At 40.7% G+C, this 57671-nt stretch carries 47 protein-coding genes and 1 pseudogene (2 of these 48 running past the window's edge); 27 read left to right on the top strand and 21 right to left on the bottom strand.

Features of this window, described 5'->3' with window-relative positions; genetic code table 11:
• On the top strand, positions 1-967 hold the 3' portion of the coding sequence (locus HNW13_RS07385) for a hypothetical protein (RefSeq protein WP_192114871.1). 359 nt of this gene lie to the left of the window's left edge; only the last 967 of its 1326 coding nucleotides appear in the window; the start codon falls outside the window, past its left edge; its stop codon occupies positions 965-967.
• A gap of 178 nt (positions 968-1145) precedes the next feature.
• Here the strand turns inward: HNW13_RS07385 and HNW13_RS07380 are convergent, their stop codons facing one another.
• The 5 genes from HNW13_RS07380 to HNW13_RS07360 all read right to left on the bottom strand — a co-directional run bounded on the left by HNW13_RS07380 (position 1146) and on the right by HNW13_RS07360 (position 7226).
• Complete coding sequence (locus HNW13_RS07380; RefSeq protein WP_192114872.1) at positions 1146-3215, bottom strand: M13 family metallopeptidase; 2070 nt, start codon at positions 3213-3215, stop codon at positions 1146-1148.
• A 547-nt stretch (positions 3216-3762) separates the two neighbouring features.
• Positions 3763-4362, bottom strand: a complete 600-nt coding sequence (locus tag HNW13_RS07375) for a PqiC family protein (RefSeq protein WP_192114873.1) — start codon at positions 4360-4362, stop codon at positions 3763-3765.
• Between the two features lie 4 nt (positions 4363-4366).
• On the bottom strand, positions 4367-5350 hold the full coding sequence (locus HNW13_RS07370) for an MlaD family protein (protein WP_192114874.1): 984 nt from the start codon (positions 5348-5350) through the stop codon (positions 4367-4369).
• The gene (locus tag HNW13_RS07365) at positions 5347-6111 is read right to left on the bottom strand and encodes an ATP-binding cassette domain-containing protein (RefSeq protein WP_192114875.1); all 765 of its coding nucleotides are present in this window, start codon (positions 6109-6111) and stop codon (positions 5347-5349) included. The genes HNW13_RS07370 and HNW13_RS07365 overlap by 4 nt, the downstream gene beginning before the upstream one ends.
• A 2-nt stretch (positions 6112-6113) precedes the next feature.
• Positions 6114-7226 carry an ABC transporter permease gene (locus HNW13_RS07360; protein WP_101088332.1) on the bottom strand — a complete coding sequence of 371 codons (1113 nt, stop codon included), beginning with the start codon at positions 7224-7226 and terminating at the stop codon, positions 6114-6116.
• Between the two features lie 412 nt (positions 7227-7638).
• Here HNW13_RS07360 and umuD point away from each other — a divergent pair, with 412 nt between their 5' ends.
• The 12 genes from umuD (at position 7639) to HNW13_RS07300 (ending at position 17322) form a co-directional block, all read left to right on the top strand.
• On the top strand, positions 7639-8052 hold the full coding sequence (umuD, locus tag HNW13_RS07355; RefSeq protein WP_011637424.1) for a translesion error-prone DNA polymerase V autoproteolytic subunit: 414 nt from the start codon (positions 7639-7641) through the stop codon (positions 8050-8052).
• 6 nt (positions 8053-8058) lie between these two features.
• Entirely contained in the window at positions 8059-9315 is a 1257-nt protein-coding gene (locus HNW13_RS07350; protein WP_192114876.1) for a Y-family DNA polymerase, read from the top strand.
• 250 nt (positions 9316-9565) lie between these two features.
• Positions 9566-9832, top strand: a complete 267-nt coding sequence (locus HNW13_RS07345; RefSeq protein ID WP_243756187.1) for a hypothetical protein — start codon at positions 9566-9568, stop codon at positions 9830-9832.
• A 104-nt stretch (positions 9833-9936) separates the two neighbouring features.
• Entirely contained in the window at positions 9937-10371 is a 435-nt protein-coding gene (locus HNW13_RS07340; RefSeq protein ID WP_192114878.1) for a DUF2057 family protein, read from the top strand.
• Positions 10372-10581: 210 nt separating this feature from the next.
• Positions 10582-10965, top strand: a complete 384-nt coding sequence (locus HNW13_RS07335) for a CopL family metal-binding regulatory protein (protein ID WP_243756186.1) — start codon at positions 10582-10584, stop codon at positions 10963-10965.
• A 137-nt stretch (positions 10966-11102) separates the two neighbouring features.
• Entirely contained in the window at positions 11103-11618 is a 516-nt protein-coding gene (locus HNW13_RS07330) for a DUF411 domain-containing protein (protein WP_192114879.1), read from the top strand.
• Entirely contained in the window at positions 11615-13603 is a 1989-nt protein-coding gene (locus HNW13_RS07325; protein ID WP_192114880.1) for a copper resistance system multicopper oxidase, read from the top strand. Before HNW13_RS07330 ends, HNW13_RS07325 begins: the two co-directional genes overlap by 4 nt.
• 11 nt (positions 13604-13614) lie before the next feature.
• Complete coding sequence (locus HNW13_RS07320; RefSeq protein ID WP_011711624.1) at positions 13615-14328, top strand: copper resistance protein B; 714 nt, start codon at positions 13615-13617, stop codon at positions 14326-14328.
• Between the two features lie 115 nt (positions 14329-14443).
• Positions 14444-14866 carry a copper resistance CopC family protein gene (locus tag HNW13_RS07315; protein ID WP_208062805.1) on the top strand — a complete coding sequence of 141 codons (423 nt, stop codon included), beginning with the start codon at positions 14444-14446 and terminating at the stop codon, positions 14864-14866.
• Positions 14867-14880: 14 nt separating this feature from the next.
• Positions 14881-15777, top strand: coding sequence for a CopD family protein (locus HNW13_RS07310; RefSeq protein ID WP_208062803.1), 897 nt, complete (start codon positions 14881-14883; stop codon positions 15775-15777).
• 75 nt (positions 15778-15852) lie between these two features.
• The gene (locus HNW13_RS07305) at positions 15853-16296 is read left to right on the top strand and encodes a nuclear transport factor 2 family protein (protein ID WP_208062822.1); all 444 of its coding nucleotides are present in this window, start codon (positions 15853-15855) and stop codon (positions 16294-16296) included.
• A gap of 459 nt (positions 16297-16755) precedes the next feature.
• The gene (locus HNW13_RS07300) at positions 16756-17322 is read left to right on the top strand and encodes a NifB/NifX family molybdenum-iron cluster-binding protein (RefSeq protein ID WP_192114883.1); all 567 of its coding nucleotides are present in this window, start codon (positions 16756-16758) and stop codon (positions 17320-17322) included.
• Between the two features lie 37 nt (positions 17323-17359).
• On the opposite strand, the gene HNW13_RS07295 is transcribed toward HNW13_RS07300, so the two are convergent.
• Positions 17360-18676 carry a sigma-54-dependent Fis family transcriptional regulator gene (locus tag HNW13_RS07295; protein ID WP_192114884.1) on the bottom strand — a complete coding sequence of 439 codons (1317 nt, stop codon included), beginning with the start codon at positions 18674-18676 and terminating at the stop codon, positions 17360-17362.
• 322 nt (positions 18677-18998) lie between these two features.
• Here HNW13_RS07295 and HNW13_RS07290 point away from each other — a divergent pair, with 322 nt between their 5' ends.
• Complete coding sequence (locus HNW13_RS07290) at positions 18999-19643, top strand: DUF3365 domain-containing protein (RefSeq protein ID WP_243756185.1); 645 nt, start codon at positions 18999-19001, stop codon at positions 19641-19643.
• A gap of 289 nt (positions 19644-19932) precedes the next feature.
• Complete coding sequence (locus HNW13_RS07285; protein ID WP_192114885.1) at positions 19933-20799, top strand: MBL fold metallo-hydrolase; 867 nt, start codon at positions 19933-19935, stop codon at positions 20797-20799.
• Between the two features lie 137 nt (positions 20800-20936).
• Here the strand turns inward: HNW13_RS07285 and HNW13_RS07280 are convergent, their stop codons facing one another.
• The 4 genes from HNW13_RS07280 to HNW13_RS07265 are packed head-to-tail and all read right to left on the bottom strand — an operon-like array spanning position 20937 to position 23691.
• Positions 20937-21341 (bottom strand): rhodanese-like domain-containing protein, encoded by a 405-nt coding sequence (locus tag HNW13_RS07280; RefSeq protein ID WP_101088325.1) that lies wholly within the window; start codon positions 21339-21341, stop codon positions 20937-20939.
• Between the two features lie 15 nt (positions 21342-21356).
• Positions 21357-22109, bottom strand: coding sequence for a sulfite exporter TauE/SafE family protein (locus HNW13_RS07275; protein WP_101088324.1), 753 nt, complete (start codon positions 22107-22109; stop codon positions 21357-21359).
• 14 nt (positions 22110-22123) lie between these two features.
• On the bottom strand, positions 22124-22993 hold the full coding sequence (locus HNW13_RS07270) for an MBL fold metallo-hydrolase (protein WP_192114886.1): 870 nt from the start codon (positions 22991-22993) through the stop codon (positions 22124-22126).
• Between the two features lie 56 nt (positions 22994-23049).
• Entirely contained in the window at positions 23050-23691 is a 642-nt protein-coding gene (locus HNW13_RS07265; RefSeq protein ID WP_101088322.1) for a peroxiredoxin, read from the bottom strand.
• Between the two features lie 506 nt (positions 23692-24197).
• On the opposite strand from HNW13_RS07265, the gene HNW13_RS07260 reads away from it, so the two are divergent.
• The gene (locus HNW13_RS07260) at positions 24198-25118 is read left to right on the top strand and encodes a LysR family transcriptional regulator (RefSeq protein ID WP_192114887.1); all 921 of its coding nucleotides are present in this window, start codon (positions 24198-24200) and stop codon (positions 25116-25118) included.
• A 195-nt stretch (positions 25119-25313) separates the two neighbouring features.
• Here the strand turns inward: HNW13_RS07260 and HNW13_RS07255 are convergent, their stop codons facing one another.
• The 4 genes from HNW13_RS07255 to HNW13_RS07240 form a co-directional block, all read right to left on the bottom strand.
• Positions 25314-26300, bottom strand: coding sequence for a YjjW family glycine radical enzyme activase (locus HNW13_RS07255; RefSeq protein WP_192114888.1), 987 nt, complete (start codon positions 26298-26300; stop codon positions 25314-25316).
• Positions 26293-27861 (bottom strand): YjjI family glycine radical enzyme, encoded by a 1569-nt coding sequence (locus HNW13_RS07250; protein ID WP_192114889.1) that lies wholly within the window; start codon positions 27859-27861, stop codon positions 26293-26295. The genes HNW13_RS07255 and HNW13_RS07250 overlap by 8 nt, the downstream gene beginning before the upstream one ends.
• Positions 27862-28207: 346 nt before the next feature.
• Entirely contained in the window at positions 28208-29131 is a 924-nt protein-coding gene (locus HNW13_RS07245; protein WP_182744442.1) for a sensor domain-containing diguanylate cyclase, read from the bottom strand.
• Positions 29128-29934: an alpha/beta hydrolase gene (locus HNW13_RS07240; RefSeq protein ID WP_192114890.1), complete on the bottom strand. Its 807-nt coding sequence runs from the start codon at positions 29932-29934 to the stop codon at positions 29128-29130. The genes HNW13_RS07245 and HNW13_RS07240 overlap by 4 nt, the downstream gene beginning before the upstream one ends.
• 492 nt (positions 29935-30426) lie before the next feature.
• Between HNW13_RS07240 and HNW13_RS07235 the strand changes: the two genes are divergently transcribed.
• From HNW13_RS07235 to torR, 3 genes are all read left to right on the top strand, one after another.
• The gene (locus HNW13_RS07235) at positions 30427-31851 is read left to right on the top strand and encodes a LysM peptidoglycan-binding domain-containing protein (protein WP_192114891.1); all 1425 of its coding nucleotides are present in this window, start codon (positions 30427-30429) and stop codon (positions 31849-31851) included.
• A gap of 315 nt (positions 31852-32166) precedes the next feature.
• A complete protein-coding gene (locus HNW13_RS07230) occupies positions 32167-32916 on the top strand; it encodes a TorF family putative porin (protein ID WP_192114892.1) in 750 nt (249 codons plus the stop codon).
• 181 nt (positions 32917-33097) lie between these two features.
• Positions 33098-33823, top strand: a complete 726-nt coding sequence (torR, locus tag HNW13_RS07225) for a two-component system response regulator TorR (protein WP_192115164.1) — start codon at positions 33098-33100, stop codon at positions 33821-33823.
• Here the strand turns inward: torR and torT are convergent.
• On the bottom strand, positions 33813-34886 hold the full coding sequence (gene torT, locus HNW13_RS07220) for a TMAO reductase system periplasmic protein TorT (protein ID WP_101088313.1): 1074 nt from the start codon (positions 34884-34886) through the stop codon (positions 33813-33815). The two genes, torR and torT, sit on opposite strands and share 11 nt — an antisense overlap.
• Before the next feature lie 74 nt (positions 34887-34960).
• On the opposite strand from torT, the gene torS reads away from it, so the two are divergent.
• The gene (gene torS, locus HNW13_RS07215; protein ID WP_347813075.1) at positions 34961-38005 is read left to right on the top strand and encodes a TMAO reductase system sensor histidine kinase/response regulator TorS; all 3045 of its coding nucleotides are present in this window, start codon (positions 34961-34963) and stop codon (positions 38003-38005) included.
• Positions 38006-38145: 140 nt separating this feature from the next.
• On the opposite strand, the gene torD is transcribed toward torS, so the two are convergent.
• From torD to HNW13_RS07190, 5 genes are all read right to left on the bottom strand, one after another.
• Complete coding sequence (gene torD / locus HNW13_RS07210) at positions 38146-38802, bottom strand: molecular chaperone TorD (RefSeq protein ID WP_192114894.1); 657 nt, start codon at positions 38800-38802, stop codon at positions 38146-38148.
• 85 nt (positions 38803-38887) lie between these two features.
• Positions 38888-41380 carry a trimethylamine-N-oxide reductase TorA gene (torA, locus tag HNW13_RS07205; protein ID WP_192114895.1) on the bottom strand — a complete coding sequence of 831 codons (2493 nt, stop codon included), beginning with the start codon at positions 41378-41380 and terminating at the stop codon, positions 38888-38890.
• A 12-nt stretch (positions 41381-41392) separates the two neighbouring features.
• Positions 41393-42571 carry a pentaheme c-type cytochrome TorC gene (gene torC / locus HNW13_RS07200; RefSeq protein WP_192114896.1) on the bottom strand — a complete coding sequence of 393 codons (1179 nt, stop codon included), beginning with the start codon at positions 42569-42571 and terminating at the stop codon, positions 41393-41395.
• 42 nt (positions 42572-42613) lie between these two features.
• The gene (locus HNW13_RS07195; protein ID WP_101088486.1) at positions 42614-42784 is read right to left on the bottom strand and encodes a nitrate reductase; all 171 of its coding nucleotides are present in this window, start codon (positions 42782-42784) and stop codon (positions 42614-42616) included.
• 404 nt (positions 42785-43188) lie between these two features.
• On the bottom strand, positions 43189-43776 hold the full coding sequence (locus HNW13_RS07190) for a response regulator (protein ID WP_192114897.1): 588 nt from the start codon (positions 43774-43776) through the stop codon (positions 43189-43191).
• Positions 43777-43960: 184 nt separating this feature from the next.
• Here HNW13_RS07190 and HNW13_RS07185 point away from each other — a divergent pair, with 184 nt between their 5' ends.
• From HNW13_RS07185 to rnk, 5 genes are all read left to right on the top strand, one after another.
• A complete protein-coding gene (locus tag HNW13_RS07185) occupies positions 43961-45835 on the top strand; it encodes a sensor histidine kinase (RefSeq protein WP_279575196.1) in 1875 nt (624 codons plus the stop codon).
• A 226-nt stretch (positions 45836-46061) separates the two neighbouring features.
• Positions 46062-48344 (top strand): thiosulfate reductase PhsA, encoded by a 2283-nt coding sequence (phsA, locus tag HNW13_RS07180; protein ID WP_192114899.1) that lies wholly within the window; start codon positions 46062-46064, stop codon positions 48342-48344.
• Between the two features lie 28 nt (positions 48345-48372).
• A complete protein-coding gene (locus HNW13_RS07175; protein WP_102036995.1) occupies positions 48373-48945 on the top strand; it encodes a 4Fe-4S dicluster domain-containing protein in 573 nt (190 codons plus the stop codon).
• On the top strand, positions 48942-49883 hold the full coding sequence (nrfD, locus tag HNW13_RS07170; protein WP_011637462.1) for an NrfD/PsrC family molybdoenzyme membrane anchor subunit: 942 nt from the start codon (positions 48942-48944) through the stop codon (positions 49881-49883). Before HNW13_RS07175 ends, nrfD begins: the two co-directional genes overlap by 4 nt.
• A 1735-nt stretch (positions 49884-51618) precedes the next feature.
• Entirely contained in the window at positions 51619-52032 is a 414-nt protein-coding gene (gene rnk / locus HNW13_RS07165) for a nucleoside diphosphate kinase regulator (protein WP_192114900.1), read from the top strand.
• Positions 52033-52331: 299 nt separating this feature from the next.
• On the opposite strand, the pseudogene HNW13_RS23480 reads toward rnk, so the two are convergent.
• A pseudogene (locus HNW13_RS23480) lies at positions 52332-52747 on the bottom strand (integrase core domain-containing protein); the annotation flags it as partial.
• Between the two features lie 430 nt (positions 52748-53177).
• On the opposite strand from HNW13_RS23480, the gene HNW13_RS07160 reads away from it, so the two are divergent.
• Positions 53178-53636, top strand: a complete 459-nt coding sequence (locus tag HNW13_RS07160; RefSeq protein WP_101088299.1) for a hypothetical protein — start codon at positions 53178-53180, stop codon at positions 53634-53636.
• A 514-nt stretch (positions 53637-54150) separates the two neighbouring features.
• Positions 54151-57671: the 5' portion of a bifunctional proline dehydrogenase/L-glutamate gamma-semialdehyde dehydrogenase PutA gene (putA, locus tag HNW13_RS07155; RefSeq protein ID WP_192114901.1), read on the top strand. The gene runs 313 nt beyond the window's last position; only the first 3521 of its 3834 coding nucleotides appear in the window; its start codon is at positions 54151-54153; the stop codon falls past the right edge of the window.

Genomic DNA, 57671 nt, shown 5'->3' with positions numbered 1-57671 from the left:
TTTTGCCGATACGTTACAGTATATGATTGATCTTATCGTTTTATTTCCTGCTGTTTTTAATGCTTCTGATACGGATAAAAAACTCTATAAAAAACGCATGGACAAGATATTAACAGAGGTAGATAGGCAACGAGACATACTGCATTCGGTAAGCAAGGGAAATTCAATTCAAATAACTGAAACAATAAAGTTATTTAAAGCTGTTGTTTCATATCAGAATTTTGTTGCTGATGGTAATTTTAATATCCATGCAGATCTTCTCCATGTTCGTGGTCCTATACTTCGAAATCCTGTCACAAAAACGATTTATCACAATTACCTTGGTTTATATTACAACAAAAAGGGCATGCACTTGCTTAGAGAGTCCCTGAATATGGGGGATATCGATATTCTCTCACTTAACGGCCTTAGCGTGGTACAGAAAGGTATTGGCTCTATATCTCCGTCAATTATAGAAGATGTGACCATGTATTTAAAATCTGCATGTGACCAGTTTGATAGAGCACTTAATATTTCTAGTGAAGATGTTATGTGGCCAGGATTTATTAATTATAACAAAGCACGTACATTGTATTTTTTGGCTTTGTTATCAAATACTGAAATAAAATGGCTTGAGGTTATGGATGAAGCGATTGAGTTTCGTAGTAGATTAAACCGCCTAATTGACGAAATATTAACAATAGACAGATCCAAAACTGCCAAAATAGAGAATACACATTTAAGGCAATTTTTTCTCTATCAAGAAGAGTTGGCCCGTGTAGTCAAATTAAATTTAATATTTGCAGATAATTCCATGAAACAAAATACGGTACCAGCACTGTATAAAGGGGTTAATTTAACGGATGCATCTAAAGAAACTGCTTCGGACTTATTTATGAAAATACACAGTTTCTCTACGGTAAAAGCTTATCAAGAGAAAATTGTTAACCGACTTGAAAAGTGTTCAAACGATATTACCAGTAACTGATTAATCAATCCGAATGTTTGTCTAGGTCTTTACTCGCTATTACCCACAAGCTTGCTGATATTATTTTAGGAATTCGTATAGATAGTGATAAAAATGCCCGTCAGTTAACTGACGGGCATTTTTATGTCGGCTGCTTGTTGCTATCGCGGCACGTTATTGCAGCTATTTATGCACTAAATTACCAAATACGTACGCGCTGATCTTCAGGCAAGTACAACTTATCACCTGGTTTAACATCAAAGGCTTTATACCAAGCATCGTGGTTACGCGGGGCGAGGGCACGGTAACGACCTGGTGCATGAGTGCCGGCACGTAACTGAGTTAACATACTTTGCTCGGTACGTTTTTCTTTCCACACTTGAGCCCAAGCTAAAAAGAAACGTTGATCGCCAGTAACGCCATCTATCACCGGGGCTTCTTTACCGTTTAAGCTTAATTTGTAAGCATGGTATGCCATTGATAAACCGCCTACATCGCCAATGTTTTCACCGAGACTGTTGCGTCCGTTAACAAAGTTTTCAGGGATTGGTTCATATTGGTTATATTGCGCAGCGAGCTTATCGGCTTTAGCATCAAAAGCGGCACGATCTTCATCTGTCCACCAGTTACGCTGAACGCCATTGGCGTCTGATTTAGAACCTTGATCATCAAAACCATGGCCCATTTCGTGACCAATTACGGCACCGATACTGCCATAGTTAACTGCTGCATCTGCATTTGGATCGAAAAATGGCGGTTGTAAAATTGCCGCAGGGAACACAATTTCATTAAACGAGCTGTTGTAATAGGCATTGACCGTTTGCGGTGTCATACCCCAACGATTACGATCCGTTTTTTCCAGTTCTTTCGTTACGCTATCGACTTGGAAATATTTGCGCAGATTCTTAATATCACCCATTAAATCATTTTTAGTGAGGGTTAAGCCATCAAACTGTTGCCACACATCAGGGTAACCAATTTTAGGGTTAAATGCCGCTAACTTAGCATGGGCATTCACTTTAGTTTCGTCGCCCATCCAATCTAAACCATCAATGCGTTGGCCTAATGCTGTGCGCAGGTTCTTAACTAACTCGGCCATTTTTTGTTTAGACGACTCAGGGAAATAACGCGACACATAGACTTTACCAATAGCGAAACCTAGAGACTGAGTGCCAGACATTTCTTCAACTGCACGTTTCCAGCGTGGACGAGGTTGCTCTTGACCAGTGAGTTCTTTGCCAAAAAAAGCAAAATTGGTATTAAAAATGTCTTCAGACAATAACCCTGCATTATTACTAATGGTGTGGAATGTTAAATAGTCTTGCCACACAGTGAGCGGTTGTTGGTTAATTAAGCCAATCATAGCCTTAACCGGTTCAGGTTCAGATATGTTGAGTTGTGGTACTTGGTAACCACTCTGTGCGAAATAGATATCCCAATCAAATCCAGGATATTGCTTAACCAATTCTTCACGTTTGAGTTGGTTTAAGGTTAAATCACGGTCACGGCGTTTTTCTCTAGGCCATTGTGCCTGTGCTATTTTTGTTTCAAGGGCAAGAATTGCCTCGGCACGTTTTGCACCGTCGTTTATACCAGCAAAAGCCAGCATTGCAGCGATATGCTCAACATAAGCTTTACGAATTTTAACGAAACGCTCACTGTCTTCGAGGTAATACGAGCGATCGGGCAGGCCTAAACCACCAGCACCGATGGTCATTTCATATTGATTGGGATCTATACGGTTAAACCACATTCCACCCCAAATAGGGGACGATGCACCAGTAAGCCATGCTTCACCGAATACTTTGGTTAAATCTTGAGTTGAGCTAATCGCAGTAATTTGATCTAAGGTGGCTTTAATTGGTGTGATACCTAGTTTATTAATGGTGTCGGTATCCATATAGGCATGATAAAAATCAGCAATTAATTGTTCTTCGGCAGTTAAGTCGCTGCGGCTGGCAATATCGTCGATAATTGCTTTCACTTGATTTTCACTGCGCTCAGCTAAGGCATTAAATGCGCCATAACGAGTTTTGTCGGCAGGCATGACAAAGTTGTCGTACCAAGTGCCACTTGAATACATAAAAAAGTCATCGCCAGGTTTAACGGCTTCATTTCGTGCAGCTAAATCCACACCAAAAGTACCTAACTCTGCTTTAGCGGGGGCCGGTGAGGTCACGGCTGCAAGCTTAGTGTTATTTGTATCAGATACGCCGCAACCACTTAATAGTGCTGTGGTTAATCCAATCGCAATTAAGGATTTATTCATTGTTATCGTGTTCCTTGGTCTATTTTTACAGAATTATTTGCCTAGCCATATTGAAAGACTGACAAAAAATGTCAATGTTCGAATTGTTAGCAAATTTAACTAACGCTGAGTTAAGCAATGAAATGCGTGGCTGAATATGTGCTGGTTTGATGTTTATTGGCTGTATTGTTTATTTGAGAGGCAGAGATAAGTGCAGTTGATTATCATCAGCATAATTAACCTAAACTTGGGATAAAGGTGAGTTAGGTTTTGTAATATGAACGCTGCCAGTGCTTAAGCCACCTAACTATGTTGGGTTGCTATTTTTCTTGGGATTGGCATCAGTATTGATAGCGCTATAAGTAGTGCTATAGATAGCGTTATTGTTTGAGTTTGTTTACTCAATACGCTGTAAAACAGCTTAATAGTTAGGTTTATGATTTACTCCACCGCTCACACCACCGCTCATACAACAAAGTTTACACAACATCGTTTACACAACATCGCTGACGCGACAACTCTGACGCGACAACTCTGACGCGAGAATGCTGACAGTAGGCTGGAGTGTTTAATCTGAATGTTGTGGTAATGATTTATCAATTTCCTTTGCCAACTGAGCCAATAAGTTGCTGTACGCGCTGACAAACTCCGCTGCAGTCGAACCTGCATTAGTGACCGCGATAAAATTTTGTTTTGCCAATGTTTGGTTTAATGGATTGTTTGTTAGCTCCCAGTTGGCATTGAGTCTGGCATTATTGCCATCTCGGTTGAGGGAAATAACCTTGATTTTAATGCTGTACAGGGGGCTGTTGTCTGCTTGCCAAGGAAATAACACTAGGTTACGACGGTTATCGCTTTGGCTGAGATTGATACTCATGACCCGGCTGATTCCTTGTTCAAGCGGTTCAGCCCAATAACTATTGGCAAATCGTTGCAGGTTACCATCGTCAAGTTGATACATCAGCTGTGTAAAATGTAAGTATTCGGCGACGTCAATTGGCCCTATACCAATGTCATACTCTAACGCAGTACTGCCCGACACTATTTGGTTGGGTATTGCAGTTAACACAAAGTACTGTTTTTCGGGAGAGCTTTGGCAGCCACTCACTAAACTCAATAGCAGTAAACCGATCCCCCAGTTAATGGTCCAAACTCCATATTTCCCCATGACATTATTCTCCTAAAGGTAGGGCTTTTTTACCGCGTATGATGGCCTCAGGTTGTTCATCTAAGGTTTCACTCAAGCTACGTAATGATCGAGCTGTGCGGCGGATTTCTTCCAAGGTATTGGTGAGTTCTATCAACAAGGGCGAGTTTTGGTCGAGTGTGTTACCTGCTTGGTTTGCAAGCTGATTCATGCTTAATAGTGTATTGCGTAATTCAGTTAAACTATGGTTCAGCGACTCAACGAGCTTGGGTTCATCATTATTTAATTGCACCAGTAAATTATCGAGTTTTAACAGTACTTCAAGCCCATTTTTACCTAACGCTGCTTGAGTGTTGTCCAAGTTAATCGCGGTGTTGTTAACGGCTTTGGCTGCATTATCAAAATTATCCAATGCTTGCTGTATTTTTCCGCTGGCGGCAATGTCACTGAGCTGCTGGGCTAAATTGTCGACATTGTTGACTAAACTTTTTAAGTTTAACGATTGCAGGTCTTTCGACAACGATTCGAAATCAGTCGCGATGGTCGGCAATTCTAATAATTGGTCTTTTTCGCCATGGAATAACGGCGAGGTGTTGGGAAAGAAATCCAGTTCAACATATAGCAGTCCGGTGAGTAAACTCAGATAATTCAGCTGGGCGCGTAAGCCGTTATCGATGGCGTGTGAAAAAAACTCTTCACCTACTTGGATCCCCTTAATATTGATACGTTTCAACAATAAGTCGGCATGAACTGCAGCCGTGACACCCTGGCTACTGTCGTTAGGGAAATCGATACTGATATCGCTTATTTCACCTATTATGACCCCTTTTAATTTTACCGGTGCGCCTACCTGTAACCCTTGCACTGAACTGTTGAAAAACATCACTACCGGGGCTTTCTCTGCAAATATACGCCCTCCAGAAAAGAACAGTAATGCAATAAACACTAAGATAATAGCGCCAAAAATAAAGGCACCAATCGCGAGCGGAAGTCGTTGGCTTTTACTCATGATATCTCCGATTTTTCGGTACGATTGAGAAATTGACGAACCCTAGGCTGGCTACTGTGTATTTTTAATTCTCGTGGGTCACCACAATCGAGCATAGTATTGGTTTCATTATCCAAAAACACACAGCGAGTGCCGATTGACAATATGCTGGGCAGCTCGTGGGACACAATGATCACGGTAGAGTCTAGCGCCTGGCATATTTGCACGATCAATTGATCTAAACGCATCGAGCTAATAGGGTCTAAACCCGCAGAGGGTTCATCAAAAAATAGCAATTGAGGGTCTAATGCCAGCGCCCGCGCTAATCCTGCGCGTTTGTGCATACCGCCACTTAACTCGGCAGGGTAAAACTTCTCGAAGCCCGCTAAGCCAACTAATGCTAGCTTATAGGCAACGGCTTCTGCAATTTGTCGCTCCGAAAGGTCGGTATAGAGCTGCAGGGGTAAAGCCACATTTTCGCCAAGCGACATGCTCGAAAACAATGCGCCTGTTTGGAAGGTAATCCCCCAATTTTTGAGCATTGCTACCTGCTCGGGTTCATCTGCTTCATAAAAGTTTTTGCCTTGATAGAGTACTTCGCCTTGTAGTGGCGTGAGTAATCCCACCATCGATTTGAGCAAGGTTGTTTTGCCACAACCACTGCCGCCAATGACAAAAAAGATATCATTCTTGTTAATGTCGAAGTTGAGTTTTTTTTGCACCTCGGTACTGCCGTAGCCGACTGATAGATTACGTACACTGATAAAGGCATCATCAACCATGGTTAGATCCCTAATTTATCGTATAAGATATTAAGCGCCGCATCGGAGACAACCAAAAAAACAATGGCCTTAACCACAGCGTGGGTCGTCGCTAAACCAACGGCATTCGAGTCACGTCCGCAAAGCAGTCCTGCCTGACAACCCGCAATCGCAATTAAAAATCCAAAAATTAAACTCTTTATTAAACCAGTGGAAATATCGACCCAATCAATCGCAACCTGGGTTTGCAAAATATATTGGGTATAACTCACGCCCATACCGTTAGCAACTAACGCACCACCAATCATGCCTATTACATCCGAATAAATACACATTAGCGGCATAATAAAAATTAATGCTAATAACCGCGGTAAAACCAGAAACTCCATGGTAGGAATACCCATTACTCGCAGCGCATCAATTTCTTCATTAACTTGCATGGTGCCTAACTGCGCCGCATAAGCGGCTCCCGTTCGGCCGGCCATAATAACGCCTGTCATTAGAGCACCCATTTCACGCACCATTCCGATAGCCACTAAATTAGCCACATATACCTGGGCGCCTAATTGGCGCAGCTGTACCGAGCCTAAATAAGCCAAAATCATTCCCACGAGCAGACTAATTAAGGTCACAATAGCAAGCCCTTTAGGCCCAGCTTGTTCGATAAAAAAAACGATATCACTTCGGCGAGTTCTCGCTCTGCCAACCAACCAACGCCCGAGTGCCAAAGTGCAGTTACCGACAAATACTAATCCATCGTGTACTTGTAAGCCTTGATTAATCAATCCTCGACGTAAGGTCGGCCATAGCCCGCCTAGGGCACCCTCATTAGTGGGTTGATAAACCGCAACATCGGTAGCGAGCAGCAGTAGTTGCTGCAGCCCTTGAGGTGTTTGTTGAGTGTCTAGTGATAGTTTATGTTGCTCACACCAGCGAGATAATTGTAATAAGGCAATGGCGAGGCTTGAATCCCAATGAGACAACTCTGTGGTGATTAAAGTGACAGATTGGCAATTAGATGGCAGCTCAGCACAAATATCTGCGCCTAGCGGTGCTTGGCCTAATTGCCAATCACCAGCAAGGTTCAGTAAGCAGTTATCATCGTGCATGTCGATATGGAATGTTGCGAGTGTCATGCTAGACCCCCGAGTCAATATGAAATAAGTCTATTTGTTTGTTTAATAAATAGGTTAGCTTGATTTTTGATCCTGTTATCAGTGTAGACCAAGCTCATTGATTATATTTTGACCTTGGACATATTATTTCATCAATAATGAAGCTATCACTTTGATGTATTGACGCTTTGCTACATTGAAGAAGCATTAGTTATGGACCGATGTTGTTGTGCAGAGGCAATAAAAACGGCGTTAACGATTGAACATAACCGCCGCTTGTCGCGGTTTAAAGCAAATAAACTTGCACTGACAAAATTTAACGCTAATATATACTGTTTATTTATACAGTATATATTTATACAGTGCTTATTTGTGTGCTGTTTATTTATACGGTTTGTATTTATACAGTACATATCATATTAGAGGTTGTCATATGCGCGTTATTCCCATTGCAGCCAGTGCCGGCATTACCGGTTTTGAATCTCCTGCAGCTGAGTATCTTCAGTTAGGCCTCAGCCTTGATGAGATATTAATCCAGCATCCAAGTTCTACTTTTATCGGCTTAGCCCAAGGTGAGTCGATGCAAGGTGTGGGAATATATGATGGTGACTTATTGATTGTCGATCGTCATGAAACGGCTAGAAATGGCGACGTGATAGTGGCTAATTTTAATGGTGAGTTTGTGTGTAAAATTCTCGACATGCATCGGCGAATGCTGATGTCGTCTAATGAGCAACATTTACCTGTGACCATCTGCGACTATGATGACTTTAGTATTGAAGGTGTGGTTATTCGCTCAATTCGTTGTCATCGTCAAAGCCCACTGCTTATCAGTAAAAAAGGTTAGGTAACAATGTTTGCCTTAGTCGATGCCAATGCTTTTTATTGCAGTGCAGAACAGGTTTTTCGTCCTGACTGGCGCGGCAGACCGATTATTGTACTGAGCAATAACGATGGCTGTATTGTCGCGGCTAATCGGCAAGCAAAAGAGGCGGGTATTGAGAAGTTTTTGCCTTACTTTCAAGCGAAAGCATTATGTGCCCAGCGCAATGTCATTGTGTGTTCATCTAATTATGAATTGTATGCCGATTTATCGGCAAAGATGATGGCAATAATCGGTCGTTTTGCACCAGAGCAACATGTGTACTCCATCGATGAAAGCTTCCTGTCTTTTAAACATTGTTATCCCGCAATCAAATGCCTGCATAGCCAAGGTCAGTTAATTCGCCGTGCCGTTTGGAAAGAAGCCCGCTTGGCTGTTTGTGTGGGCATGGGCCAAACGTTAACCTTAGCTAAAATAGCCAATCACGCCGCTAAAAAAATACCGGGATACCAAGGTGTGTGCGTTATCGACACTGCGCAGCAACGTAATGACATTTTACGCCAGCTTGCCGTTAAAGAGGTGTGGGGGATTGGCAGGCGCATCAGTAAAAAGCTTGAATTGATGAATATTCGCAGCGCATACGATCTCGCCTCTATGCCACCCAGTCTAGCCAGAAAACAATTTAGTATTGAAATTGAACGCACCGTACGCGAACTTAACGGCGAAGTGTGTAAACAATGGGATGAGGCTAGGGCAGATAAAAAGCAAATTTTCTCCACCCGCAGTGTGGGCGAACGTATTTGCGATTTTGAATCGCTATTACAGGCATTGAGTAAACATGTTGGTATCGCAGCAAGTAAAGCGCGTCAGCAAGGCTCACATTGCAAAACCATGTTGTTATTTGCCAGTAATTCGCCCCACGACGAGCGGCCTGTGAGTTATAAAGTTATTGTCCATTTTCCGTGTCCAACCAATTGCACCATTGAACTCACTAAAGCCATGACAGACGCCGCCCCGAGATTATTTAGCAATGGTGTTCGTTATTACAAAATTGGTGTGGGCCTGGTTGATTTAGCCAGCGAGAAACATTTTCAATTTGATTTATTTAATACCGCGAAGGTCAATTATGCCTTGATGGATACGCTTGACGGCATCAACCAACGATATGGCCGCGATACAGTGTTTCTGGCAGCACAAGGAATAGAACAAAAATGGGCCATGCGCCGTGATTTACTCACACCTCAATATTCAACCCAATGGAAATGCTTACCCAGCATTAAATGCTAAGGTTTTATATTACTAAGGTTTATTACTAAGGTTTATTATAACAGTGGTATTGCTCTGCCATAACACATGCAAGGTTGGGGCATTCAACTATGGCTAAACCTTAAAATGTGATTCAGCTCTGATTATCACTCTAATTAAATTGTTAATGTTGAATCGTACTCATCATATGGCCGACATAATGCGAAATACGCTGTTAAACATAGCAATGATAATTTCACTACTTGGACAATTACTTGTTCCAAGTTTTGCTATGTCTAATGAAATGGCCATGTCGGACATGCAGTCGAGTAGTATGCATCAATCAACGATGATGCAAAGTGACTGTGATACTAACGATGACTGTTGCTTAAACGATATGAGTCAATGCATTAGCCATTGTCATGCGGTCGCGAATGCATTTTTGTTATCAGCAACAAACCTCACCGGTGCTCTACTAACGAGTGCCAAAGTGAGTTCGCCTTTATGGACATCAACCCCCACCATTCTAGTAAGCCAAAATCCGCCTCCGATAGCTTAATTCTTTATGTTTATTAGTTACCCACATTAATTTATAAAGATTTTTGTTGCTTCAACTATAAGCATCAAAAAACTATAAGCATCAAAAAGTTAACGGAGTTTATTATGAAAAAATTCATTGCGATCACACTATTATCTTTAGCCAGCTCAGCAGCAATGGCTGCCACTATCTCATTACCTGACTATTTAATCTTTACTGCGGTCGATGGCAAATCGGCATCAAATAAAAGTGAAATGGAGGTGTCTCCTGGTCAACATTTAATAGAATTACAGTTTTATGATGTGTTTTCATCAGGAGCAGATGATACGAATTTTATTAAGTCCGATGCGTTATATTGGAGTCTACATCTAACCAAAGATGAAGATATTCAAGTGCGTAGCAAAGAGATTTTCTCTTCAACCAATGCAAAGAAATTTATTGCATCACCGGTGATAACCTTAGACCGCGCCAGCGTAAAAGGTGAAAACGTCAAATTAGTTAATCACGAAGAGTTAATGGCTATTATCATGAAACAACACAGTCAAATGATGCAACAATAGTAAAATTGATAGGGCGCTTACATAGCGCTCTATCGTTATAAAAACCTGCTTGACCTATGTGCTGCACGTGGGTTTATAGTCAATACTAAGTAAAACAAGTTAAAATAACCCTTGTTTAAGATAATACATTTCACTATTCTGTTTGCTGTTTGCTGTTTGCTGTTTGCTGTTTGCTGTTTGCTGTTTGCTGTTGTTTTTGGAGAGTATATTTTGCGTAAAGCCCACTTAATCATGATGTTTGTCTTACTGACGTTTGTCGGTCAGGCTTTTGCGTCTGTGATTATGTCAGCTAATATGCCAATGAGCTCAATGACAAAGTCAACATTATCGACAGATAATAACAATGCTTGTCATGACATGAATATGCAAAAGAATGCCATGAGTGACATGAGTGACATGAGTGATAATGAGAGTGATAATTGCTGCGCCCAAGCGTGCCATTGTCCTGTCGGCTCATGTTTATCCGTCGCTTTAACGATGGCTATGCCAACGCTTAAATCAGAAGTCAGCTTAGTTAATTCTGCAACAATGTTTACCTCAGCACTAATGCCTCAGTATTTTTCATCTTTATACCGTCCTCCAATATTTGCCTAACATAGGCACAGTTACGCCTTTTTTTTGCTAACTGTCCTAGCCAATCATGTAGTTTCAATTTTTTAACTTTTTCGGTTAATAAACTGACATTAAACCGCGTTGTTTAATGTGACGAAATTTGATTTGGAGGCAATATTATGTCTGCTCTATATCGCAATTCTATTCGTTTTTTTCGTGTCATAGGTACTATTTTTATTCTGCAAATTATGGGAGGGATGTTACCTGCTCATGCAGCGGAGCCCGGCACTACGGCGCCATTACTCACTGTTTATAAAGATGCCAATTGTGGCTGTTGTGAGAAATGGCTTACTCATATTAGTGACCGTGGATTTAGTGTTGATGCCCACAATATTAACAACCTTTATGAGTTTAAACAGTCAAAGGGTATTCCTGCTTCAATGCAATCTTGTCATACCGCAGTGTCATCTCAAGGTTATGTGTTTGAAGGGCATATCCCTGCAAAATTCATTAGTCGTTTTTTAGCCTCCCCCCCTAAAGATGCTATCGGCCTAACCGTTCCGGCTATGCCTGTGGGCAGCCCAGGTATGGAGTACCAAGATAAATTTATGCCATACCAAGTCTTACTGTTGAAAAATGATGGCAGTAGCCAGGTTTACGCCCAAGTGAACTCGCTTGAGGAGTCTGTGCAATGAAATCTCAATACATGATAAAACCCATGATTCAAACGACAAACAGTGAACTCAACAACAGCCGACGCCGGTTTGTGTTTGGTGCATCCGCCATGTTGGCATTGATGTCGATCCCTTTCCCTAAAAATGCCATTGCCAATGCGTTAAGCCAATCGTTGAGCCAGCTCTCTGGCAAAGTGTTTGACTTATCAATTGACTATAAAATGGTTAACTTTACCGGAAAATCTGCTCGGGCCACTGTGGTAAACCAATTACTGCCCGCGCCGTTATTACGTTGGAAAGAAGGTGAAACAGTCACCTTAAGAGTAAAAAATAATCTCGACCATGATAGCTCTATTCACTGGCACGGTATTATTTTACCCACCGAAATGGACGGTGTGCCTGGCTTTAGCTTTGATGGCATTAAACCCGGTGAAACATTTGAGTATCAATTTACCGTCCAGCAAAGTGGCACATATTGGTATCACAGTCATTCAGGCTATCAAGAACAAACCGGTTTATTCGGTGCTATTGTGATTGATCCTGCGACCCCCGATCCGGTCATATATGACCGTGACTATGTGATCATGCTGTCTGATTGGTCTGACGAAGCCCCTGAAAACATTTATGCCAAATTAAAGAAACAAGCCGATTACTATAATTACCGTGAGCGTACGGTAATGGATTTTTTCTCTGACGTGAATAAAAATGGCTTAGCCAATACGTGGAACGCTCGTTCGATGTGGAATAACGCACGCATGAGTGACAGAGACATATCTGATGTTACGGGTTCAACTTACACCTATTTAATGAATGGCAATCCTCCGCAACAGGGCTGGCAAGGGTTGTTTGAACAAGGTGAGAAGGTGCGCTTACGCTTTATAAATAGTTCTGCGATGACCATATTTGATGTGCGTATACCGGGTCTCAAAATGAGTGTTGTCGCCAGTGATGGTCAGAACATTCAACCGGTTTCTGTGGATGAATTTCGAATCGGTGTTGCTGAAACCTATGATGTGGTTATTGAGCCAGAGGTTGATAATGCCTATTGTATTTTTGCTCAGAGTATCGACCGCACCGGCTTTACGGTAGGTAACCTTACCTCAGATGCCAGTTTACATGCTCCTATTCCCCCAATGGATCCAAGGCCAGTCCTTGGCCACAGTGATATGGGCATGGACATGAGTGATATGGATATGAGTGGTATGGATCATAGCAAAATGGATCATAGCAAAATGGACATGGGCGGCGGTGATATGCCAGGCATGGATCATGGCAAGATGGCTATGGACGGCGGTGATATGTCAGGCATGGACCACAGCAAGATGGCTATGGGCGGCGGTGATATGTCAGGCATGGATCATGACAAGATGGCTATGGGTGGCGGTGATATGTCAGGCATGGATCACAGCAAAATGACCATGGACGCTGCGAAAGCGACAGTCTCAGGACTAGGGCTTGCAGGCTTTGGCAGTAACAATGAAATTAAACACATTGACACCGAGTTCGGCCCACAAGTGGATATGCGTGCCGATGCGCCAAAAAGTGGTTTACATGATCCCGGGATTGGGCTGCGTGACCATCAACAGCAATTTAACCGCAAAGTATTAACTTATGGCGATATTAAAGGCTTACATCCTACCTACGACACACGCCAACCTAGCCGCGAAATTCAACTGCATTTAACCGGCAATATGAACCGATATATGTGGTCTGTGAATGGGGTGAAATTTATGGATGCTGCGCCATTAGAGTTTGAATACGGAGAAAGACTGCGGATCACCTTGGTGAACGACACGATGATGACTCACCCTATGCATTTGCATGGTATGTGGAGTGAGTTAGAGACAGGCGATGCTGATTTTATTCCCCGTAAGCACACGGTATTAGTTCAGCCGGGTTCTAAGATAAGTTACTTAGTCACAGCAGATGCAAAAGGGCAATGGGCATATCATTGCCACTTGTTATTCCACATGCCAGGCATGTTCAGAAAAGTCGTGGTGAAATAAGGGGAATACAGATGAATAAAACGAATTTAGTGGCATTGGGACTGTTGAGTCTGAGCGCCTCATTGGCTAGCTCAGCTGTGTTTGCCGGCGGTAATGATGATCCTCTATTAACAAAAGTCATGTTGGATCAATTTGAAAAAGGCGTGGATCCGCAAGATCCCACCCAGTTTAGTGCACAAGCCTGGTTAGGTTACGATTTGAATAAGTTGTGGCTTAAAACCGAAGGTGAATATTCAAATAGTGATAAGCAAGACCTTGAAATTCAGGCTCTTTACAGTAAGCCCATCGCACCATACTGGGATGTACAATTCGGTATTAAAACCGATATCAAACCGACGCCGAACCGTAATTGGGCTGTGATTGGGGTTCAAGGGTTAGCGCCATATTTCTTTGATATTGATGCGGCCTTATTCATCGGTGAACAAGGCCGTACGGCTATGCGGTTGAGTGCGGAATATGAACTGTTAATCACTCAAAAATTGATACTCACACCTGAAGTAGAAGTTAATTTATTTGGTAAGGACGATGCTGAACTTGGAATAGGCTCAGGCTTATCTGACGTCAGTGCAGGGCTGCGATTGAGATACGAGATTGTTCGAGAGTTCGCACCCTATATCGGTGTGGATTGGCGTCAGAAGCTCGGTAATACCGCCGATTACGCCCGAAGTGAAGGGGAAGATACACAAGAAACCCAGTTTGTTATTGGTTTTAGCGCGTGGTTCTAAGATCTCGTTCGTACACTGAGTTATAAGCTTGGCGCCAAGATGTTAGCTAAGCCAATATTTAATCATTTATGTAAACCGTTTTTCGATCGTTAAAAACAATATAAAAGGAAATATCATGAAATTATTTAACAAGGTTTTAGTCGTAACAAGTCTATTCCTGAGTGCTTCAGCATTTGCTCATGTCGGATTGGGCAGTTCTATGCCCGCTAACGGTGCCATGCTAAGTCAAGCCCCAACAACGCTTGAACTGACCTTTACGGCTCCGGTACGTTTGGTCAAATTAACAATGCAAGATGAGAAGCAGCAAAGCGTACCGCTAACATTACCTTCAAGTGCGACCAGCCAAGCAGCATTTTCATTCGCTCTACCAGCATTAAGTGCAGCTAATTACACGGTTAACTGGATGATCATGGGTGATGACGGTCATAAGATGAAAGGCAACATGAGCTTTATGCTTCACGACTCTGGCATGAACACTCGCAGTGCACCGCCTATGACAATGGAGCATGAGACTAGCGAGCACACTGCACATCAATAAGTGGATGAGTAAACATGATATTAACCGTATTTGAAATATCGGTGTTGATATCTAAATGGGTTATCTATCTAAGTGTTGCCGCCGTTATTGGCGGCACATTGATGCAATATCTCATTAAGGGTCAACCGAACCTTGGTATTAGCGTTGCAAAATATACCGGCGTAGGTGCCGTTTTGGGGTTGATTGCCGTCAGTATCAATTATTTTGCGCAAGTAGGATCTTTTGCTGAAAGTGGCTTGATGGGAATATTTGATGCGCAGATGCATGCTTTTCTTTGGCCAACCCAGGTAGGGCAAACGGTGCTTTGGCGCTTAATCGGTTTTGGGTTAATGCTAGTGGCTAGTGGTTTACTGTTACATAAGAACCGTTATATCAAAACGTTTTCTGCGGTATTAGCCATTATCAGCTGTCTGTTAATTGCTGTCACGTTTATTTTTATTGGCCACAGCACTGAACTGGGATTGCTTGCTCAAGGCTTAATATTGATACACGTGTTGATCATTGGCAGTTGGATAGGCGCTTTTTATCCATTATGGAAATTATGCAGCACCGATGACAACATCGTCATAAAAAATGTCATGGATACATTTGGTCGTTTAGGCATAGTGATTGTCATTCTAGTGTTGCTTTCAGGCATGGGAATGGTGTGGATGTTGTTTGATAGTCCCACTGAATTATTCAGTTCCAATTATGGTATTGCGGTCACCATCAAGCTAAGTTTGGTGGCTATCATTTTGCTTATAGCAGCATGGCATAAATTGGTTTTAGTACCGAAATTAACGATTGCGAACCCATCACTCGCAAAACAAAAACTACAAAAATCGATTGGATTAGAAGCATTAATAGCAGTACTGATATTAGCGACAACAGCGGTACTTTCGAGCGTGCTAGGTCCTATGAGCCTTGGATAATCACTATAAATTAACAGAGAGATAAAAATGAATAATAGCCCTTTAACAATACTCATAACGACCGGGATACTACTGATGTCAGCAGGACAAAGCTCATTGAGCTTCGCCCATGGTGATGAAACTCACCCCATAGAACAAAAAGCGTTTATCGGTGTTGATTCCGCCGCGGGTAATGTCGTCAAACAATTTCATGCTGCATTACAAATGGGTAATGAGGCTATTGTTAGGCAGTCATTAGCTGTCAATGTGCAAATTTATGAAGGTGGAAAAGTAGAACGTTCACTTACGGAGTATGCCAATCATCACATGCTTGCAGATATGGCCTACTTAAAAGGGTTAACCATAACGCCAAAAGAACACCAAATAACGATTACGGGTGACATTGCTATTTCAACGTCAATAAGTCACGCCCAAGGTGAATATAAAGGTAAAAGTATTGACTCAATGACCATGGAAACGCTTGTGTTAATAAAACAAGCGGATGGTCATTGGAAAATAACCCACGTGCACTGGTCGTAAACATAACAAGTTCATCATGTAGATAAAGGATTATCTCGAGCCACTTTGTAGATGCTCCCAAGAAAACCACAAAGACTCATATCATGTAATAACATGATATTTTATGGAAAAGGATTTCCTCTTTTTTAAGTCAATCCATTCACCATCCTTCATCGTTTTGTTTAATCCTCGCACGGCTTATGACAGGTAAAATACTTGTCATCATAAATAATGTCACGCGTCACAAAACTCAAACCAGAATCGAAATTATTATTGGCATATGCTAATAATAAGAGTATATATTGCATATGCCAATTACTATTATTCGATTAATTTAAGCAGATAATGCCAAGCCTCCAAAAATAGACGAAGATTCTAGGACGCTCTCGGCAAAAGCTGTTTTAAGCCCAGTGGCATGTCGATAAACCAAGTTGGAACAACTGCGTTTAATCGATTTGTTAAAAATGCACATGAGGAGACATGATGATTACTGCCATACCTATGAAAGACCAACATATTGCCAACCACTTTAGCCGTGCCGATGAGATGCTATTCATTGATGAGCAAGGCCAAGTAAAAGGGCGCTTTGCCAACCCAGCATTAACAGAAGGATGTGAGGGTAAGCAACAATTAGTCAGTATGATACTGGCAAATGGAGCGGATCGCGTCATCGTGCGCAACATTGGCCAACAGCTTTTATCTAAGTTATTAAGCCAACAATTGAGTGTATTTCACGCAAAAAATGGTCGTACTGCAATAGAGTATTTTGCCAGTAGTCATTTAGCGGACTGTGAGCCATTTACCGAGGCAAGTCAGGGGCGACCATCCATCAATAATATTGCTAAGAAAGCCACTGGTGGTTGCTGTAACCATGAGCATAAACATAACCATGACCATGATCATCAACACGCTCATGGTGAAGACTGTCAGAACAGATCTGATCTGGCGACACATAAACGTTGCTGCGAGTCTAAATCTGAATTGGCGAATGAAACCACAACAATGAAACGTTGCTGCAATAAAAAACATTCACTAATTGCTCATTAATGATCGCTAGGGGTGTTTTATCACAGCGCTGTGGTGGCTAGTTAAGCTTTAAACCATAGCGTTGTAATTTTCGATATAAGGTACGCACACTGATATTAAGCGTTATCGCTAGTTCGGCTGGCGATCCTGCATATTGCTCACATACCTGCGAAAGATACGCACATTCCATGTCATCTAACGTCATCAGTTCGGTGTTAAGTTTTACGGCAATTGTTTCATCCTTAGATGTGTGGCTAGGTTGAACGCTTTCAGGTAAATCACTGCTGTGTATAACATCCTCATTGGCGATAAGTGCCGATTGCTCAATAATATTTTTCAATTCGCGAATATTTCCCGGAAATGCATAACGACCCAAAAGAGTTAATGCATTGCTCGAAAACTTTTTATGTTTGTAATCAGAATATTTTATAAAGTGATTCACCAGCGTCGGAATGTCATCATAACGCTCACGTAACGACGGTAAGTAAATCGGAAATCCTGCAATGCGGTAATACAGGTCGCGCCTAAATTCACCTTTTTCAACCAAATCGAGTAAATTCTTATGGCTGGCACTGACTAGCCTAAAGTCAGAACGTTTCTGTTTTAATCCGCCGACGGCACGATAACACTGGGTTTCAAGTAACCTAAGTAACTTTACTTGCATGTTCATCGGTACATCACCAATTTCATCAAAAAACACCGTTCCACCGTGCGCTATTTCAATCAAGCCTTTTTTGCTGCTTGTCGCCCCTGTAAATGCACCTTTTTCATAGCCAAATAATTCACTTTCGAACAGATTTTCACTTAGCCCAGTGCATTCAATCACCACAAACGGTTTATCATTTCGGTTGCTGGCCTGATGTACCGCTTTAGCAACTAACTCTTTGCCTGAACCAGTTTCACCTTGTAACAGAACCGCGATATTGGATTGAGAGGCTCTATTAATCCTGTTGAGCATCTGCTTAAATGGCGCAGACTGACCGATCATGGTGCCTTTTTTTGATTCTGTCGATGCGTAATCTATGGCATCTAAAATCTCTAGATACCCCAATACCATGCCACTATTATCTTTTATAGGTTTCATTAAAATGTCGCAGTAAGACTTACCTTGCACCGTGCTGTGAATATGCACGGCACTGGCAGCTCGGTTAGTACTCTGGCATTGTAATAACGGGCATTCCTCACCGTGTTTATCGCAAGGTTGGTCACTATTATGAGAGATTTGATGGCATTTACTTTGGCCTAAAATAACGTCGTCATCATAGGTTTCGATATAGGCTTGATTAACCGCATGGATCACATAATCGGGAGTAATAAAAATCGCCGGTTTATCAATAGCGTTTATCATAGATTGTACAACGGTGGTTTTATTCATTGATTACTCTCGCTTGCGATTCATATTAATCGGCCAACCTTTATAATGACATTAATAGCACGATAAATGTCATTACGATGTCATATTTGTCACTCATTTGTCACTCAACAACCTAGCATGGGCATCCTGTCAATTTCAATAATGTTTAAGCTAATGATTTTAAGCGATTAAACCTAGCTAGTGTGATATGGCACAAGCTTTGTATTGATTGTGTTATATCGCTTACGACCGAACGGTGCCCTGGCAGTAGTGAACCCATGTACGAAAATTATGCCCTGAAGTTAATGGGAATGACCCGACTTGAAGACGAGGATGACAAATAATGAAATTAACATCAAAGCACAAAAAAACGGTTTTAAATGCACGTAACATCAGTGCGTTATTAGTGATTGCTGGCATGAGCAGCTTTTGCCATGCTGAATCACTAACGCAACAGCAGGTGCTTGAACAACAGGCCAATCAACGCATTGCCGATTTTAGCCAAGCGTTAAAAGATCAGTTACAAGCCGCAATTAAACAAGGTGGCTTAATCAATGCGGTGTCGGTGTGTAAATCGGTTGCACCTGCCATTGCCGCTGAAAACTCGAAAGATGGCTGGACACTGACTCGAACCAGTTTACGTGTACGTAATTCAGACAATACGCCAGATGAATGGGAGTTATCGCAATTACAACAATTTGAGCTGGTGAATGCCTCAGGACAACAACCTGCAGATAAGCCAATCGTGGCGAGTGAGTTTATCGTCAATGATGGCAACACTCAGTTTCGTTATATGAAGGCCATACCAGCGCAACAATTATGTTTAGGTTGCCATGGCAGTAATATTGAACCGGAAGTGAGTGCATTGCTTAGCAAAACCTATCCAGATGATAAAGCGGTTAACTTTGCCCTTGGTGATATTCGTGGCGCATTTTCACTGAAAAAGGATATCAAAAAATCTACTCCATCGGTTACTGCTAAGCCATAGCCGAAAGCAATAGTCAAAAGCCAAAGTCGAAAAAGTAATTAACAAACTACCACGGGAATAGGGCTTTATCATTAAGCCTTATTCTTCGGATCGTAAATCAAATAATGCTTATTAATTCGCTGTTTGTTGCGACTTAATCCGCAGTTTACATTGATGGTTTAATTTAACATCATGCTGTAGTGATTAACCCTCCTCAGTCATTGAATCAATGATGTTGAGAATATTACCAATATTAATCTGAGGCTTTATCTGACAAATACCAGTGTATTGTGTTGGGAGTTAATGTGTCATGAGTAGAATTCGAATCGATCCTTTTTATCATCAAGCTAGCCATACTCTTACATATGTGGTGACCGATATTGCTACCCGTCAATGTGCGATTATTGATCCTGTTTTAGATTTTGACATGGCGTCTGGCACCATAAGCACGAGTTTTGCTGATAGCATCATTGAGCATATCGATAAACATGGATTTGAAGTTGAATGGATTTTAGAAACCCATGCCCACAGCGACCATATTTCTGCGGCCTGTTATATCAAGAAAAAACGTGGTGGAACAACCGGAATTGGCGAGCACATCACCAAAGTTCAACATACCTTTAAGCGATTACTGAATCTTGATGATAGTTTTAAATGTAATGGCGAACAATTTGAACAATTATTTGTGGATGAAGAACTCATTAAACTGGGTCATTTAGATATTCACATTATGCATACACCGGGTCATACACCAACCTGCGTCAGTTATCTCATTGAAGATGTTGTGTTTGTAGGCGACACCTTGTCAACGCCAGAATTAGGTACCGTTAATACTGACTTCCCCAATAGCAGCGCAATAACCTTGTACCATTCAATTCAGCGAATATTGGCATTACCTAATTGCACTCGGGTGTTTGTTGGCCATGATCCACATGCACAGAAACGTACAGATAATGGGTTAGAAACATCGGTGATTGCCCAAAAACGCTATAACAGTGTGGTAGGGGGGAATGTCACCCTAGCAGAGTTTATTAAACGGCATCAACAACGCCATATTGGCCCTGACATACAGCAACTATTATTAGCCGCCATTCAAATGAATATTCGTGCGGGTAACATGCCATTAGCTGACGGTAAGGGTAACTACTACCTTAAAATACCGCTAAATCGGCTCTAAAAATGAATACACAATCAACCATTAACACAATCAACCATTAGCACAATCAACCATTAGCACGGTTAGCCATTAACAGCATCTGCCATCAGTAAAAAATAAGCCATGAGCCACATAATGTTGGCTCATGTTTGCGTAATTTATATTTTATGAGGCACCAATGGAAAGCCATCTTGTTGCCATTGCATCATGCCACCGGCAACAGACAGAGGTTTGCTAAACCCCATATCCTGTAATGATGCTGCCGCCAGTGCAGAACGGCCACCAGTTCGACAAATAAGGTATATGTCTTTATCAGCTAGTTCATTTAACGCCAATACCCACTCGCAGTGATGACTCACTAAAGGATGCTCGTGTATTTTCATCTCTAATACTCCACGTGGAAAATTCACCGCACCTTCTATATGGCCCGTCGTAAACTCATCATGCTCACGAACATCGATGATGATCACATCAGGGTTAAGCATTGCCGTCAGTAATTCTTGGGTACTCACTTCAATAATGTGGGTTTTAATCTCACTTATGTATTCCTGGGCAGTTTTCATGTGTACCTCGTGATGTTAAATAATGGATTTAGTTAAAATGAATAGCGCCATTAGCACTAAAAACACGGCAAATATTTTTTGTAAAATCGCTTTGGGTAAATATTGATTTATCCATTGGCCGGCAATACTGCCGACAAGTCCGCCTGCAATCATGATGGCAATAATCGACCCATCGAACTCAAACCCTTTACTTGAAAGTAATGAGTAATATTTAGCAAAACCGACCAGTGAGTTCATTGAAATAATCAGTAAGCTGGTACCAATCGCCAACGACATTTCAATGCCGCCAAGTAACACCAGTGCAGGTACAATTAAGAAGCCACCACCCACACCCACAAAACCGGTGACAACCCCAACCGCTAATCCTTGCGACAAGATTTTAGCGATATTTAGTTTGCCAGCTTGGTAGCGGCTAGATTGATTTCGCCACATCATCACCGCGCCAATGAGCATCAAAATGACAAACACAGTAAGTTGTATGTCACTGTTAAAGAAGCTGCTGAGCCATGCGCCTAAATAGGTGCCTACCATGCCAGGTAAACCAAATAAAAACACATGAGGCCAAGAGACTTTTTTATGCTTAATAAAGCCTATGCTGCTGATTAAACTGATAGCACCCACAATGCACAATGACGAAGCGATAGCTAATTGGGGTTGCATTCCAATAAGGTAAAGCAACACCGGAACAGTAAGGATGGATCCACCAGACCCTAATACACTCAGCACTAAACCAATTAATAATGCGCCAATGATTGCTTGTATCATCATGGTTACTCTTAAGTTTAAAGCTGGTTAATCGGGATTTTTAAATACACAGTGCCGTTGTTTTCAGCGTCTGGCATTTGGCCTGCGCGAATATTGATTTGAATCGATGGCAATATCAGCCTAGGCATCGGCAATGTGGCGTCTCGTTGTTGACGAAGCGTCACAAAAGCAGATTTGGTCATAGTGTCATTCACATGAATATTGTGTTGTTTCTGTTGGATGACTTGAGTTTTAAATTGATGCCCGCGCCCCTCTGTAGGGTAGTCATGACACACGTAGATATCTGTTGTATCTGGGAGAGTAAATAATGCCTGAATGGAATCGTACAAAGTATTGGCATCCCCACCTGGGAAATCACATCTAGCGGTACCCACATCAGGCATAAAAATGGTGTCTCCAACAAAGGCTGCCTGCTCATTAATAATATAAGCAAGATCAGCCGGAGTGTGACCCGGTGTGTGCATAACACGAATGGTCATATTACCGACTTGTAACCGCTCATTATGTTTAAATAGATGGTCAAATTGACTGCCGTTAGGCAAAAAGCTAGCGTCTAGGTTAAATACCTTTTTAAAAGTCTGCTGGACTTCGGTGATGTGCTCGCCAATACCCATTTGGCCACCAATTTGGTCACGTAAATAACTGGCAGCAGATAAGTGATCGGCGTGAGCATGGGTTTCAAGTATCCATTTTACGGTTAACGCTTGGCGTTCAATCCAATGTAAAACTCGATTGGCATTTCGTGTGCCTGTTCGACCTGATTTATAATCAAAGTCTAAAACCGGGTCAATAATCACAGCAAACGATGTGGTATTATCAGCAACAACATAAGTGAATGTTTCACTGTCTTCATCTAAAAATTCATGGACACTAAAGGTTGAAATCATCACAAGCTCCTGTTAAATAGTGCACAGGGACTAAGCGTCCCAGTGCTTGCCACGGGTTAAAGCGACTTCTTACTAAAATACCAATCTACATAATCATAACCCTGGGATAATCGTGCTTTAGCGTCAGCAGTTGTTGCTGGTGGTGGCACAATAACGTCATCGCCAGGTTGCCAGTTTTCTGGGGTAGCAACGCCATTGGCATCACTGGTTTGCAGTGCTTTTACTAATCGAACAAATTCATCTATAGAACGACCATTACTCATTGGGTAATACACCATGGCACGCAATACACCTTCGGGATCGATAATAAAGGTTGCGCGAACGGCAGCTGTGTCACTCGCACCGGGTTGGATCATGCCGTAGGCTTTAGCCACTTCCATTGATAAGTCGGAAATAATCGGGAAGGTTATTTCAACGCCAAAGTTTTCTTCAATGTTACGTACCCAAGCGATATGGGAATGAACACTGTCGATGGATAAACCGAGTAACTCAGTATTAAGCTTGGCAAATTCTTCTGCACGTTGAGCAAACCCAATAAACTCAGTCGTACACACAGGGGTAAAATCCGCAGGATGGGAGAACAACACTAGCCACTTACCTTTATAGTCAGTAAGTGAGCGCATGCCATGTGTTGTCTTGGTATTAAAGGCCGGAGCGGGTCGGTTTAATTGCGGAAAAGAAACAATAGAATCAGTCATGTTATTACTCCAAAAAAATGGTTAAGTTAATGCAACTCTAATCTGTAAAATAGATTGCAAACATACTTAGTAATAGCAATTGCTAGGCCAATATCTGTTAGATGATAATAAATAACGTAAATAAAATAAGTATCTGATTTTATTAATTAAAAATTTAGATGTGATTAGTTGTTAGATAATTTTTACATTATCCACACAATAAGTTGTATTTAACTCGTGTCATAAATGGCACAAAAGACAAAAATGACCACGTTAATTGTCGCAATAGCAAAACCGATCAAGCGATACAGGTGTTAGCAGTAAGGTTTCTGAAGTGAGTAATTAACAAATCTGTGCATAAAGCCGCATTATATGGATTAGAAATAGAGCCGATTGCGGAACAAAAATTTATTTAACGATAGCAATGTGAAGCGGGTCTTGATTATGCTTGTGAAGCCTATACCGTAATATCATTTAGGTTTATATTTTCGTAATCAAATATATGACTTATAAAGAGTAATTCGTAAATGGAATTGGCCAAGCTTTCACGTATCAGTATGAAACACTTGATCACTTTGCATGTGATGCTTGATACCCTCAGTGTCACAGCCTGTGCTGAACGGTTATGTTTAAGCCCATCGTCGGTGAGTAAAACCTTAAGTCAGCTAAGAGAAAGTTTGCATGATGAATTATTCTATCGTCATGGCAATTCACTCATCGCCACTGCATTAGCACGACGACTAGGCCCAAGTGTGAAGCAGATGATTAATGATATGAATCAGATCATGAACCAGGATGTGTTCAAGCCACAACATTATCAAGGTAGCTTTTCACTGGCGATGCGCGAAAGCACATTTGAGTTATTAGCCGCCACATTAACGGCTCATATTCTCAACTTAGCGCCCAATATCCATATCGATATTTACAATAAAGACAACATCGGCTTTGAGGGCTTAGTAAAAGGCTCGTTGGATTTTATTCTTTTGCCACATGACTTAAGCCAACCAACCAATGTCGATGAAGACTTAGTCTGGGAAACCTTAATCAACGATGAAATGGTCTGCCTAATGAGTGCTAGCCATCCACTGGCGTCACAGCAGACTATTAGCCTTGATGACTACTTAAATTTCAGCCACATCGGCATAACAGATACTGATTTGAGCACACCTTTTTTTGATATTTTACTGGCACAACAATCTAAAAAACGGGCGATACCGATTTCGGTACCTGACTTTGGCAGCGCAGCGTTAATGTGCCATCACAGTGAACTGCTATTTACCTGTTCGCGCCACTGGGCCTCAATAGCCAAGCAAGCCCAAGGATTATTGATTAAACCGTTACCGATCGATTATGGCAAAGTTGCTTATAGCCTTGTGTGGCATCGGCAAAGTATGAACGATCCTGCTCATCGTTGGCTGTATGAACAAATATTGCTGTGCAGTCGTTAACCGCACCAATACGATTTTATGTATTGATTAAATGGTACTTTATCAATGAATTGATTTGGTATTAAGTTGCAGCAAAGCCATCCTAGCCATATGTTCAACCTCAGTTGCATATAGACGTTACCTAAAGAAGTTACCAATAGAAGTTACCTATGGACGCTAAATGTAGGTGTTAAATATAGGTACTAAATATAGCGATTAGATATACAGCGACGGCAAGACGATATTGGTGACTCCTCGCTGAGTAAGTTGATTTGCTAAACGTGCTATATCCGCTTGAGTACATTGTGGCCATGTAGAGCCTACGCCTATAACACCATGATGATGAAACGCATTTAACTTCACCCGAGTCTCTGTGGGGAGGTTAGATAAATACCCGCCTAGGGCGTCAATATCATGCTCATAATCCGTAATGCCGGGAATGTGTAACAGTCTTACTTCATACAGTTTATTGTGCTGAGCCAGCAACTCAATTGAGGTAAACACCGAATGGTTATCACGCCCAGTGATGTAATGATGGGTATCTTGTTGCCATGCTTTTAAATCAACCATTGCGCCATCTAAAAATGGCAGTAGCTTATGCCAACCCGTTGAGCTCAAACTGCCATTGGTGTCGAGCATACAACTGAGATGAGATAAATGTTCTGAGGACTTTATCGCACTAAAAAGCTCAATAATAAAAGGTAATTGTAAGCTCGCTTCACCACCACTGAGTGTAATTCCATTGATAAAATGACGTCGCCCATAGATAACCTCTAGCATTGTCTCAACGGAGTAATGAGACGTTTTAGGCGTTGATTGTCTAGGACATACAGTAATACAAGTATCGCATTGGCTGCATTTGGTGCTGTCCCAGACAATATGGGGCTTACTTGGTGAACTACTTGGAGAAATACATGGAGAACTAATTGGCGAATGATTAACTGGTATTGGATCTCCATGTAACGACATTTCTTGTGACCGCAGTTGGGGCAACGGCATAGCTTGTGAATGAATAAGACTCAGCGCCTGTTCAGGGCAACTATCAATGCAGTCACCACAAGCATCACACAAACTGATGGTGTGAGGATTATGGCAATTTTTGCATTGATAGTTGCAGCCTTGCAAAAAAATCACCAAACGACTGCCAGGCCCGTCGACACAGGAAAATGGCAATATTTGACTGACAACGGCATGTTTACTCATGAATAAAAGGAGCTTGTTCGTGAGCAATTACCCGAGCTTGGCGTTGAAATATCCCCGTATTGATTGCGGCTTCAGCAGCTAACCCTGTGGTGTTGGTGCGTGAACCGCATTGCTTAAAAGTTTCAATGTCCGAACGTTTAACCATATAACCAGTAACACGGACTAAATCGTTACTAGCAACATTGGCACTAAACTCTCTAAAACCTGAGCTAAGGGCACCTTTACAGAGTTGGAACATCGCTTGAGGATTCGCTTTAACGGTTTCATCTATGGTTAAAATATCGCTTATCCCAGCAGTATAATATTGATGATGTTCAGCTAGTGCTTGAATATGACTAATAGGGTCTGGTTCTGAGCCATAGGGAATACGCACGCCAGGAGTGACATTTTTATCCAAACTAATGCCACTTTGAGAATGCAATAACGCGCGACCGTTATAACCGTAAGTGACCGGTGTCGACTTTACTATGTTGTCTAAAGCTGCAGATATTCTGAGTCCAAGTTCATTGGCATCAAGGTTATGGCCGTAGCCTGTATTGGGTTTACTTGCGACGTTAGCAGTTGAAACCTCAGCAGCACTAGGTAATAAGGCTTGTAAAATATTGACCGCTTCAGCCATACCATAAATACCGAACATAGGTGCAAAACGAGATTCATCGATCAACTGTTCCTTAACTAAAAAACTGTCAAAGAAATGAGATTGTTGGTGTAAAAATGCCGAACGCACTTCAATAAGCTCGAATGCGAGTTGGCTGTAATATGGCAGAGTTTGGGCAAAAAAATCATCAATACTGTTAGCGTTTAGAGCGACTTCTTTGAGGTTAACCCGCACCAAGGTATTGGCGCCGCCAGCTAACGGTAATGCGTTATAACAACTGACAATCCCAAAACCACGAGTATCGAAGGCGTCGGCATGTAGCGGATAGTTGGCAATGTGAGGTTTACCGCATTGACAAATATTGCTGGTGGCCTGAAATAATAAATCATCTGGCGTTACGGCAGGGTCATACATAAAGGTTAAATTGGGGGCAATTTGTTGTAATTCTGCATCTATACGCAAAATGGTTCGGCAAATAATGTTATCAGTTGGGCCAATATTCACATGCATAAATGCATCGGGTAACGTGCGATCGAGTAATATCCAAAACCGCTTGAGTTTGCGATAGATAGCATCAGTATCGAGCCCTTTGGTAAAAGGCATTAATAACGCATCTAATTGGCCTAAGTAAACCGGGATATTGGTCACCGATGGCACATGAAAATAAAGAATGGTTAATGCATTTAAGGCGTCATCAAAGTCTTCGGCGGGCGACAGCTCCAAATACTGAGATCCTTGCTGCAGGTATTTGGCATAATCTGGCAACACATAACGCGGCTTAAATGGCGCATGACCTTCAAACATATCGCAAATAATACCTTGTTTCATGGCATTATTTACCTGCTCAGACACCGCCACATAAGGCAGACTGTTTTCAGCTTCTAATGCTAAATAGTTGGATTTTTGCTTAGGAGAAAGGTGAGGGTGGGTGACAATTTTCTCAATGTTATCTTGTAATGTCATGATGAAACTCACTTTTTATAGATGAATGCTTGATAACAACTAATCTACTCAAAGGTAGGATGTTTAAACAGTGAAAATAGCCGACGTTGGCATTGATAAAATCGAAATCCGATGATGAAGATCACATCCCAAATGACAGAACATATTGACTAGTGTGTAATGAACCCTATAAACAACGAGAGGCAGAAAAATCGTAATCGATAAAGAGGAACGTTATTAGATTATTACATTACTAATGTTATTACGTTGCTGGGCGCTGAGCGGTTAAACTTGAAATTGTTGGGGTAGTGTAACGAACGCTTTTTAAGTATGGTGTTACTGGCTTTGTAGCGAAACTAACAGGCTCTTAATCCAAACAATAAACTTCAGTTCTATTTCTTCCAAGTGCTTTGGCTTTATACATAGCCTTATCCGCTTGAGTAAATAAATCTGTAAACAGTGTTTTATCATCACAAATACTGACCCCAATACTGACGGTTAGCACGCCGTCACCCACTTTAATTTGCGTGATGCTATCTTGGAGCCGGTTACAAAATAATAAAGTATCACTTTTGTTGGAGTCTGGTAGCAAGATCAAAAATTCTTCGCCGCCAAAGCGAGAGACAAGATCTGTTTGTCGACAAAAGTCTTTCAAAATATGCCCGAGTTCTTTCAGTACTCGATCACCCTCTAAATGACCAAAGGTGTCATTAATGATTTTAAAATGATCGACATCTAACACTAATAAACTAACAGATTGATGAGATCTAGCAGCCTGTTCAAGCGCTAACGTACAACGATATTTCATTTCTCTTCTATTTAATAGCTGCGTTAACTCGTCAGTTGAAGCAAGCAATTTTAATTTTTCAGCTTGCTCCTCAAGTTTTTTTCTTGTTTTTATTAACTCATCATAAAGTTGGTCTCTCTTGGATGCATTGAAAAAACTCCAATAAATACAGCCGTCATCGCTTAAACGAGCATTCACTGTTATCGGAATTCGTAGCCCGTCAGCATTAAAAATAATCAACTGCATTTCTTCACAAATTTGTTCGTGTAAAAGTGTTGGAATTAAATAACTTTGAAAAAATATGCGGGAAGATTGGGTAAAGATAATATCCGCATTTTTGCCTATCAGTTGCTCTGGATTCCACAATAGTTCGTCGGTAAAGTATGAGTTTACATAAATAATAATGTTGGCTGCGTTGGTGACTAACGCACCACACTGGAAACTATCTGGGGAGTGCTCAAATGTTTTATTACTTTCGATTTTACTATTTTTTGTCGTGATCATTTTGCGAATTTCATTATCGATTTTAAAATTGCTTCAGGATGAGTCATATGCAAGCAATGACCATGAGCAGCGATAATGTTAAGTTCGCTATGGGGTATTTCGCTCACAATAAACTCACCAACAGATGTTGCTGCCAGGGCATCATTTTCACTTTGTAAAATTAAACACGGTTGTGTAATCTCTTTTAGTAGATAACGATAATCAGATAAAAAAGTCGCTTCAGCAAAGTTCTTCGCAATAACCGGGTCGGTAGAACAAAAGCTGCCTGATAATTCACCAATAAGTTCATCAGAATTGGTTGTTCCCATTACTAACGGAGCTAAATAATTAGCCCAGCCAATATAATTTTTGTCCATTAGATTTAACAATTCGAGTAAGTCTTCTTTATCGAAACCGCCAAAATATTCAGGAGGAAAATTTAAAAAACAGGGTGAAGGACATACCATTACCAGCTTAGAAAATAGCTCAGGTTTTTGAATTGCAGCAATCGCACCAATAATACCGCTCACTGAATGCCCTATGAAAATAGCGTCAGTTAAGTGCAAAGCGTCACATACTTCGATTATGTCTTCTGCATATCCTTCAAGTTGACCATAACGTTTTCTACTGTATTGAGAGATATCAGAAGCACCTGAACCAACATAATCAAATAGCACAATAGTAAAATGCTTCATCAGTTCAGGGGTTACAAAACGCCACATATTTTGATCGCAACCAAACCCATGTGCGAGAACTAAGGTTTTGCTACCATTACCGATTAATTTAACATTATTTCTAACAAGAACAGCATTTGAATGAGACATGATTTTTCCATTTTTACCAGATGACCAATGATGACTACCTGCTGGATTTATTGGCTAAACAATAGAAGTTTAACGGGTAAAAGTAAAATACCAACACTATGAAAATCAAAATGAACTTTTTAATCGCCTGATCATAGTTTTTTAGGTAAACATAAATTATTAACCAGCTCGTTATGAATCACAACCAAGAGAACATAATATCTTATGTAGGCAAACCTGATTGAATCCCATTAGTTACAATAATGTTAACGTCACGATTGAAGTATACACAATGAACACTGCTATAACTATATATCCCTAAAAGGGCGTAACGTTAGCTAGTGTCGTCTGATAACGGTTTAATAAAAGCAGTTAGCACCGTGAGTTGATTAAACAGACGTTTTTAAACAGATGGATAGAACAATAAAACTAAATTACAATGTACGACTTTTGCTTTAAAAACTCACGCTATAACAAGAAAATAACGGCGTACTATCTGAGGAACACCTTTAATTGAGAGCATCAATCTTCCTTATTGCGGCAGGTTTTATCCTGTTGAGTGGTTGCCAAACTGTTGTTGTAGAAGATGCCAAAGCAGAAAAAAGTCTTGGTGGTGTGAATAAACCAACATCATTAAAAGTTCCTAAGTTGTTAGCTCGGCGCAATTATCAAGACAGCGGTGATGTATGGGAACGCATTCGATATTCAATGGATATGCCCATTCCAGATCAACAATTAGTTAACCAATATCGTGATTGGTATATTAATAATCCACAGCATCTCGAGCAGATTTCACAGCGCGCCAAGCCGTTTTTATATTTAATCGTCCAAGAGTTTGAACATCGAGATTTACCTATCGAACTGGCCTTACTCCCTATAGTAGAAAGTTCGTTTAATCCTTTTGCTTATTCCAGTGCCGACGCATCAGGCCTGTGGCAATTTACCTCACCCATGGCCAGCCATTTTGGACTAGAGATGAATTGGTGGTATGACGGCAGAAAAGATGTGCCTGCTGCAACCACCGCTGCATTAGATATGCTCGAATACTTGTATAAAAAAACCGACAACTGGTTATATGCACTAGCCGCATACAATGCTGGTGAAGGTCGCTTACGTGAGGCTATTAGATATAATGAAGCAAGAGGGCTGAGCACCGACTTTTGGTCTTTACCATTACCTAAGGAAACTCGGCAATACGTACCACAATTGCTGGCAATAGCAGATGTGATTAAACATTCTGAAAGCTACGGCATCAGTCTTAAATCCATTCCTAATAAACCACTAGTTGAAGTAATTGATGTCGGAAGCCAAATTGACATCGCAGTTGCTGCCGATCTAGCCAATATATCCATTGCTCGGTTACAAAAATTGAATCCAGGGTTTAATCGCTGGGCAACATCACCCGATGGACCGCATCAGTTGATAGTGCCAGTGAGTAAAGTCAGTGAGTTTAAACAAGCTCTTGCGGATACTGATATTAGCGCTAGAGTAAAATGGTTTAAATATCAGATTAGAGCTGGCGATAATATTAGTGTCATTGCAAAACGTCACCTTACAACGGTGTCAGAAATAAAAGCGATGAATGACATTAATGGCGATAAGATCGTTGCGGGTCAATTTTTGTATATGCCACAAGCTGCATCGGGCATAACACCCTTAGTCGAACTGGCTACAACACAAAACGCCCAAGTCTCTACACCAAAGCAAGCTGCACCAAGCAAACAGCCAAGGATTATCACAATATCTAATCAGTCAACAGTTCAAAGCGATCACACGGTAAAATATGGCGACACACTATGGAGTATTGCCAAAGTGTATAAGGTCAGTGTGGACCAAATTATCGCTTGGAACAAAATGACAGACAAAGATAAATTAACAGTAGGTAAAACCCTGCAGTTTTATCATCAACCCTTCAAACAACAGCAGAGCCAGTTGTAAGCCTGTTGTTTAAAAACTCATAAGCACAATAGCTCAAATGTTGTAAAAGTTGAGCGTTACATAAATCTGAGTATTTACCGGTTTAACCTAGTGAAGCACATCGAAATCCAGCTGTGCATATGGACACTTTTGATTATAAAAATCGATCATTCATGTTTAATAGAGCGATACACAATGCTTGAGGTCATGTTAAATCTTAGTGTTCATATTTTTTCATATTTGTTTCCGATCAGTTCATATCCAACTCAATAGCTATTCACAAGTTTTGAATATAGTCACTCTATCAATAAGAACATATATTTTAGGGTGATGAATATGAACATTAGAAAAACTCAATTAGCTCAGTCAATTTTGTTAGGCAGTCTACTTTTATCGGCGACCTCTTTTGCCAACGCTGCAGACGATGATGTCTTCGGTGGAGCCATAAGTGGTAAATTAACCTTTGCTTCAGATTATGTTTTCCGTGGCGAATCAGAAACAATGGATGCAGAAGTACCAGTGGTACAAGGTACCCTAGGTTGGGGCAATGATCTGGGTTGGTATGCTGGTGTATTTGCATCCAATATCAAATTTGCAGACCCCAATTTAGAAATTGTTACTGCACCTTATATTGGTAAAGCAGGCGAGTTTGGCAATAGTGGTATCAGTTACGACGTCATGATTTTTTCTTACCTGTATCCAGGTGCCTCATATTCAAATTATACCGAACTGTGGATTAAAGTCGGTAAGCAATTTGGTCATGCAAATGTGCAGTTAGAAGTGACTCCAACAATCGATGATTGGTTTGGTGTAGAGGGCTGGCAAGGTGTTAACTATGCCGTTCATCCGAGTTATCAGTTTGACAATGGTTTATACGTTTCAGCAAGTATCGGCTACCAAGACTTAGATGGTCATGGTGCAGAAGGTTGGGGGCACTGGAATTTGGGTGTGAGTAAAGCCTATGCCGGAATCAATTTTGATGTTCGTTATCATGGCAGTACCATGGATAGCGATCATAAGGTCTATGGCACTCAAACAAAAATCTTTGATGACCGAGTGGTTGTTGGCATCAGCAAAAGTTTCTAAATTGATAATATAATCTTTTTTATTATTGGACCTGATTCTACGCATTCCCATTGTGTGACTCAGGTCGTTTTTTATAAACTATTTTGCTAGCTGTCACTCATTCCTGACAAATCTTTATAGGCAAATATGAAAAGTTATGAATAATAACGGCCATTATTAGCAACACTATCTGGATAGGATGATGGCACATACTGGTTTAACAAATACGGTACTCGTCGTTGACGATGAAGCCGTGATCCGCGCTCGATTAAAAGGTTATTTTGAGCGTGATGGTTATCGTGTACTTGAAGCTGGAGACGGCGAACAGATGTGGCAACAGTTTACAAATCAACATATCGATTTGGTGATGTTAGATATTAACTTACCCGGTACCGATGGTTTGAGCTTGGCGCGTGAACTAAGAAGTCGTTCGGACGTTGGCATTATATTAGTCACTGGTCGTGATGAAACCATTGATAAAATCGTTGGCCTTGAGATGGGTGCTGATGATTATGTGACTAAGCCATTTGAATTAAGAGAACTATTGGTAAGAGTTAAAAATTTGTTGTGGCGAATTTCATTAGTTAAAAAAGCACAACAAGAAGTTGTAGAACAATTTGAACAGTGTGACGATATCATTGCGTTCGATAAATATACTCTTGAGTTAAACAGCCGAAAACTGAGTCGTGGTGACGAGGTGATAAAGCTGACTAAAGCAGAGTTCGAATTACTTACCGCCTTTGCATTGCATCCACAGCAAGTACTATCACGTGAGCGGCTAATGCAGCAAACAAGCCATCGTAATGAAGATGTAAATGATAGAACCATTGATGTCATTATTCGCCGTTTACGAAACAAACTACAGGCAGACCTGTTTGTAACGGTTCATGGAGAAGGCTATTTGTTTGCGACAAAGGTTAAAGATTAGTTTTTGTCGTCACGCGATAAATGGGGTAAAAGTCTGCAGGGGCTAAGCTGTTGTTAAACAAATTGAGTTGCACAGCTCCTTGTTCTAACGCCTGTATTTGTGGGCCAATATCCCCAAATGAGTGTGCCCCCTCCAGTAGTTTTACCGCAATATCTATTGCCAATTTACCTTGTAACACCACTTGATCATCACTACTGAAAGCCACTTTATTGCGATAAAGTCCGCGCAAGGTCGCTGGCGATAAATAGCTGCTCACAAGTTTTACTTGGCCAGCTAATCGTTTATGTTGCAATGTTCCTATTGCTGCTTCAATAGCAACGGCACTGCCTAGAATATAACTAGGAACATGATCATTAAGTAGATTATGAAGTTGGTCACGATAAAGGTCACGATTATTATCGGTATGACGAATTGACGAAACCACAATAGGACTATCGGCAATAGCATCTTGAATACCGAGCTCAACCCAATCGCTGCCGCCAACACTTTCTGGGCCGGTGAGTAGAGCGAGTGTTACTGGAGACGATGGCGGTAAATTTTTTACAGCTTTGGCGATAAAGTGGCCAGCTTTCCAGCCCATTTGATACCAATTGACGCCTACACGAGTTGTTATAATGGGGTTATCGAGTCTATTCACTAACGCTATGATGGGTTTATTAATTAGCCCCGGATATTGATCAAGTAAATTGGGGGCCACAGCACCGAGTAAGATGGCATCGAACGGTTGATTAAGGCAGTATTCAAGTTGTTTTAGTTGTTGCTCTTTTCTGTAATAGCTACCAGCTTCAAATAATTCTAAATTAATGCCTAATTGGCTGGCTTTTGACACCAAACCATAATCAATGCCGATCCAATAAGCGTCTTTAAGGTGAGGTACTAAGGCACAGATTCGCCAAGCCTTTTTGGCCGAGGTCAGTTGATTATATTGTATTGATTTTACTGTTTGAATTTTGGCATTAAAGGGCGTGCGCTGCTGTAATGTCCAGCTAGAATCGGATGTTGCTTCAGCAAGTAATGGTATTGTCCCTAAGCAAGCTATGAGCAAATAAATAAGTCGGCGCATTATATTGTCTCGATTAAGGTTTCTAAACAGAACACTAAAAAATTTTCGTAATTATAACATTTTAAGGAATGACTGTGAGCACTTTATCACTATCAGGCAAGAGCTTAGTGGGTCGCCTTATGTTGGCATTCTGTCTGCTCGGATTGTTATTGTTAATGTTAGTTAGCCTTGGCAGCATTTCGCTTTATTGGGTAAAGCTGGCTGACCAGTATCTATATGAAGAGGCGTTACCTGCATCTGAGGCTGCAAGGCAATTGATGCAGTCTTCTAATGGCTTGCTCGACAATGCCCAAGCGCTTGAACGAGTGGAAGAAGAGGCTCAACGCGCTTTCCTTGGGCGTAAGTTATCACTGGAAAGCACTAATTTGCTTTCTGCTATTGAACGACTCAATTCGTTAAATCTACAAAATCATGGTGTTAATAAAGATCAGCATTTAGCTTTATTAGCTGGCGAAATTATCCATGACTTATCGGTATTCGGCCGCCAAGTGGGTAAACGTTTAGTGTTGGCGGCGCAATTGATTAATAAAGGAGCCGCACTGGCGGAAGCGGCCAGTAACAGTGGTGTTTTACTTGAAGCAGAACAAGCAGTGGTCGATTCAACCATTCTGGCCAAGTTGAGTTTAGCTTACCCTCAAGTGGTTGGCGCTGAACAAAGTGCCAAACTTTTGGACTCCATCATAGAGCAAGACTTGGATGTCCGTGAACGTTTAAATCGAGCTTTGGGATTGATCCATCACATTGAGTTAGTAGGGCAGTTATTACAGTCTCCAGACCAACAACTCGGATTAAATAACGTACTCAACAGTATGGCTCGAGTACTGTCTCCAACGACTTATACCATTAATTCTACTCGCGATAACTCACAAAGCGGCAACGAAATACCGAGCCCTTACACAGGTTCAGGAACGAGTGGGCAAATTGATTTAATGCCTCTAGAATTACTTAAAGGCTTAATTCGAGATCCGGTTAGGGCAACAGAGCTTGAGCACCAATTGATAATGTTAAGGGAGGTGAATGTTGGCTTAAGTTTGCAGCAGCAATATGCGCAATTGCTAACAAAACAAAATGCGCAACTGTTAACGCTGACGGATAAATTAGGCCAACTGAATAAGTCAGTCGATAGTGCAATGAAAGCACAACAGCTACAGGCAGAACATGCCCGAAGTAATTTTTTACAGCAATTACTGTGGGCTAAGTCAGGGCTGTGGGCGACAGGTATTTTGATGTTAATCATTATGCTGTTGGTGGTTTATCGGGTTATTTATAAAGGCATCGCTTTACGCCTAAGTGAAGCAACTGCTGCATTATCTCAATTAAGTCAGGGCAATACCGAAGTGGTACTGGATCCTCACGGAGACGATGAACTCACCGCGATGGCTTCTGCCATTGAAGCTTTTAAACAAAAAACCGCGCACAATCAAGCACTGCAATCTGAATTACAACAAACGGCATCAGAATTATTTGCCCATAAAGCCTCACTTGAAAGTACCGTGCAGGCACGTACACTCGAACTGGCTGAAACCAACCGTCAACTAGACGCTGAAGCAAAAGGGCATTCGACGGCTAGAGTGATGGCAGAACAAGCTAACAAGGCAAAATCGCTATTTTTAGCGACCATGAGCCATGAAATCCGTACTCCGCTAAATGGTCTTTTAGGCACCCTGACTTTACTGAGTCACTCGCCATTACCTCCAGCACAAAAACAAATGTTGGCATTATCGCAATACAGCGGCACCTTACTGCAAAATGTACTTAATGATATTTTGGACTTTTCCCGTTTGGAGCAAGGTAAATTAACTAACGAACCACGGGCTGTTGCGCTTAATGAGCTGCTCGATGAAGTGATGGCAATCATGTTAGCTGGTGCGGGATTGTCAGGTATCTCGTTATATTTAGTTCGCGGTAATTTACCTAAATGGATAACGGTAGATGGCCCCAAATTGCGCCAAGTGTTGTTTAATTTGCTCGGCAATGCCATTAAATTCACTCCAGCAGGAGAGGTTACATTACGGGTAAATGTGGTCGAGAAACAATTAACCTTTGAAGTGGCAGATACTGGCGTTGGTATCAGTGAAAAGGCCATGGATCAATTGTTTATCGCCTATGGTGTACAGCCTAATCAAGGCAGAACCAGAGGCACAGGACTTGGGCTCGCTATTTGTAAAGAATTAGTCTCGTTAATGAATGAGGCTAACACTGCCAATGATTCTATTCGGGTGAGTAGTAAAGTGGGTGAGGGTTCCAGCTTTGGTTTTAGTTTACCATTACACATTTGTGAACAAACGTATGAGGTTATCAGTGCAGAGTTACCTAAAGTTGATTCTAAATGTGTACTCGTTATCGAAGACAACAAAGTGAATTCCATGGTGGCCCAAGGGTTTTTAGCATATCTTGGACATCATTCCGTACTGGCTGATAGTTGTGCGCAAGCAAGAGCGTTGTTTAACGTCGATAGTGCGTTGAAGTTTGACGGCATTATGCTTGATATTCAATTAGGCGATGGCTCTGGTATTGAGTTATTACTTGAGTTGAAGCGTATTGCTAACGCAGCCCAAAAAGACATCAGCATAGCCGCATTTACGGCACAAATTCAACATGATGACATAAACGAGTATCAAACAGCAGGCTTCGATGACGTATTAGCCAAACCGCTTAATATGAAGTTTTTAGCCAATTGGATTGGTGATGCGAGTGACAAGTCAGCAATCAACAGCGACAACACGAATAAGTTAACCAAGATGGATAAACACAAAGGCTTTACACAAACGACCATAGATCAAAAAGTATCTGTTTGTAATGAAGACAATCTGGCTTTACTCGATGAAAAGCAAATTAATGAAGACTTACAATATCTTGGTACAGAAGCTGTTAAAGAGATGTTAGCGCTATTTAAAGTCAGTAGTACACAACACATCAATGCACTGGCAGCTTTACCTGCAGATAGGCCAAAAGTGTTACACGCACTTAAAGGCAGTGGTGCCAGCATTGGCTTTATTCAGTTGAGTCAGTTGTGCAAACAATTAGAAAAAGATGGCATTAGTGATGATTCATATTTGTTGCTTAAGCAAGTGTGGCAAGCATCTATTAAGGCACTTGAGTTGAAGCTTCCTGTCTAAGCTTTTGTAAATTAGGGATATAAAATATAGTTGAGTGTGTATAATCCTCACTCTATTTATCCTAAGCTCAAACATTACATATAAAAACACCGATCTTGCTCGGTGTTTTTATATGGGGGGTTAATGATATAGATATCCTGTTACTGAGCACCTTTTAGTCCTACACAATCGCTTTCAACCCAAGCCAGAGTGAGGTGAGCAATGGCTGAATAAAACTTACCGGTATCCACAGAGGTAAGCCTATCTACAAAACGGGGTAACCAAGCGTGGAGATATTGCCTAATAAAGCTGAGCTGAGTGTTATCGTCACAAGCACACGCTTGGTGAGCGACATAAGCCAAAATAACGGCAATATGGTCAGACGGTTCAGGAAATTCACTTTGAACCGTTAATTGGCTTTGTTTTAGATATGTTTGCATTTGCTGATGCTGTTCACCAAATAAGAGTATGTCGTCCTTGGCAACTGCATTATCGTTAAGATATAAACTGGCATAAGGGCTGGCGCTATGCTTTGTACCTACTAAAAATAGGCCACAATAATCGGCAGCAAGCTCTAATAAAGCATGATCAGTATTGACGCTGTTAAGGGTTGAATTAAGCACTGAGTTTATGGTTTCAATGTCTTGACTCAATAACGGGTCACTGGCCAATTGAGCAAAGAATGCCTGAGCCTGACTTGCAGTGAGCTCTTGTAATAGCTGTTGATCTAGCTCTTTTGCAAACAGTGATGAGAGCAGCTTATACACCATCGAACGACCCTGGTTCATTGGCGTGTTATACAATATCTTGTCATTCATCTATGTTATCTCCTGAGCCTATTATGGCCGTTAACTTAAGCGCCAAGAATTAAATCGCTTGGCGCACAGTGATAATGCTTACACGTTATAGCTGCGTTTCTATTGGGCCACTAAAAGAACTGACGTCAGGTAACTTACCTTGATACTTTTCGAAATCGACCAAGCAAGTGTATGCGGAGCAAGCCTGGGCAAGCTTTGATGTACCAATATCTTGCGTTAACGTATTTGGGTCACCATAGCTGCACAACGCCCCAATTTCACTACCGCCTTGTTTAGACCCATCTTTACCGACTGGGCCATACCAAGCCCCTTCATGAATTCGGATAACCCCACTAGGGAAGCTGTCGGATACCACTGCACCCGCTAACAGTTGACCTCGGTCGTTAAACACACGAACAACATCGCCATCTTTAATGCCGCGCTGTTTTGCATCGGTAGGATTCAAGTACACGGGTTCACGACCTTGTACCGTATAGGTTTCCCGATATTGCTGCGACTCACACATTTGTGAATGTAAGCGTTTATCTGGGTGGCAAGATTGCATCCACATTGGGTATTTATCTGAACCAGGACCACCATGGCTGCGCTCTGACTTTTCTATCCAAGTAGGATGGCCAGGACAGTCATCGTAATTGAATTGGGCGATTTTACGGCTGAAAATTTCAATCAAGCCCGATGGTGTACCCAATGGATTCATTTCAGGATCATCCCTAAAGTCGGCATGGCGAGTCCAAGGTAGGCCTTCACCAAAATGTACATAACCTTGTTTCCAGAACGTGTCGAAATTTGGCATATCGAACTTACCGGCATTATCGGCTTTACAGTCGTTATAAAGTTTCTTAATCCAGTCAAATTCAGACATGCCACGGGTATATTCTGTCTCTTTACCCATTATTTTGGCAAAGCGGGTAAAGATATCAAAATCAGACAAGCTATCAAATAATGGTTCAACCATTTTTTGCATCGCTAAAACACCACGGTTAGCGTAGCTGCCATAAACGTCAATGTCATTACGTTCAAATGTAGTACAAGCAGGTAAAACGATGTCTGAGAAACGGCACGTTGCTGTCCAGTTAATGTCGACAGTGACCACACATTCAAGCTTTTGAAATGCTTGCTTCATCTTATTTCTATCTTGGTGATGACTCCATGGATTATTACCTGAAAATACCATCATCTTAATATCAGGATAAGTGACCTTAGCCCCGTTGGCATCGATGGTTTTACCCGGTTCTAAAATGGCATCAATCCAACGTGCAATCGGAATGGTGCTACTCGCGCCTTTAAAATCATTACTGTCGAATAATGGCTTTTGGCCTTCATCAAGATTACGAGGAAACGCGCCCGGTGCAGCTGCGCCCGATGAAGGAACGCCAATACTTGAGTAATGATGGCCATAGCTGATACCACCACCAGGTAAACCAATTTGGCCAATCATAGTGGCAAGTACAGCTGCCATCCAATAAGGTTGTTCACCGTGTTGTTGACGTTGAATACACCAACCCATCATGATTTGAGTACGACCTTTGGTCATCACTTTAGCTAAATCACGTATAATTTCAGGGCTAACACCAGTAATTTTACTGGCCCACTCTGGTGTTTTAGCTACGTTATCTGACTCGCCTAAAATATAAGGTACGAATCTGTCAAACCCTAAGCTGTAGCCCTCAATAAATTTTTCATCGTGTAACTTACTGGTGATCATTTCATGGGCAATACCTAGCATTAACGCAACGTCAGTTTGTGGGTTGACGTAAAGTTGCTCACAGCCTAAGTATTTTTGGGTTTTAGTGACCACTGGGTCGATACTGATCACTCGGATCTTACCTTGTTTTACTTTTTCTTTAAGCTCCGCTAGATAAGCGAACGATTCATGGGTTTCGGCATTCCAACCCACTTGCAGGTTTTTATAGGGATCATTTGACCACAAAATGATGGTTTTAGATTGCTCAAGGATTAACGGCCATGAAGTACCTTGGGCATAAACTTCAGTAGAACCTAAAATATAAGGCAAAATAGTCTGGCCAGCACCCGTTGAGTAGTCACCAATTTTTTTGACAAAATTACCGTGCATACCAACAGCGCGTTGCATGTGACTGGTACTTGAATGCAGTTGTCCAGTGGCGCGCCAGCCAGTTTGACCCGCGTGCAGTCCTGATGGGCCATATTGAGTTTGCACCTCATCAAGTGAATCTTTAAACAGGGTCAATGCTTTGTCCCAAGTGACACGGACAAAGCGAAAATCACCGCGTTGACTGGTGTCGCTTTTATGACCTTTCAATAAAAAGTCTAAGCGTACCATAGGGTAGCGAACCCGTGATGGGTTGTAGACTAAGCCTTTAACGCCATTGATCATATCGGTAGGGTATTTGTCCAACTCAAATGGAATCACCTGGTCAATCACGCCATTCTTACGTTTCATTTTGAATGCACCAAAGTGCGAACCGGTAGTTAACCAGTCGTCACCTGCTTTAGTGCTTGCAGCTGCAAGGGCATTGAATGGCGCCAACACTGATGTACTGCTTAGTCCAACATAAGAAGTCGCCACTAAGCCTTTAAGAAAATGTCTTCTGTTCATGATGATGTCCTATTAATGCGCCGACTTATTGAAAGTAGATGAATGCTCTTGTAAGTACTTTTGTACAAGCGCTTGAGTGTCTTGGTCCATGTTGACGAATGCAATCATGCCTTTAAACATTCCAGGCCAACTGTTAGCGTCAAAGTGTGCTTCTGCTGGTTGGGTATGACACACGCTACAACTGCTGGTATAAGTGGTGCGGGCATAATCCCAAAGTGGCTGTAAATCACTTACTAGGTAGTCTGCATCGGTCCAAATTTTGGCTTCAACACGTTGCCATGTTAATCCGGTCATTGGGTCTTCTTTTTGTTGAAAGACATTCATTACACCTTCTTCTAGCGCAGCATCTTTTGATAACTGAGCCGACAGAATGTTAAGACCAAAATCGAAATAGATAACACGACCAGCACCAATTTTTTTACGCCAACCTTTAATACCAACTTGTACACGACTGCCATTGGTTTCAAGTACCGTCACTTTAGTGGCAATGTTTAACGTACCAGCTTCAACATCTGTTTTTTGATTAAAATAAAGGGGTTTAGTCAAGGCGGTAAAATATTGAGCACCAACCACAAGACCGGTTTCGCCAGATCCGACTTGTGCAATGAGTTCTGGTGCACGGGAAGTGCCCATGTCAGGAAGTTTGTGAGCAATACCTTTATGGCAATCAACACAGCTCTGGTCTATCTCTGCTGCACGCTTCATTTGTTTTTGCGCCAACTTTGACATGTCATCCCATTTCATCGAGTCATAGTTATGGCAGTTTTTACACGCTAAAGAGTTATCACGGTCGAAGCGTTTCCACTCACGGCTAGCCATCTCTAGACGTTTTGATTCAAATTTTTCCTCAGTATTAACGGTTTGCATCAACCAGCCCCACATATCATGTGATGCTTCAATCTTGCGACCAATTTTACGACTCCAGTTATGCGGCACGTGACAATCAGGGCAAGTGGCCCGAACGCCAGAGTGATTAGACCAATGCACAGTTTGCTGTAGCTCTTGGTAGGGCTTGCTTTCCATACTGTGACAGCTAATACAGAACTCTTCAGTGTTGGTCATTTCCAGTGCGGTATTGAAACCACCCCAGAATATAATCCCCATTAAAAAAGCTGATAGGCTAATTGTGCCTAAAGTAAGATATTTGGCAGGCTGATTTAGCGTCCGCCAGGTATTAATAAACCATTTCATAACAGCATCCTTTATAAGATTGACTCATAATTTGTTTGAGGATTAGTGCGCAACAACGCCACCAAATGCTTGGATCATCCAAATGACAAAACCGTACGCACTAATGCTGGTTACGGTGATAATGGGAAAAAATAAAAAAATGATAAATCCAAGAGCTTTCAGCTCCTTAGACTTAACATTACTTTTGGGGTCTACTACGTTTTTTGTTGTCATAGCTTGCTCACTTAAAAAATTATCTTTGCTGATGACAGCTATATTAGATAATAATTGTTAATGGCACTCAGACCGTGGATGAATGAACGTAGACAATATATGAAAGATTATGAACAGACTGAGTGAGAGGTAATTTGCGGAGAGGATTTAACAATAAACTGCTTTATAAAATCAAGTTCAGAGAGTTTTCAATCGAGGGTCACGAAAAGATGTAGTACCTAACGATATAAAGTGAAGTGCCCAAAGCAGACTTAATAGCCGTTTGTACCATTCTAGAGTGGGATTCATATCCAGGAAGGTATTTATACAAAAGATAACACAAAAAATTTCGTTGCAATTAGCGTGAAATTATCGGGGCTACGGGCAGTGCAAAAACAATTTAACACAGCATAAGTTAATAAAAACTAGGCTAATAAAGGGCTGAACTTTGCCAATTCAGCAGCATTATGTACGGCTAGTTTCTTAATGATTTTAGAACGATGTACCTCAATAGTGCGCAGAGAAAGGTATAATTCGTCGGCCATTTGTTTGTTGGTTTTGCCTTCTATTAATAGATGTAATACTTGGATTTCACGTTCTGTTAAGGTGTTATATCGTTGTTTCAGAAGAATAGATTCAAACATTTTATGGCTACACGTAAAGGCTTTTTCTATAGCAACAACCAGTTCTTTCCCGTTAACGGGTTTTTGAAAAAAATCACAAGCACCTTGTCTAAATGCATTTACCGCCATCGGCAGATCACCGTGACCCGTTAAAAAGAGGATGCCTAACGGACTGTTAGCGGCAATTAATTTTTGTTGTAGTTCTTGGCCAGTAATTTCTGGCATTTTGCTGTCCACGATAAGACAACCTGGCTGGGTAGTATCAATGGTGTTAATAAACGAAATGGCACTATTGAAAACCTGTAAGTTGTATTCATATTGCAATAGCATAAATTGCATAGAATCAAGAATTGCTAGGTCATCATCCACCATATAAATATCTTTAATCATATGTAGTATCGATTTATTAAATGTTAATACAGTGTAATCATTGTTGGTTGTGGATCAAGTTGTTCGGTTGCTTTTGTGCTGTGTGCATCTGTTTTGTTAATTAAGTTGCACTACACTGAGTTTGTTGCATAAAAACGGATTACTTTGTTTATTAACTAAGTACCGATTAACTAAATGTTGTCAGATGGCTAAAAGGTTACGGATGCGAATTGAAACTTTGCTGATTGGAGCACTTTCATTAACTCTTGCTGGATATTTAACTCAAGCAAGTGCGCAGCCTATAACACCTGATGCGGTCATTGAAAAACCCATTACGACTCAAGCTCATGCTGAAGTACATTACCGAGTTGCAGTGCTTGCAAATTATGGTGTGGCTAAAAGTATTGAACGCTGGCAGCCATTAATGGACTATTTAAGCCAAAATGTTGCCAATGCCAGCTTTGAGGTTGTGCCTTTAAATTTTGTTAGGATGAATGAGCAACTGCTTAATGGGCAAGTTCAGTTTGTTGTTACCAATCCTGGACATTACTTCAACATGAGCGATGATTTTCCTATTTCATGGCTCGCGACTATGAAAAGTGATAAGCATCAGGGGAATACTTTCGCAATAGGTGCAACCATCGTTGTTCGCAAGGATAGTCAATTTTACACAATAGATGATCTTATGAGTCATTCTGTCGTAGCAAGTGATCCTAATGCATTAGGAGGCTATCAAGCCGCTATAGGTCTTCTTCAAGACAAAGGTTTCCCAACTTACAATTTTTTCTCTAAAGTCACCTTTCTCGGTTTTCCGTTGGAGCCATTAATTTATCAAGTTCGAGATAGTAATGCTGATATTGCTATCACCCCATTTTGTACTTTAGAACAAATGATTGAAGAAGGTTACATCAAGGCTGATGACTTTAGAGTGATTAATGATGTTACGCCTGCTGGTTATGATTGTGCTGTTAGTACACCGTTATATCCTAATTGGTCATTTGCCTCATCAGATGATGTTCCACTTGTCGTAAGAACGGATATCACCAGAGCATTACTGTCGATTAGTGCTACTCATCCGGTTTCGATAATTGGGCAAAATCGCGGCTGGGCAGCACCTATTAGTCAATTTAAAGTCATTAAACTGTTTAAAGATTTGGATTTAGAATCAAATAAAGTGCCAATATACTTACAAGTTTGGCTGTGGATTAAATTAAACCAGCAATGGGCATTTGGTTTTGTAGCGCTATTTATCGTGGCAACCATCTACCATTTATGGCTTGAATATCGGTTTAGACAAGAAAGTGAAAACTTATTACATTCAGAACGGCAATTAAAGATAAAAGCCCTGCAGTTAGAGCGTTTACAAAGTGCAGCAATCCTAGGTGAGATTGGTGCTGGCTTAGCTCACGAGTTAAATCAGCCTATTGCTGCCATTACGCAATATAGCGAAGGCGGCATGATTGAGCAGGCTAAAAGTATTGGAATAAATTCGATTCAATATCAGCTGTTAGAGAAAATACAGCAACAATCAATTAGAGCTGGAGAAATTGTACATAGGATACGAAGTTTGCTTCAAAGGAAAGATGCAGAAAACACAGAATTTGATGTACAAGAACAATTAACAACCTGTATAGAATTGCTTGAACATGAATTAAAAAGTCACAATATTACGCTTAGTTATACACCTGCTGATACTGAAATAAAAATAATCGGTGATAAGGTAGGTTTTTGCCAAGTGCTGATAAATGTTTTAAAAAATGCTGTAGATGCTATGCCTAAAAAGCATCATTGTTCTCCTCAAATAAATCGAATTTTAATTAACTTACAGGTCGTCAATCAGACATTGAAATTGGCCATTTATGATAATGGCACTGGTTTAAGCTGTTCAGCCGATGAATTCAAAACCACTTTTTTTACAACAAAAGAAAACGGCTTAGGTCTTGGTTTAGCCATTTGTCACGATGTGATTACACAGTTTGGCGGCAATATTAGCTTATCTAAATGCGTAGATGATACTGAAGCACCTTGGGTAGCGGGATGTAGAGTGTCGATTGTTATTCCCTTAATAACCATATTGTAATATATATCAAACCAACGACTCACTGATAACGTGTATTTGAGAGCTGAAACCGTGATATTAATCATATGATTAATATCAATGTGGTTTACCACAATACCCTTAAAATACTTATGGGTTAACACTGTGTTTAGCGATGGAGCTTATTGTTGTGTTTATCTAATAAGCCCCATTAAACCTAAGTTAACCGTAATAACTTCGTGCTTAGTTGAAGATGAAGGGGGCAATCATGATTCAGTTAAATCGGCGACATTTTTTAATGGGGGCTGGTGCTACAAGTGCAACCTGTGCTCTGGCAAGTATGCTACCTGGCTCGTTAGCCGCGTTAGAGAAACAGCCTTTAAAAGGTGTCTCTTCTGAAGTGGCCAGTATCTGCGAAATGTGTTCTACACGCTGCCCTATTAAAGCCCGTATTGTAGACGGTAAAAACGTATTTATTACTGGTAATAAAGAAGCCAAATCATTCGGCGGTAAAGTTTGTGCTCGCGGTGGTGCGGGTCATAGTCTTTTATATGACTCACAGCGTATCGTTAATCCATTAAAAAGAACTGGTGAGCGTGGAGAAGGCAAATGGGCTGAGATCAGTTGGGATGAAGCTTATCAATATATTGCCGAAAAACTAACGGATATTAAGCAACAGTTCGGTGCAGAAACTGTCGCTTTTTCGTCTAAATCAGGTTCGTTAGATGGCCATTTATTTCATTTGGCAGCTACTTTTGGTTCACCTAATACTTTCACACATGCTTCGACTTGTCCTGGTGCCTATGAAATAGCTGCAAAGGCTATGTTTGGTACCAAAATGAAGCGTGATTTGAGCAATTCAAAATACATCATTAACTTCGGTCATAATATTTATGAAGGCATAAACATGTCTGAGACTCGAGGCATGATGCAAGCACAAATGGATAAAGGAGCCAAGTTAGTCGTATTTGAACCTCGTTTTTCAGTTGTTGCCGACAAAGCTGATGAATGGCATGCCATTCGTCCAGGCACTGACGTGTCAGTTGCGCTAGCGTTATGTCATGTTTTAATTTATGACCATTTATACGACCATGATTTTATCGAAAAATATGTTGTTGGTTTTGAAGAATTTGCTGCAGAGGTAAAAAAATATACCCCAGAGTGGGCAGAAACTATTTCAGATGTTTCTGCCAGTGCCATTCGACGAATTGCTCATGAATTTGCAAGCAAAGCGCCACATGCTGTTGTTGACTTCGGTCATCGTGCCACCTTTACTCCCGAAGAGTTCGATATGCGTCGTGCAATATATGCTGTCAATATTTTGATTGGTAATATTGAACGCAAAGGTGGCATATACATGGGCCAGAAAGCACCTGGATACAATAAATTTGCCGGTGAGAAAGTTGCCCCAGAATTAGTGACGCCTGGTGTTGAAGGCATGCCTAAAATCTCTGCTATTCGTATTGACCAAGTAGATAAACAATACAAGTTGATGTGGTCTTCAGGTGGTATTTATCAAACCATAATAGATGCAACTTTAGAGGCTAAGCCTTATCAGCTAAAAGCATGGGTGATGAGCCGTACTAACCCAATGCAAACCTTAACAGACCGGGCGAAAGTAGAGCAAACGCTTAAAGCATTAGATTTAGTGGTGTGCTGTGACCTGTATATCAGTGAAACAGCAGCGTATGCTGACATTATTTTACCAGAGTCAACCTACCTTGAACGTGATGAGGAAATTGCTGATAAGTCAGGTAAAAATCCTGCTTATTATGTGCGTCAACGTGTAGTTGAAACCATCGGTAACACCCGTCCTAGTTGGCAAATATTCAAAGATCTTGGTAAGGCGTTAGGGCTGGACAAGTATTATCCTTGGGACAACATAGAAACGTTGCAATTAATGCAGGTTAATCGTGATCACGCCTTGTTAGAACACATTAAAAAAATAGGCTTCGTAAGCTACGGCAAGCCTTTGATGCTACGTGAACCTGAAATGGTTGACGAGTTCGTTAAGACTTATCCCAACGCAAGAAACGTAGATGCCGATGGAACGTATGCTACAGCTATGCACTTCAAAACACCCAGTGGGAAAATTGAATTAACCTCACCACAAGTCGAAGATATGGCTCCAGGACGAGGCGTGATTAAGCATCGTCATGTCCAACTAAAGCAAGCCGATGAATTATATTTTATTCAAGGCAAAGTTGCCGTACACACCAACGGCGCCACCCATAATATTCCTATGCTCTCCAACCTTATGTCTAACAACGCAGTTTGGATCCATCCATTAACCGCCGGACGATTAAATATCCATAGTGGCGATGCAATTCAATTAACCAGCAGTGTTGGCACCGAAGAAGGAACCGCTTTGGTCACCCCGGGGATTCGTCAAGATACTGTGTTTGCATACATGGGCTTTGGCTCCAAAAACAAAGAACTGGTGCGAGCAACAGGAAAAGGTATCCATTGCGGCAACCTACTTCCTAATGTCATCGCTCCCATCTGTGGCATGAATTTACACACCACAGGTGTCAAGTTGGTAAAAATTTAGCCGGTAACTAATTGATTTGGAGTCTCCTATGAGCAAACGATATGTCATGGTGCATGATGAAAACAAATGCATCGGCTGCCAAGCTTGCAATATAGCTTGTCGCAGTGAAAACGAAGTCCCTGAAGGGGTAACACGCCTGCAAGTTAGGGTGGAAGGTCCTTTTGGTGAAGCACCAAACTTACATTTTAAATATCACCGCGTGTCCTGTCAGCAATGCGAAGACGCACCTTGTGTCAGTGTTTGCCCTACAGGTGCCGCTTACATAGACGAAAATGGCTTAGTGTCTATTCATAACGATAAGTGCGTTGGCTGTATGTATTGTGTTGCGGCATGTCCATACAAAGTGCGCTTTATGAATCCCATAACCAAGGCTGCAGACAAATGTAATTTCTGTAAAGACACTCGCCTAGCCAGAGGTGAACAACCCGCTTGTGTTACAGCATGCCCAACAGATGCATTGTATTTTGGCGATGCTAACGACAGTAAAAGTGAGGTTGCTCAATTACTGAATACAAAAATAACCTATCAAGACAAAACGCATTTAGGTACCAAACCACGAGTGTACCGTGTTCCGACTAAACGAGGAGGGATAGAGTCATGAACAATATATGGGGCGACATGGCGCAATATGATCCAGTGACATGGAACTGGGTTATCGCCGTTTATTTATTTATGGCCGGTTTATCGGCAGGTAGCGTACTCATTGGTATTGGTATGCGTTGGTATAGTAAAGGGGGGAATATTGAAACTTCGATATTAAAAGCCTCTGCCATTATCGGGCCAGTAGCCATAAGCTTAGGTTTGGCCTGTTTAGTGTTTGATTTAACCAAACCATTTCATTTCTGGCTCATCTTAGTCAATTATAACTTTACATCTGTAATGGCGATTGGTGTGTTGGCCTTACTAGCTTATTCACCGTTAGGTATTGCTTATGCATTGATTGTATTGCGAGATGATTTACCAAAGTGGAAGTTAGGATTTTTAGCCCCAATAGGGCATATGCTATTGCCAATGCGTAAAGTAATTGAAATCCTACTGTTTGTACTTGCTATAGGAGTTGGTGCGTATACGGGCTTTTTAATCTCGGCCATGAATGCCTACCCAATGCTCAATACTGCAGTATTACCTGCATTGTTCTTAGCGTCTGGTTTATCAGCGGGAGCTGCGGGTAACTTAATCGTTGCGTTAACCTGTTTTAATAGCAGCCCCCATGATAACGATGTGGCAAAAATGCACAGCCTAGATTTACCAGTAATCGTGTCTGAAATGATGTTTTTAGTGATGCTGTTTAGTACTCTTTATTTCACAGGAGGCGCAGCTGCTGAAGCATTAGCATCATTAAGTACCGACATTTGGGCTAGCGTGTTTTGGATAGGCGTAGTCGGAATCGGGTTTATCGTTCCCATTCTGTCTATGTTTTTACCTGCCAATGCTCGTCACACTAAAGCCATCATGATATCAGTTGCCTGCTGCAGTTTGACGGGTGTTTTAGCATTACGACACTTCATCATCTATGCTGGACAAAGTTATATAAGTTAACCAAGAAATAAGTAGATAAGTCATCTTTTGCCCTCCAGTAGACTTAGGTTGATTGGAGGGCAAAAACTACGCAATAGGCTGCAGTATTAGGTTGTAACAGCAGTCAATATTGGTTAATTAACTTAAGACACAACACTAAAGTCGACCGTATTCACAATTAAATCCATAAATTAGAAACGATAATCGTAGATTATTCAGATTTACCGCTAACGTATACTTGAAGTTATTATTTAAGCTGCTATATTGGCTTTATGAAAACATCAATATTCACATTTTATTCAATTATTTTTTTAGGGAGCTTCGCCCTAAAATTCCCCGATTAAGCGGGCGTGTCATTGCGCCCATCTGTTTTTACAGAATATACAATTAAAATTAACATTTAAAAAACAGCTTGCATTTATATGTTGAGGCTTAGATTTCGTTAAACTATTTTTAATCAATAGGAGTAACCCAATCTTTGTTTTATCTATATGTAAATAATTATTTGTTTTTAAAATGCTGTAATTAATTTAATTTTAATACTATAAAAATAAACCCAAAAAGTTCTAAAAGGAGGGCGGTGGATTATTTATTTCAAAAATGAGTTTATTGCATTAAATAAACGTTATTAATTTTTTATTTATAAGGTAATGATATGTCTAAGCATGAAATGAAAAAACCATTGTTGTCGCTAAAAGAAAAGCGTAAGTTAAAAAAAGAATCAAATGTTACAGAGGTAGCCAAGATTAGAAAGAAAAAAGGCTAGTAAACTGGATACGAAATACTTTACCTCCTTTAATTAACTGAACACTTTGTACATAAATGTCAGTAATAACTGCTTTTTGTGAGGGCTAGGAACAATAACGTAGAATGTTTTTATAAATAGGCTGAAGATGATTTTTATGTTCAGCCTATTTTATTTTTTTAACATACAGAATCTTTTTACATTAACGTTATAGACAATTTGGTTTTAATAACTATATGTTATTGTTTGTTAATTTACTTTGTGGTAGTGATTTTTAAAATGGATAATGATGTTAACTTTCTCTATGAAAAGATAGTGAAGGAGTCTAGAAATGACAGCAAATAATGGTGAGATTAAGTCACATCAAGTTGGAGTTGGTGGCGCTAGAGCACGAATAGCTAAGCGACCCAAAAAGTGGCTATAAGGATACCTGAAAATTACATTGGTATTGTTAAACAGCTAGTTAACTATTTGGATGAATTTACAATAATTAACGGGCAAAAAGTTCAGGTAAAATCAGAGAAATTGTTACTCAATTCTATACAAGATAAGGCTCAAGAGATCATGTTTAATGCATTAATATCTAAATAGGCTTGATCATAAGTATTCATTAAACTTTGAATATAATAAATATATCAGATTAAGAAATTAATGTTCTCTGTAATACTCCCGTCCTTTAAGGCACTGTACAGCTTATTAGTTTTTTGTTGATTTTATGTGTTTTCGTCTTATAAATTCACCTTTAGCGTAATATATTTATTGGTTGTAAATATAGTCGTGTATATTCACTTTGTAGTGGCTTGTATGTCACCTGTTTTTAGGCGAAGATACTCAGATATTAAGTTATTTTTAATAAACTAGGGATAATATTTGCAATCGCGTGTGTGATTTTTAAAATTAATATCACTACATTAATAATGTTATTTTACCTCATTAAACCTTCTATTATTCAAAGTTTGATCGTTAGGTAAAATACTTAAAGCATGAATTATTAGAATTTTTGAGGAAAAAATGAATAACAGACCTGAAATAACGATCTCATCACTTGATGCGCAGAGACTATTTAAACTCATCGAGTCCTTACCTACAAAGAAAATGGTAGGTATAAGTGAGCTTGAAGAGGAACTCGCTCGAGCAACAATCGTGGATCCAACAGAAATACCCACTACAATTGTCACCATGAACTCAACGGTTAAATTTACTGTCGAGTCGTCTCGAGATGAGTTTTTAATGACGCTTGTTTATCCCAAAGATCTTGATTTGAATGGCGATAAAATCTCTATTCTGGCGCCAGTTGGGAGCGCGTTACTTGGGTTGGCTCAGGGAGATCAAATTGAATGGCCAAAGCCTGGTGGTGGGTTAATAAAAATAACCATTAATGAAATTTTTTATCAACCAGAAAGGGCTGGTGAATACCATCGTTGATACATCATTTATTCAATAGCTTGAAAATAAATTACACCAGATCAATGAAGACACTCTATATAAAAGAATGTAGTAAATCCTCGTTACATCTGGTTTAAGGCTATTAAACAATAAATAACTAACTAACTTCGCTAGCGGTTTGATTCAACGATAATGATAGATGGCACCTAGAATCAACATACTAGTACTGCGTCTTAGAATACTGGTGTACAGGTTTATCTAAGCGGTTTTTTTCATGACAGTTGTCGCTTAAATGGTTAAACAGCTTCTTTGTGTTGCTCTTAATTTAACTCCACAGCCTATGGCTGACAGTTTCTGTTCTTTTTGTTCATTGCTCTAGATGTTCATTTCTGTTGTCTGATAGCACACTTTTCGCTTCGCCAATATCCTAACATCAAGACCATCATGTCTCTGATTAGGTGTCACAAACTTAATCCTGCTATGGCAATGTTCGTTGTCGTACCCATAAACAAATTCATTTACTCATGTACGCGCTTCATCTAACGATATAAAACCATCACTAGGCCAACGCAGATGATATTTTACCGTTTTAAACAGTAGATTCTGAGTACGGATTATCATTACTCATCCTTGGACGACTTCATTTGGTCACACCCACTAAATTGTACATCCTCGCTCGCATCGTCAGGTATTTCATGGGATCACCATTATCAGAGTGCAACACAACGTCTTTCTATAAGTATTTTTCTGCCCAGCGTTTATCTATTTCAGATACGTTCCATCTAAAAAATAGCACGATATTTTTCAATGAGCCTGTTGACCTCTTTGATGATATCGCCACGGTGGGCCGATAATTCTAATTGCTCTATGTTGGTCATACTTCTTTTCAGTAAGGTTTGTGAATATCTTGATTAGACAGATATTTATGTCAAGTTCAGTGCGGCAACGAACAGAGTAAAAAGTAAAATACACGTATTATGACTATCAACATCATGAGTTAAATCGTGGTTACTAATTTTAAATTATGTAGTAAATACATAATGTTGCATAGACTAAATGAGTTAAAAGCGATTGCAATTTACGCCACAAATGGTGATATTTTTTACCATTTTTTTATTTTTATGCTAGGCAGGCGATTCACTTTCCACCCAGAGTGACCTAAAAGCTTTAATTTTGAGGATAATATGCAAATAGAAACACTTCACGATGTTATGCAATGGACTAAAAACATGCACCAAGAACTGCATTATTTTGCCGCCAATTGTGCACAAAAAAGCGATAGTGTAAGAGTTGGTTTGCTGCTTAAGTACATTTCAGAGCACGAAAAAAAAATGGCGCAGGTAATGAAAAAGTTTGAAGACAATGGTAATAGCAGTGCACTCAACACGTATAGTCGGCATTACTACGAAAAATTCACTATTTCTATTCACACTGAAGGTGAGCATCCGTTTGAGAAGATGGATACGGATGAAATAGCAATTGTCACTCTTGAATATCATAAAAATATCGTCGGACTATTTGAGTATCTGCAAAAATGCAGCTGTGCACCTTCGGTGACGGAATTTCTTGATAATATATTGTCGGTTCAAGAGGCCGAGGGGCGATTACTGGCACGTAACATGAAACAAATTGACGATTTGTAGCATAAATGTCTCACAAACAAAAAATCACATAACGTCATACTGAGTGATTTAGTACTAGAAACTTTTCAGAATGCACTCCTGTGGTAAGCAGAGCCTTTTTAATGACTAACTTTATGCGTTATTTTAGCTACCAAAATAACGTTAAAGTTGGTGACAACGGCCAATTCATATCAAGCCATATACAGATAATGCAACCTTTCAACAAATCTAGGCCGAATTTATGGGTTGTATTACCTCAACGTAGGTAACACTCCACTTAAACTCAGCGATATTGGCAAAACCAAACGATAGTTTATCAACGGCATATAGCCTGATAAGTTTTTGAAAGTATGAGTTAATGTTAAGAGTTGGAACCACTGTTAACCGTGTTTTATAGAAAGTACGCTAACGCACAGAGTCTAAAACTAAAGAGCAGTATAATTTACTCGTTAGTTATCAAATCTTAGGTATCTCTTAGATATCAAATGTCTCCAGTCATTGCAAAATACAATTTATTCATGCTGAGGTGAAGCACATGCTTTTTAATAATTCGAACATTACGGACTCTCCTATTCGTCAGAAAATTCGCGAGTTCTATCGTATTGATGAAAGTGTTGCGGTAGAGCATATTTTACCGTTAGCAGACGTTAACGATGAAGCTGCCAGCAGAGCGTGGGAAAAGGCACGTAAAATATCATTAAAAATACGTAGAGACGAATCAGGTAACGGTGCTGTAGATGCCTTACTCGCAGAATACACATTATCCAGTGAAGAAGGTGTGGTGTTGATGTGTTTGGCTGAGGCCTTATTACGTGTACCAGATAAGCACACTCAAGATGCCCTCATTAGCGACAAAATTTCTCAAGGTGAGTGGCGAAGTCATTTGGGCAGCAGTGATTCACTGTTTGTTAATGCCTCATCGTGGGGGTTATTAGTTACCGGCACTATGGTTGATTATGCTGATGAACGCGAAAAAGATAGTTTTGATTTATTGAAAAAGATTATTGGTCGTTTAGGTGAGCCTGTCATTCGTAAAGCAATGAACTATGCCATGCAAATTATGGGTGAGCAGTTTGTTATGGGCGAAACGATTCAAGCTGCAACAGAGCATGCTACCAAACAAGATCGGCAAGGCTTCGTATATTCTTACGATATGCTAGGTGAGGGTGCGCGCACCATGGGTGATGCTGATAAATATTTTAAAGCTTATCAAGTTGCCATAGATGCTATTGGCGCGGTTTCACTCGCGTCAGGTAAGAACGATCCTCGTAGAGTTCCTGGTATCTCAGTTAAGCTTTCTGCTATTCATCCTCGTTACGAATTTGCGCAAAGACAACGAGTAATGACTGAAGCTGTTCCCAAACTTAAAGCGCTTTGTTTGCAAGCTAAAAAATACAATATTGGTTTAACGGTTGATGCGGAAGAATCTGAGCGATTAGATTTGTCCCTTGATGTTATTGAGGCGGTATTTAGTGATGACGAATTAGCGGGTTGGAATGGCTTTTCGATGGCTCTACAAGCTTATCAAAAACGGGCTATTTTTATCATTGATTGGTTACATGAGTTAACCGTTCGTGTTGGCCGAAAAATGATGGTGCGTTTAGTTAAAGGTGCTTATTGGGATACTCAGATTAAAAACACTCAAAAAGGTGGCTATGAGCATTTTCCGGTATTCACTCGCAAGGCTTCCACTGATGTTTCTTACCTCGCCTGTGCAAAAAAATTATTAGAATATAGAGATACTCTCTATCCACAGTTTGCGACACATAATGCTTACACAGTGACGACTATTCTTGAACTGGCGGGCAATGACAAAACAAGTTTTGAATTTCAATGTCTATATGGCATGGGTGGTTCTTTATATGATCAAGTTGTTGCCAGTGAAAATGTTCAATCTCGCGTCTACGCACCGGTTGGTCCTCATAAAGAGCTACTAGCCTATTTAGTCCGTCGTTTGTTAGAAAATGGCGCTAATTCTTCTTTTGTTAATGCCATTATTGATGAGTCTCAACCGGTCGAATCTTTACTTGAAGACCCGGTTAAAAAAATGCATCGCTTAACAGACAAATATAACGGCCAGATTATCAAACCTATTGCCTTGTACCATGATGAAAATGGTGTTGGTCGAGATAATTCCAAGGGCTTAGATTTAACCGACATAAATATGGTAACCCCGCTAAAAACATCACTAGATAATTGGGTTGAAAATAACCAGTTTTCTGAAAGTGATACGCCAGAGGGGGCTGTAGCCATTAGAAACCCAGCAAAGCAAAGTGAAATCATTGGTTTCCAGCGCCATCATAGCAAAGATGACATGCTCGCGATGATCGATACGGCTCAAACTGCATTTGCCTCATGGTCACAAAAGCCTGTATCTGAACGCGCAGCCTTATTATGCAGTATCGCCGATATTCTTGAACATCATAGGGACGAGCTCATTGCCTTATGCATCAAAGAAGCGGGAAAAACGACTCAAGATGGTATAGATGAAGTCAGAGAGGCTGTTGATTTTTGTCGTTATTATGCACAACAAGCGATTGAGCTTGCAGAAGATGATCGTTTAGAAGCCCGTGGTGTGGTGTTATGTATCAGCCCTTGGAACTTCCCGTTAGCGATATTTATAGGGCAAGTGACAGCTGCCATTTCTACTGGTAATACGGTGCTGGCAAAACCAGCCGAGCAAACAAGTTTAATTGCATTGCGCGCTATTGAACTAATGACGTCTGCTGGATTACCTCATGGCGTTGTACAAGCGGTTATTGCCAAGGGCAGTGAAGTGGGCAGTATTATTATTCCTAATGCACATATTCAAACGGTTATTTTTACGGGTTCGATTAAAACAGCGACTATTATTTCGCAAACGTTGGCTGATAGAGACGGCGCAAAAGTCCCTTTTATTGCTGAAACAGGCGGTCAAAACTGTATGATAGTTGACTCCACAGCTTTGCCTGAGCAAGTGGTTGATGATGTTATTTCTTCAGGATTTCAGTCTGCAGGTCAGCGTTGTTCTGCGCTCAGGGTATTATTTTTGCAAGAAGATATTGCCGATACTGTTATTACAATGCTTAAAGGCGCATTAGCAGAATTGCATGTGGGTAATCCAGAAAAACTCAGCACTGATGTAGGTCCCGTCATTGATCAAAAAGCGCTAGATTCACTCAATGCTCACAGTGACTATATGAAAACTCATGGTCAATTATTGTACCAATGCGCGATATCTAATGAGACAAATGAAATAGCAGAAAACGAACATTTCTTTTTTGCGCCGCGACTTTATGAAATAGACAATATTAGTGTGCTCAAGCATGAAGTATTTGGTCCCTGTGTCCATATTATTCGTTTTAAAGGCGATGAAATAGAAAAAGTCATTGATGATATTAATGGCACCGGTTTCGGTTTAACGATGGGTATTCATACGCGGATTGAACAGCGAGCTTTTCATTTGGCGACACTATCGCGTGCAGGTAATGTATATGTAAATCGCAATATGATTGGCGCTATTGTGGGGGTGCAACCTTTTGGGGGGCGTGGTCTTTCAGGTACAGGGCCAAAAGCGGGTGGGCCATATTATTTAACACGTCTAGTGAAAGAGAAAGCCACTCCCGATGCCGATAAATTTAACTTATTACCATCGCAAGTTGATGCTTTAGTGAGCGATTCGAGATCGAAAGCAGAAGCAGAATTAATGATGGATAGGGCGGATATAGCAGAAAAAACCTGGCGCTTGACCGAGTTAGATCAGCGTATTTCTTTTGTGAGTCAAATGTTAGCCGAAATGGCTGATATCGATATTGTTGATGATTTAGCCGATGACTTAAATAGTACTTTGACAGCGGCTAATTCACAATTAGTGTGTGTTGAAAAGCATCTGCAAAAGCCAACAACGCTTCCAGGTCCGACAGGTGAGTCTAATATACTCTATTTGGAAAATCGCGGTAATATCATCTGCTTTGCTGATGAAAATGTGACTTTTCACTTTTGGATACTCTCAATTGTAACGGCTTTGACAACCGGAAATACCGTTATCTCGGTCGTTTCTGATTTATTTTATGATCA

Origin of the sequence: Shewanella sp. BF02_Schw (assembly GCF_014596695.2) — a bacterium.
Classification (GTDB): Bacteria; Pseudomonadota; Gammaproteobacteria; order Enterobacterales; family Shewanellaceae; genus Shewanella.
The sequence above is the reverse complement of the archived record's forward strand: the minus strand, read 5'-3'. Positions and strand labels throughout refer to the sequence as shown.

Excerpts from the sequence above, each read along its gene's own strand:
- HNW13_RS07380 (WP_192114872.1), bottom strand. The coding sequence starts at position 3,215 with ATGAATAAATCCTTAATTGCGATTGGATTAACCACAGCACTATTAAGT.
- HNW13_RS07375 (WP_192114873.1), bottom strand. The coding sequence starts at position 4,362 with ATGGGGAAATATGGAGTTTGGACCATTAACTGGGGGATCGGTTTACTG.
- HNW13_RS07370 (WP_192114874.1), bottom strand. The coding sequence starts at position 5,350 with ATGAGTAAAAGCCAACGACTTCCGCTCGCGATTGGTGCCTTTATTTTT.
- HNW13_RS07365 (WP_192114875.1), bottom strand. The coding sequence starts at position 6,111 with ATGGTTGATGATGCCTTTATCAGTGTACGTAATCTATCAGTCGGCTAC.
- HNW13_RS07360 (WP_101088332.1), bottom strand. The coding sequence starts at position 7,226 with ATGACACTCGCAACATTCCATATCGACATGCACGATGATAACTGCTTA.
- umuD (WP_011637424.1), top strand. The coding sequence starts at position 7,639 with ATGCGCGTTATTCCCATTGCAGCCAGTGCCGGCATTACCGGTTTTGAA.
- HNW13_RS07350 (WP_192114876.1), top strand. The coding sequence starts at position 8,059 with ATGTTTGCCTTAGTCGATGCCAATGCTTTTTATTGCAGTGCAGAACAG.
- HNW13_RS07345 (WP_243756187.1), top strand. The coding sequence starts at position 9,566 with ATGTCTAATGAAATGGCCATGTCGGACATGCAGTCGAGTAGTATGCAT.
- HNW13_RS07340 (WP_192114878.1), top strand. The coding sequence starts at position 9,937 with ATGAAAAAATTCATTGCGATCACACTATTATCTTTAGCCAGCTCAGCA.
- HNW13_RS07330 (WP_192114879.1), top strand. The coding sequence starts at position 11,103 with ATGTCTGCTCTATATCGCAATTCTATTCGTTTTTTTCGTGTCATAGGT.
- HNW13_RS07325 (WP_192114880.1), top strand. The coding sequence starts at position 11,615 with ATGAAATCTCAATACATGATAAAACCCATGATTCAAACGACAAACAGT.
- HNW13_RS07320 (WP_011711624.1), top strand. The coding sequence starts at position 13,615 with ATGAATAAAACGAATTTAGTGGCATTGGGACTGTTGAGTCTGAGCGCC.
- HNW13_RS07315 (WP_208062805.1), top strand. The coding sequence starts at position 14,444 with ATGAAATTATTTAACAAGGTTTTAGTCGTAACAAGTCTATTCCTGAGT.
- HNW13_RS07310 (WP_208062803.1), top strand. The coding sequence starts at position 14,881 with ATGATATTAACCGTATTTGAAATATCGGTGTTGATATCTAAATGGGTT.
- HNW13_RS07305 (WP_208062822.1), top strand. The coding sequence starts at position 15,853 with ATGTCAGCAGGACAAAGCTCATTGAGCTTCGCCCATGGTGATGAAACT.
- HNW13_RS07300 (WP_192114883.1), top strand. The coding sequence starts at position 16,756 with ATGATGATTACTGCCATACCTATGAAAGACCAACATATTGCCAACCAC.
- HNW13_RS07295 (WP_192114884.1), bottom strand. The coding sequence starts at position 18,676 with ATGAATAAAACCACCGTTGTACAATCTATGATAAACGCTATTGATAAA.
- HNW13_RS07290 (WP_243756185.1), top strand. The coding sequence starts at position 18,999 with ATGAAATTAACATCAAAGCACAAAAAAACGGTTTTAAATGCACGTAAC.
- HNW13_RS07285 (WP_192114885.1), top strand. The coding sequence starts at position 19,933 with ATGAGTAGAATTCGAATCGATCCTTTTTATCATCAAGCTAGCCATACT.
- HNW13_RS07280 (WP_101088325.1), bottom strand. The coding sequence starts at position 21,341 with ATGAAAACTGCCCAGGAATACATAAGTGAGATTAAAACCCACATTATT.
- HNW13_RS07275 (WP_101088324.1), bottom strand. The coding sequence starts at position 22,109 with ATGATGATACAAGCAATCATTGGCGCATTATTAATTGGTTTAGTGCTG.
- HNW13_RS07270 (WP_192114886.1), bottom strand. The coding sequence starts at position 22,993 with ATGATTTCAACCTTTAGTGTCCATGAATTTTTAGATGAAGACAGTGAA.
- HNW13_RS07265 (WP_101088322.1), bottom strand. The coding sequence starts at position 23,691 with ATGACTGATTCTATTGTTTCTTTTCCGCAATTAAACCGACCCGCTCCG.
- HNW13_RS07260 (WP_192114887.1), top strand. The coding sequence starts at position 24,198 with ATGGAATTGGCCAAGCTTTCACGTATCAGTATGAAACACTTGATCACT.
- HNW13_RS07255 (WP_192114888.1), bottom strand. The coding sequence starts at position 26,300 with ATGAGTAAACATGCCGTTGTCAGTCAAATATTGCCATTTTCCTGTGTC.
- HNW13_RS07250 (WP_192114889.1), bottom strand. The coding sequence starts at position 27,861 with ATGACATTACAAGATAACATTGAGAAAATTGTCACCCACCCTCACCTT.
- HNW13_RS07245 (WP_182744442.1), bottom strand. The coding sequence starts at position 29,131 with ATGATCACGACAAAAAATAGTAAAATCGAAAGTAATAAAACATTTGAG.
- HNW13_RS07240 (WP_192114890.1), bottom strand. The coding sequence starts at position 29,934 with ATGTCTCATTCAAATGCTGTTCTTGTTAGAAATAATGTTAAATTAATC.
- HNW13_RS07230 (WP_192114892.1), top strand. The coding sequence starts at position 32,167 with ATGAACATTAGAAAAACTCAATTAGCTCAGTCAATTTTGTTAGGCAGT.
- torR (WP_192115164.1), top strand. The coding sequence starts at position 33,098 with ATGGCACATACTGGTTTAACAAATACGGTACTCGTCGTTGACGATGAA.
- torT (WP_101088313.1), bottom strand. The coding sequence starts at position 34,886 with ATGCGCCGACTTATTTATTTGCTCATAGCTTGCTTAGGGACAATACCA.
- torD (WP_192114894.1), bottom strand. The coding sequence starts at position 38,802 with ATGAATGACAAGATATTGTATAACACGCCAATGAACCAGGGTCGTTCG.
- torA (WP_192114895.1), bottom strand. The coding sequence starts at position 41,380 with ATGAACAGAAGACATTTTCTTAAAGGCTTAGTGGCGACTTCTTATGTT.
- torC (WP_192114896.1), bottom strand. The coding sequence starts at position 42,571 with ATGAAATGGTTTATTAATACCTGGCGGACGCTAAATCAGCCTGCCAAA.
- HNW13_RS07195 (WP_101088486.1), bottom strand. The coding sequence starts at position 42,784 with ATGACAACAAAAAACGTAGTAGACCCCAAAAGTAATGTTAAGTCTAAG.
- HNW13_RS07190 (WP_192114897.1), bottom strand. The coding sequence starts at position 43,776 with ATGATTAAAGATATTTATATGGTGGATGATGACCTAGCAATTCTTGAT.
- HNW13_RS07185 (WP_279575196.1), top strand. The coding sequence starts at position 43,961 with ATGGCTAAAAGGTTACGGATGCGAATTGAAACTTTGCTGATTGGAGCA.
- phsA (WP_192114899.1), top strand. The coding sequence starts at position 46,062 with ATGATTCAGTTAAATCGGCGACATTTTTTAATGGGGGCTGGTGCTACA.
- HNW13_RS07175 (WP_102036995.1), top strand. The coding sequence starts at position 48,373 with ATGAGCAAACGATATGTCATGGTGCATGATGAAAACAAATGCATCGGC.
- nrfD (WP_011637462.1), top strand. The coding sequence starts at position 48,942 with ATGAACAATATATGGGGCGACATGGCGCAATATGATCCAGTGACATGG.
- rnk (WP_192114900.1), top strand. The coding sequence starts at position 51,619 with ATGAATAACAGACCTGAAATAACGATCTCATCACTTGATGCGCAGAGA.
- HNW13_RS07160 (WP_101088299.1), top strand. The coding sequence starts at position 53,178 with ATGCAAATAGAAACACTTCACGATGTTATGCAATGGACTAAAAACATG.